Raw genomic sequence first — 56,144 nt, forward strand, 5'->3', positions numbered from 1 at the left:
AAGAGCCCGGTTGAGCAGGTTACGGGGTGAAGTTTTCAAAGCGCGTAATTTCTTGAAGGAAAGTCAGTTTCAAATCTCCTACCGGTCCGTTGCGCTGCTTGGCAACGATTAAATCCGCCGCCCCGGTGGCGGTCTGGAATTTTTCGTCGGCATCCTTGGGACGGGAAAGCATCAGCACTACGTCGGCATCTTGCTCGATGGAGCCGGATTCGCGCAAGTCCGAGAGTCGGGGGGTGCGGTTTTCCTTTTCCGAGGAGCGGTTAAGCTGACTTAGGACTAGGACCGGTACATCTAGTTCCTTGGCAAGGGCCTTTAATCCGCGGGAGACCTCGGCGACCTGCTGTTCGCGGGGGGCGCGGGGGTCGGAGCCGTTCAAAAGCTGAAGGTAATCGACGATGACCATGCCGAGCTTCTTGCGGGCGTGGATGCGGCGGGCCTTGGCGCGCAGCTCCATGATCGTGAGGTTGCTCGAGTCGTCGATCAGGATGGGGGTCTTCTTGAATTCCTCGGCGGCCTGGCCCAGGGCGTTGACCTCGCGGCCGTCGCGGCCGACCAGGCCGTCGCGCAGGAGCTTCATGTTCACGCGGGAACGGGCGCAGAGCATGCGCAGGGCGAGCTGGGAGGAGCTCATTTCCAGAGAGAACACGAGGACCGGCACGGGGTCGCCCTTGCCCGGCTTGGGCATGGCGGCGGCCTCGGCGATGTTGAGGGCGAAGCTGGTCTTGCCCATGGAGGGGCGGGCCGCGATCACGATCATTTCCTGTTTCTGGAAACCGAAGGTCATGGCGTCGAGGTCCTTGAACCCGGAGGTGACGCCGGTGAGCTCGCCCTTCTTCATGAGCAGCTTGGCGATGACCTGGTTGGCGTCCTTGATGGCCTCCTTGATCTCCTGGGCGCTGTCGCTGACGCGGTCCTGGGTGACCTTGAAGAGCTCCTGCTCGACCTTGTCGACGAACTCCTCGAGCCCGCCGGTGAAGCCGTAGGCCTGCTCGATGGCGCCGGTGGCGGTCTTGATCAGCTCGCGGAGGAGGTGCTTCTCGCGGACCTTCTCGATGAAGTAGCCAGCGTGGGCGGTGGTCGGGATCTTGCCCGTGACCTGCATCAGGTACGGGAATCCGCCAACTTGGTCGAAGACGCGGCGGGTGGTCAGTTCCTCGGCGAGGACCTCGAGGGTGACGGGCTGGCCCTTCTGGTAGAGTTCGACGATGCCGGCGAAGATCTGCTGGTTGGCCGGCCAGTAAAAGCAATCGGCCGCGACCCGGGCCTCGAGGCAGCGGGCGACGGTGTCGCTGCCGTCCAGCAGACAGCAGGCGAGCACGTGCTGCTCAGCCTCCTCGCTGGCGGGCATCTCGCGGCTGACCGGCCGGGGGGCACCGCGCGCGTCACCGCCGGCGCTGCCGCGGGCGTAGGACGGACGGGACTCGGTGCTGGTTTCGGCCATGACGGGTCAGTAAGTTTCCGAAGGGGGGCGGCGGCAACCATCGATTGCCGACAATTTCCTCACCGGGACCGGTGGATAACAAAAGAACCACGGCGGGGTCGCCGTGGCTCGAGGAGTGAATGATTCCGACCCGCGGCGGAGGTAGAGGCTTGCACCCATACGCGCAGCGGGGACCGGACCGGGCGGGCCTTACGAGGCGGCGGCCGGCTCGATCGGGTTCTCGGATACGACGTCGAAGGTGAGCTCGACGGTGACTTCGGAATGCAGGCGGATGTTCACCGCGTGCTTGCCGAGGGCCTTGATGGGCTGGCCGAGGTGGATGCGGCGCTTCTCGATCGTGATGCCGGCGGCGGTCAGCTTCTCGTGGATGTCGTTCGTGGTGACGGCGCCGAAGAGCTTGCCGCCCTCGCCGGTCTTCACGGCGATGGCGATGCCGGCCTTCTCGATCTGCTTGGCGAGCGCCTGGGCGCCGTCGAGCTCCTTGGCCTCGCGGAGACCGCGGGCCTTCTTGAGGGCCTCAACCTGCTTGCGGTTGGCCACGGTGAGGGGGACCGCCTTGCCCTGGGGCAGGAGGAAATTGCGCGCGTAACCGGCGCGGACTTTGACCTGGTCGCCTTCGGCGCCCAGACCGTCGACGGGTTGGAGGAGGAGAACTTCTGCGTTAGCCATGATCGGATCGGAGTTGGATGTTTTGTTGAAAGGGAGGGAATCGGGGGCCGTTTAAAACGGAACGTCTTCGTCCAGGTTTTCCTGGGGGGCCGGGGCGGCGGGACGCGCGCTGGGCGCGGCGCCGGCGCGGGGGGCGTAGGAACGGGGTTCCCCACCCTCCCCACCCGGGGCGCCACCTTCACCGCGACCGCCGCCGAGGAACTGGAAGTTCTCGAGGACGACCTTCATGCGGCTGCGCTTTTCCTTGGTGGTCTTGTCTTCCCACTGGTCGAGGCGGAGCCGGCCCTCGACGAAGAGCGGGCGGCCCTTGGTGCAATACTTGGAGATATTCTCGCCGGACTTGCCCCAGGCCTCGATGTCGATGTAGGTCACCTCTTCGCGCTCGCCGCCGCTGTCGTCCTTGAACTTGCGGTTGACCGCGATGCTGAACGTGCAGATGGCGGTGCCCTTCGGCGTGACCCGGAGTTCCGGGTCGCGCGTCAGGTTGCCGATGAGCATGACTTTGTTGAGATTGGCCATGGAGGGAAGGCGCGGCGGCGCGCGGGAGGATTAGACGCTCTCGACGAGGGCGCGGTAGACGGTGCCGTTGAGGCGGAGGCGCTCGTGGAGCTGCGCGGGGGCGGCGGCGGGGCCCGAGAAGTTGACCTGGACGTAGACGCCCGCGGGGAACTTGTCGTCGGTGACGCGGATGAAGTCGCGGCGGCCGAGGTTCTCGACGGCGGTGACCTCGCCCTGCACGGCCGTGATTTCCTTCTTCACGGTCTCGATGATCTGGTCGACGGAGTCTTCCTTGCCCCGGTTGTCGAGGATGAAGGTGGCTTTGTAGTTACGGTTGGTCTGGCTCATGGTGGTCGCGGCGGTTGAGGAGGTTCATGGCGTGGGCCGGGGTGCTCGTGAGGAGCAGACGGAGGCCGTCCACGAAAGTGGTTGTTTTTTGGTCTATGAGAGTGGTTTCTTCAGCTGTAAATTTACCGAGCACGTAATCCTTGAGGTCCATCCCCGCGGGGCGCGGGCCGCCGATGCCGAGCCGGTAGCGGACGAAGCCGCCGCCGAGATGCTCGAGCAGGGAGGCGACACCGTTGTGGCCGCCGGCGCTGCCGGTCACCGACACTTTCACGAGGCCCAGGTCGATGTTGAGATCGTCGTAGGCCACAATGAGGGTGTCAGACGCGACCTTGTGGAAGTCGAGCAGGGCGCGGAGGGCGCGCCCGCTTTCGTTCATGAAGGTCTGCGGCTTGACGAGGAGTCGCGTGACGCCGGGGCGGACATCCCAGCGGGCGGTGAGGGACTCGAAGCGGGAATCGGATTTCCACTTGAGACCCTCGGCGGCGGCCAGCGCGTCAACCACGGCAAAGCCGAGGTTGTGGCGGGTGGCGGCGTATTCGCGCCCGGGGTTGCCCAGTCCAGCGATCAGCGTGACGGACATGACTCAAAGAACAGCGTGCAAAACGGTCCGTCCGCGGACGGACGGACCGGGAAAGGCGATTACTTCTTGGCCGGGGCGGCAGGCTTGGCGCCAGCGGCCGGGGCGGCGGCCTTCGCATCGCCCTTGGCGGGCGCGGCGGCGGCACCGGCGGCAGGAGCCGCGGCACCGGCGGCACCCGCGGCGGGGGCGGCGGCACCAGCCGCACCAGCGGCGGGAGCGGCACCCTCGGCGGCGACGGCGGCGACCGGAGCGGCCTCTTCTTCCGGCGGGGCGACGCAGAGCACCACGGGCTGGCCGGGGGCGTCGAGGAACTCGACACCGGCGACGGGCTTCAGGCCGCTGACGTGCAGGGCCTCACCCATCTTGAGCTCGGTGACATCAACCTCGATGAACTCGGGGAGATCCTTCGGGAGAGTGCGGATGCGCAGGCGCTTGGTGGCCGTGTCGAGCACGCCGCCCTCGGTCTTGACGCCGTAGGCCTCGCCGACGACGCGGACGTTGACGCTGATGATCATCTTCTCGTTTTCCTTCACTTCCTGAAGGTCGAGGTGGAGATACTTGTCGGTGATGGGGTCACGCTGGACTTCCTGGAGGAAGGAGAGCGCGGTGGCGCCGGCATCGCGCTTGAGCTCGATGAGGGCGGCGCGGCCGGAAATCTGCTTGAGCAGCTTGACGAACTCCGGCGCGGCGACGGCCAGGGTCTCGGGCTTGGTGTGCTTGCCATAGAGGATCGCGGGGATCTTCTCGGCCTTGCGGAGGCGACGGGAGGCGCTGCGGCCGGTGCCTTCGCGCGTCGTGACGGTGAGCTGGTATTTTTTCATGGTTTCGTTCCCCCTGTGACTCCGGGATTGGAGGCAGGCGTAATGGAAAAGGGAGTCGAGTTGACAGCTCGGCTCCCGGCGATGCAACCAAAACTTTGTCCCGGCCCGCACTTTCCGGGTTTTTACACGACACGGGGATTGACAAGGCGGATGGGGCCTCTCTTTTTGGCCGTTCTCTTTGTGCCACTGCCCGGTAGCTCAGTGGTAGAGCAGGTGACTGTTAATCACTTGGTCGCTGGTTCGATCCCAGCCCGGGCAGCCATTTTCCATGCGGGGCGCGGAGTGTAGGGCACCCAAGGCCCCTACTCCATCCACGCCAGTTGCTTGAGCCGGAGCCGCTTCCGTTCGAAAAATGAATTCGCGCCCGTCACTGGGCGGGCCGGTTTCGGGTGAGCACCGCGATCAGGCAGACCAAGGCCAAAGGGTACACGGCAAACTGCGTGACCGAGGGCTCGACGCCGGTGGCGACATTCAGGAACAGCGAACTGTCCCACAGTCCATGCAGGACCATCGGCAGGATCAGGGTGCCCGACAGGCGGCGCATCACATAAAAGCCGCTGCCCATGATAAACGTCAAAACCACCTGGATGGGCATGGCCGTGGCGGGCAGCCCGTAGATCACGTTGGGGACATGCAGGGCTGAAAATAGCAGGCTGCTGATCAGCCAGACACGGCCTTCGCTGTAGCGGCTGCGCAAACCGACGATCAGGCTGCCCCGCGTGATCATCTCCTCGCCAAACCCGACTCCGATGCCGCCGAGCGTAGACCAGAGCAGCAGGGCCGCGGAAAGGCCCTCCGCCCGCACCCCCAGGAAATTATGGATGATGATCACGGCGACCGCCGCGGGCAGGATCCACGCCCATTTGGGCCCGACCCTCACGGGGTCAAAGAGCACCCGGTGCCACCAGCCCAGCAGGCTGATCGCGACGATGAGGAACAACCCGCCGCCGAGGGTGGGCAGCGCATACCACAACCGGGTGGTCTCGGCATTTTCGCCGATGCGCAGGTAATCGACTCCGTTGACGCTCCAGATCGTGAAGAAAATTGCCAGGTAACCCAGGTAGAGCATGAGCCCGATGGCGGCCGAGGGATTTCGTTTCGCTGGGTACTGATCGTTATGCATGGATATAGCGTGCAGGAGGTGAGCGGGCAATGGCCCGGCATTTTCGGACCCGGTGGGGATCAGAAAACCTGGCCGGCAAATCGATGACGGGCGCGACTTGGTCGCGCTGCGCATTCCACACGATTCGAACGCGCCTGCAAGCCCGCGCACCCGACCACCACGGCGCCGTTCCCCGCGCAGCCGTTGCACGGAATTCGCCAATCCCTGCGCATCAATGGACATGGCCCCGCGCCGGCCGGCGGCGCAACCTGTCCGCCCCCCCCTCCCCGACCCGATCGCATGAATGCTGCGTTTCCCGGCCCCCTCCTTGCCGCCACCGGCGGTGACATCCTGCTCCGGCTGGCCCCGGTGGACTACCTGATCATCGCCACGTATTTCGTGTTCGTGATCGGCATCGGCTGGGTGCTCCGCAAGCACCTCCGCACGAGCAAGGACTTCTTCGAGTCCGGCCGCTCGCTCCCGGCCTGGATCTGCGCCCTGGGCTTCATCGGCGCCAACCTCGGCGCCCAGGAAGTCATGGGCATGGCCGCCTCGGGCGCGAAATACGGCATCGCCACCAGCCACTTCTATTGGATCGGCGCCATCCCCGCCATGGTCTTCGTCGGCATCTTCATGATGCCCTTCTACTATGGGTCCAAGGCCCGCTCGGTGCCCGAGTACCTCAAGCTCCGGTTCGACGAGAAGACGCGCGTCTTCAACGCCCTCACCTTCGCGGGCATGACCGTGTTCTCATCCGGCATCTCGATGTTCGCGCTGGCCAAGCTGCTCAACGCCATCCTCGGCTGGAATTTCCATGGCTGCATCATCATCTCCAGTACGATCGTGCTGGTCTATATCTACACCGGCGGGCTGACCTCGGCCATCTACAACGAGGTCCTGCAGTTCTTCCTCATCGTCTTCGGTTTCCTCCCGCTCGTGATCCTCGGCCTCGAGGACATCGGCGGCTGGGACGGCCTCACCCGCCAGCTGGACGTCTACAGCCAGACGCAGGGCATGCCTGGCGCCTGGAGTTCGTCGTGGACCCACATGGGCTCGGCCGCGGCCAACCCGATGGGGGTCGAGTGGTTCGGCCTCGTCGCCGGCCTCGGCTTCGTACTCTCGTTCGGCTACTGGTGTACCGACTTCCTCGTCGTGCAGCGCGCCATGGCCGCCAAGGACATGAACGCCGCACGCCGCACGCCGCTCATCGCCGCGATCCCGAAGATGATGTTCCCCGTGCTGGTCATCCTCCCGGGCATGCTGGCGATCGCGCTGTTCTCCAAGGGTAGCAGCGGCCTCGCCCTGCCGGTCGATGTCAACGGCGTCCCCGACTACAACATGGTCGTGCCAGCGATGCTGGCGAAATACTTCCCCAGCGGCCTGCTCGGCATCGGCCTCACCGCGCTCATGGCCTCGTTCATGTCGGGCATGGCCGGCAACGTCACCGCCTTCAACACGGTCTGGACCTACGACCTCTACCAGGGGCACATCAAGCCCGACGCCAGCGACGCGCACCTGGTGCGGGTCGGCCGCCTCACCACCGTGGTCGGCCTGGTCATCAGCGGCGGCTGCGCCTACCTCGCGGCGAGCTTCAACAACATCATGGACATGCTCCAGCTGGTGTTCGGGTTCGTGAACGCCCCGCTCTTCGCCATCTTCCTGCTCGGAATGTTCTGGCGGCGCACGACCGGCCACGGGGCCTTTTACGGCCTGCTGATCGGCACGTTGACCGCGGTGATTTTCCACGGCTGCACCCTGCCCGTGGGCGAGCCCGCCGGCATCAAGGGCGGCTGGCTCACCGTGCAACAGACCTTCGCCAGCTCCATGGCCCAGAACTTCTGGATGGCGATCTTCGCCTTCGCCGGCTGCTTCGCGGGCACGCTGCTGATCTCGCTGGTCACGGCCCCGAACCGGACGGACGACGAGCTGCGCGGCCTCGTCTATTCGCTGACCGAGAAACCCCGCGACGATCACGGCGCGGCCTGGTACGCACGCCCGGTCCCGCTGGGCGTGGCCGTCCTCGCCGCCACCGCCGTCCTCAACCTCATCTTCTGGTAACGCCATGCAACTCGACGTCCGCAAACCGATGGGCCTGCTCTTCCTCCTGCTCGGCGTGATCCTGCTCGTCTACGGGTTCACCTCCGATCCCGCGATCTACGCGCAGCACTCGCTCGGACATAACGTGAACCTGATCTGGGGCGCAGTCTTCGCCGTTTTCGGCGCCCTCATGCTCTGGCTCGCGCGCCGGCGGGCCTGACCCGGATCCCGGGCGGTTTTGCCGCTCAGCGGTGCAGCGACTTCACGTGGCGGACCAGCCCGGCGATTTCCGCATCCGACAACGTCTCATGGCCTGCCATCGCCGTGCCCGGCGCGCCGAACTTGATCAACCGCGCCAGCAAGGTCTCGTCCCCGCCGGGCGCCCGGCGCCATTCATCCCGCAGCCAGTTGGGCGGCGGCAGCGTGAACTTTCCCGCCAGCGGTCCCTGCCCCTGTCCGTCCGAGCCATGACAGGCGACGCAGTGGCGCTCAAACAGCCGCGCCGCGGCGCGCGCGGAGATGGCCGGCACCGTGGGATCGGGTTGCCACCGCGCGATCATTTCCCAGCGCTCCGTCAGCGTATCGGCGCCCAGCGACGCCAGGTACGCGACGAGCGCCTCGCCCCGCCCGTCACCGTCGGCAAAAAGATGGGCGTAGGCTGGCATGCGGGAGCCGGGGGACAGCGCGCGCGGCTTCTGCAGGTGCACGCGGTTCCACTCGGGGTAACGGCGGTTGCCCACGTTGGCCAGGTCGGGTCCCTGCCGGCGGTTGCCTGGCAGCGGCGGGGCCTCCGCCAGCAGCGCGGCCAGCGGACGGGCCGGTCCCCAACGCTCGACGTCCGCAGCCACGCCGGGACGGATGTACTGCGAATGACAGTGGATGCAGCCTTCCGCGATGTAGACCTCCCGGCCCTGGGCCACGAGCGGATCGGAGGCCTCCGCCCGCAGGGGTTTCGGCAGGAACACCCCGAGCGCCAGCAGCGCCACCGCCGCCCGGCGCCTCGGCCAGAGGCAGAGCAACAAGCCCGCCCCGCTCGCCAGCACGAAGGGCCACGGGATGCCGTGCAGATCCTGCGCCATGCCGATGCCCAGCGCGGAGCCGACCCAACCGGCGATGGCAAACACCGCCGCCGCGATCGCCGGACGACCATCCCGCGCCGCAAAATAGACGAGAGCGGCGGAATACAACGACACCCCGCCGGTGTAGAAAAACCGCGCCGGTGACCACGGCGTGGCTGAGCCGAGGGCCAGACAGGCCACCGCCAGCGCCAGCCAGGCCACCCCCACAAGTCCCCGCAACGCGCCGCGATCGAGCAGCGCGCCGGCAGCCACCGCCGCGCCGAGATGCATGAGGGCGTTCGCCCACAGGTGACCCTCGCCCCAGGTTGCCCCGCGCAGGCCCGGGGTCTGCTGGATGATGTAGAAGGCGGCGGAATCCAGCCACACCAGGGCCAGAAAGGCTCCCACCCAACGGGCAACCGGCCACCGCCCAACCGCCGGGGCCGGGGCCGTCCAGACTGGCCGGACGCCGGCCACCACGAGCGCCGCCAATACGGCGAGCACCACGACGGCCCACGTCTGGACCTGGGCGGAAGCAAGGAAGAGCACCGGCACGTTGCAGGCCGCGTAGGCCAAGCCCGTGCCCAGCCCGGCGCCGAGGCCCAGACGGCCAGCTGGCAACAAGGCCCGCAGGCCCGACGCGAGTGTCACCGTGTTCCACCCCAAGGCCAGGCCGATGCCGGCCGCGACCAGCGCCAGCCCGGCCTGTCCGGTGGCAAAAGGGGCGAAAGCGGCCGCGACCGCGCAAGCCAGGTAGGAACCCACCAGCCGCCGGCGAAAATGCTCCGGCCCAAAACGCCACAGGGCCAGCGCACTGCCGGCGACGCCGCCCGCGCCCAGGGCCCCCATCACGACCCGCACCGCCGGCTCCCCCGGCAGTCCGGCCCGGGCCAGCGCGAGAAAGGCAAATTCCGCGAACAGCAGGAAGTAGCCGTAGGTCGCCGCGACGGCCACGACGCCGCGCCAGAGCGGCCCGCGGCCGCCTGCCGGTTCGTCACTCATCGCGGCTGCGCGCTAGGAGCACGCTTTGCACGACCACCAGGCCGAGGTCGGCGAAGGTGACCGCCAGCCAGGCCGGCGGCCAGTCCGCGCCGAATACCATCACGCCCGTGAAGGTGCCGGCGCCCAGCCGGAAGACCCGGGTGAAATCAAAGACCGCCCGCAAGGCCCGCTCCTGACCGCGACGCCACGCGATCAGATAGCTCAGGCCCACCGCGCCGACGAACACCCCGACGAAGCGGACAAAGCCGAGCGCTTCCGCACCGGGCGGGGTGATGCCCATTCGCTCCAGTGTCCACCCCGGCAGCAGTAGTAGGCCCGCGCCGGTAGCGGCATCCATCGCGCCGGCGCCGAGCGCCAGCCAGCGGGACCAGGGTGGTAAGGGTCGGTTCATCGGCAGGATTCCTTCAGCCATAAAAGGGAGGCCGTGGCCATCGCGAGTCCCCCACCCAACCGGGCGGCATAGATCGCCTGCGTCCACGGGGCGCGGTCAAACAGGTCGCCGGCGGCGGCACTCTCAACCCAGCCGAGCCCGAGCAGCAGCGCGACCTGCACGACGCACCCGGCCTGCCAGAGCCAGAAAGCGCGGCGCTGGCCGAACCCGCCGCCCAGCGTGTGCAGGATCGCCCCGTTCACGCTCGTCACCAGCCCCGCCATCGCGAGGTGGGCGTGCGCCACGAGGCCGTTGGTGAATTTCAAACGCTCGGACCAGCCGGGCAGAAAGGTCAGCCAGCCGGTAAGCACAAGCAGCAGCCACCATGCCCCGGCGGCGCCCAGCCACGGCCGGACGCCGGCGGGCCAATCGAACTTCGCGCCATAGCCGATAAGCAGCGGCACCCAGGCCAGCAGCAGCCCGAGGCCGATGATCTGGCCGGCGGAGTGATGCGAGACAGACCCGTGCTCCATGCCGGCAAACATGCCCCAGGACGCCGCCAGTGCCACCCAGAACCAGCGGGCGGAGGTTTCCCGCCGGCGCTGCAGCATCATCGGCAGCAGGCCGAACAATGTCACGATGCCCAGCGTGGAGCCCAGCAAGGCCGCCCCGGTGGCGCCGCCGCTGTCCGGGTTCACCGCCGGATAATTGTCCCGGCCACTGGCGAGATACAACACCGCCGGGACGGCGACCAAGGCCAGCAGCATGCCGGCGCGGAGCCCGAGCCCGACCCGGTCAAGTTCGTCGCGGCGCCACCACGTGTGCGCGGCCAACACCGTCCAGAGGCCGATCATGGCCAAGGGCAACAGGCCACGCGCCGCGCCGTGCCAGTCGAGGAACAACTTGCCGCTGGACTCGCCGGCGAGCCAACTGAGGCCGCCGAGCGCCAGCGCCCCGGACCAGGCCGCCAGAACGACGCGTCCATGCCACCGCACGTGCGGGTGCCGCCCGTCGAGACACCAGTGCAGCAGCACGGCCACCAGCGGGAGGGAACACCAGCCATAGAGCTGCCAGTTGAGGTGCAAGGGGACCCAGCGGCCATAGGTCAGGGGCGCAGCCAGGTCGCCGAGCCCCGGCCACAGCAGCACCACCGCAAGCCACAGCCCCACGGCGTTGGCGGCGGCCAGCCAGAACAGGCTGTGCCGGACGGCACTGCGGATCACCGCCTTGGAACCGGCGTTCACTCTTCGCTGAGCCGCCCGTTGCGCATCCGCACGAAGCGGTGGCACTGTTCCGCGAAGCGGCGTTCATGGGTGGCCAGCACGACGGCGATGCCGTCGCGCTCGGCGAGTTCCTTGATCAGAGCGAAGACCGATGATCCCGTCTCCTCGTCGAGCGAGCCGGTGGGTTCGTCGGCCAGGAGCAGCCGCGGCGAGTTCATGAGCGCGCGGCAGATGGCCGTGCGCTGGCGCTCGCCGCCGGAGAGATCCTGGATGCGATGCGTGAGCCGGTGCCCCAAACCGAGCCGCGCCGTGAGTTCGGCGATGCGCGCCTGCCGCGCGGCCGGGTCCATGCCGGTCGCCAGGGCGGGCACGGCGATGTTCTCCGCCATCGTGAGGTCGGGGATCAGGTTGTGCAGCTGGAAGACAAAGCCGAGGTGCCGGCGGCGCAGCTCGAGGCGCGCGACCTCATCCCGCGGGTCGAGCCCGCAGACGGCGAGCTCGCCCTGGTCGGGCACGTCGAGGCCGCCGAGAAGGTGCAGGAGCGTGCTCTTGCCCGAGCCGGACGAGCCCAGCAGGGCGACGAGTTCGCCAGGACGGACCTCCAGGGACACATCCTGCAGCACCTTCAGGCGGCCGCCATCGTAGCTCTTGTGGAGGTTGCGCGCCAGGACCGGGGAAATCACATCACTCATAACGCAGGGCCTCCGCCGGTTGGATGGTGGAGGCAAAACGGGCCGGGTAGATGGCGCCGAGGACCGCGGTCGCCAGGGCGGTCACCACGATGCCCACGAGCACCAGCGGCTGGACCGTGGCCTGCACATAACCCTGGAATTGCGGGACGCGCTCGACGATGGCGAGCAGGCCAAAACCGAGGATGAGGCCGGTGGCGATGCCCAGCGCGGCCACGGCCACGGCCTCGCTGAAGATCAGGGCGGCCACCTGGGGCCGGGAGAAACCGCAGACGCGCAGCACGGCGATCTCGCGGATGCGGCTGAAGACCGAAAGCAGCATGGTGTTGGCCACACCCAGCCCGCCGAGGGCGAAAGCGCACAGACCCACGGCCCAGGCCGTGAGGTTCAGGATCTTGAAACTGCTGTAGCCCGAGGAGAACTCGCGGTTTTCGAGCGCCACCACCCCGGGCAGGGCGGCCTCGACGGCCTGCTTGAACTCCGCGCCTCGCGACTGGTCGCGCAGCTTGACTGCCACGACCGACGCGGCGGTGCCGCGGTGGAAAAATTCCTGGGCCGTGGCCAACGGGAGAAAGACGCCGCCATCCTCAAAACCGTTCTCCGTGCGGAAAATGCCGCCAACCCGGAACCGGCTGCGGCCGATCTCCAGTTCCTGGCCCAGCTTGGCCTGCAGAAATTCCGCCGCCCGCGAGCCGAGGAAGACCTCGCCCTCCGTGCGCCCGAAGGCCTCGCGTGTGCCGGCCAGCCACTCCGCGCGCGCCAGCCGCGGATCGGCGGCCTCGATGCCAAAGCAGGTGATCACCGGGTGTCCCGCCGCCGTGACAATGCCGAACAACATGGGGTGCGCCTCGGCCACCTCGGGCCGGGCGCGGACCAGGTCGACCTGCTCCGCGGTCACGGAGCTAAAGAACAGGTCCGAGACATTGCGCTCGAAGACCAGGTAGTGGCTGTCGGTCGAAAGGATGCGCTGGAACATGCCGATCGCGCCGGTGACAATGGCGAGGATCGTCAGCATCGCGGCCACACCGAAGGCGATGCCGGCGACGCCGATGGCCGCCCGGAGGCGGTGGCGGCGCAGGTTGATGAAGACCAGGGTCAGGTGGCGCATGGGCGGGGTTCAGGCGGCGCGGGCGCGGTTTTTCTCCACCAGCACGCCTTGAAATTGATCGAGGTAATCCCACTGCGCCCCGCACTGCCGCAGGCGTCCCAGGGTACGGGCGATCTGGCGCTCCAGCCGGTCCAGCCGGCGGCTGGCGGCGACCGGCCCGAGAGCCAGCACCAGATTCGGCCGGACCAGGGCGCGGTCCCGCCCGGTGTCCTTGCCGGTTTCCTGCGGGGTGGCGAGTACGTCCTTCATATCGTCACAGGCCTGAAACCATTGTCCCCAGTAAAGGGCGAGCGCTTTTAACAGGCGAAACTCGACCGGGCCCGGCGCCGCGTTCAGCGCCGGCAGGATCAAGGCCAGCTTGATGAGGGCGCCGGTCTTGGCGGCGGCGATGCGGCTGATCTCGCGTCCGCCGGTCGGGCCTTCGCCGAAGCGCAGGTCCCGGGCCTGCCCGCCCACCAGGCCGTTGATGCCCAGACAGCCGTCGAGGCAAAGGACTGCCTGCAGGCGCACCGCCGCGGGATGGGCGGCATAAGCGAAGCCGATCAGGACATGGGCGCGATTGATCAGCGCCAGGGCGGCGAGAATCGCCGTGGCCTCGCCGTGCACCCGGTGCACGCAAGTCTGCCCGCGGCGCACGGTGGCGTCATCCATGCAGGGCAGGTCGTCGAGAAGCAGCGAGGCGGCGTGAAAGTATTCCACCGCGCAGGCCAGCTGTCCGGCCGTGCCCTCAGGCAGGCCGTGGCGGCGGGCCGCGGTCGCGACCAACCGGGCCCGGAAGAGACCGCCGGGGGAGCTGATGGCCTGGGTGATGGCCGCATCCAGGTGCGTCTCCATGCCCGGGGAGCGCGGCGCGTGTTCCCGCAGGATCGCGGCCAGGTTCAAACCCTCGACTTCAGGAGCTTTATTCATGGGGTGGCTTCTTTTTTACCCTCCAGATGAAAGCGGACCAGCACCAGCGGATCCACCTTCAAAAGGCCCATCATCCGGATGACCGGCAGGCCGAACTCGCGGGTGTCGATCTGCGCCTCGCCATCGATCGTGGCGGCCGGGCCCTGCCACTTGAGGGTGACCGGGAAATCCAGGGGGCGGGTCTGGCCGTGAAAGGTCAGGCGGCCGGTCGCGAGCCAGCGGCCATCCGGGGCCGGGGTCAGGGTGGCCAGCTCGAATTCACCATCGGGAAAGCGGTCGGTTTGTTGCCACTCGTGCATGGCGCGGTCCCGCTTCTCCTTGCCGGTCTTGACGTCGGCGAACCGGAAACGCAGGCGGGCGGTGGCGATCTGGCCGTCCGCGCCCAGCGTCACCTCCGGTTCAAACTTCTCCAGGCGGCCGGTGAATGAATCCACTGTGGCCTTCACGACCACCTCCACGCGGGAGGCGGCAGGATCGAACGTCAGCGGGGCGGACCCGCCCGACAAAGCGGTTCCGAGGGAAGCCGCGACCAAAACACCCAGCAAAGGAATCAAGCGCATGCCCCAGACTACAGGGCCGATATGAACCCCGCATGTAAGCCACATTAATTTTCATTCATTCCATGCCGGCCGGGCCTTAAAGAAAACGCCCGGCCGGCCGATGTAAGGGAAGTATGAATACCCCCTACCCTGCTTTTTCGCTGCAAGGGGCGGAGAATCCGCCGCCGCGCCGGCGGCGTGATGTGACGTGGGACCGCATCCTCTTCCAGCCGCCGACGCTGAATCCCCGCCTGGTTTTTGACCCGCTGCCCTTCCGGTCGCAGCTGCTGCCGAGATCGGGCCGCAGCCGCCCGCCCTTTGGTCGCTGAGCGGTTATCCCGCCTGCTTCCACGCACCCGGTGCCGAGGCACCGGGTTTTTTATGGCCGGGCCAGCCGCCTCAGGCGCGGGCGCGGAGTTCCATGTCCTGCGGGACGGTGCTCAGGGCCTCGGCCATGGAAGTGAGGCCGTCCTTCACCTTGACCATGCTGTCCTGGTGGAGGGTCTTCATGCCGCCCTTCATGGCGATCCGCTTGAGTTCGGCCGTCTCGGCCTCCTTGTTGATCGCCTCGATGAGTTCCTCGTTGGTGACCATCAGCTCGTGGATGCCGATGCGGCCCTTGTAACCGGTGCTGTTGCACTTGGCGCAGCCCTTGGGGTTGGCCTTGTAGATCTGTCCCGCCCAGCCGATCGACCGCTCGAGCATGTCCTTCTCGCGCCCCTCGGGCTCGTAGGCGACCCGGCAGACCTTGCAGACGCGGCGCATCAGGCGCTGGGCACAGACACACACAAGGGATGACGAGATCATGAACGGCTCGATCCCCATGTCGGTCAGACGGGCGACCGTGCTGGGGGCGTCGTTGGTGTGCAGCGTGGAAATGAGCAGGTGACCGGTGAGCGCGGCCTCGACGGCGATGTTAGCCGTCTCCTTGTCGCGAATTTCACCCACGAGGATGATGTCGGGATCCTGGCGCAGGAAGGCGCGGAGGGCGGCGGCGAAGGTGAGGCCGATCTGCCGGTGCATCTGCATCTGGTTGATGCCGGGCAACGTGTATTCGATCGGGTCCTCGGCGGTGCGGATGACGACGTCGGCCGTGTTCACCTCGTTGAGCGCGGAGTACAGGGTCATCGACTTGCCGGAGCCGGTGGGGCCGCAGTGCAGGATCATCCCATAGGGCTGGCGGATGCACTCGCGGTATTTGGCCAGGTTGGCGTCGGTGAAACCGAGCGCCGGGAGGGGCAGCGTGGATTTCTGCTTGTCGAGGATACGCATCACCACGCCCTCGCCGTGGTTGAGCGGCGCGGTGGAGACGCGGAGATCGATGTCCACGTTCTTCTTGTTGTATTGCTTGAAGACGATGCGGCCGTCCTGCGGCAGGCGGCGTTCCGCGATGTCGAGGTTGCACATGATCTTCAGGCGGGCGACGAGGGCCCCGGAGACCTTGGCGGGCAGGCGCAGCTTTTCCTGGGTGAGACCGTCGATGCGGTAGCGCACCACGACCTCCTTCTCCCACGGCTCGATGTGAATGTCGGACGCGCCGGCAAAATAGGCATCCTCGATGATGCGGTTGGCCAGCTGGATGATGGGGGCCGAGTCCTCGTTCTCCAGATCCTCGTCCTTGATCTCCGAGTCGTCCTCGTCGAACTGGGCGCCAAGCTGGTCGACCACGTCGGAGAACTGCACCTCGTCGTGGACCTGGTCCTTCTTAAGCTTGTCGCGGATGTCGGCCTCGCGGCCGAGGAGGCGGATCACGCGCTGGCCGGTCTTGTCCTGAATCTTGGCCGCAACCGTCGTGTCGAAGGGGTTCGCGAAGGCGACGAGCAGGAAGTCACCGACCTGCCCGACCGGCAAAATCATGTTCTTCTGGCAGAACTCGAGGTCGATCTTCTCGAAGGTGGCCGGGTGCAGGCGGTAGCGGGCCACATTGTAGGGCGCGAGGCCGAGGGCGCGGCACTTGGCGAGCAGCAGCTGGAACTGCGTGATGTGGTGGTCCGCCTGGAGGATCTGGTCGAGCTGGTCGCCGGTCGGCTCGTCGGGGCGGGCCACGAGGACGGCCCGCTGCTCGGCGGAGAGTTTGCCCATCTCCTGCAGCTTGTCGATGATCTGCGTCTGCGTGCGTCCGAGCGGCATGGCCTAGTGGGTGGTCGCGGGTTTGTTGGCGCTGGACACCGGGAAATGCAGGGGCACCCCGCCGCCGGGGGTCGAGAGGGGCGGGCTGCTGCCGTCGGCCGGGGCCAGCGGCGGGGCGCTGCCGGGGCCGGAGCCCGCAAGGGGAAACGGCGCGCGGGTGCCGCTGCTGCGGCCGGCGGCCTTGTTCTCCGCGGCCCGCTCGCCGGTCATCCGGTCGAGGAAATCCGCGATGATGTCCATCGTCGTGGCCTGCCAGATGATCTGGCCGCCCAGTTTCTTTTCCCAGTGGGTGCGGACGGCCGGGCTGAGGTAGTAGGCAGTGGCGACGAAGTGAAAATCCTCCTCGCGGTCGAACGGCACGCTCCACGTCGCCCAACAGGCATCGAGATCGAGCTCCTTGCGCACATCCTCCGGCACGTCGTAGCCGCGCAGGTCGACGACGCCCACGCCGTGGTCGTCGACCACATGATGCAGCACGTCCTCCTCGCGGAGGACCTTCTTTTCATAGACCAGGATGCTGAGCACCGAGCTCTGGCGGACCTGGCCGCTGGCCGCGACCTCGAGCAGGCGCTCGTTGGCCGCCTCGAGATCCTCGAACTTGACCAGGTTGTGCTCGATCAACGCCGACCCCAGCAACCGGTTGGCGCGCATGAGCAACGGACGGTATTCGGCGGCAGGCATGGTGACTCGAACAAGTTACTCAGGTGGCAGGACTTGGCGATTTATTTTCTTTGGCCCGGAGCTTGAGGACGCGCTTTAGCAATTCTTTCCGGAGCTTGGGCAGACCGGCCTCGGAAAGGCAGGAAATCGGCACCAATTCCACCTTCGGATAGCGTTTTTTGAATTTCTTCAGGTTCACGACGGCGGCCTCCTCGTCCATCTTGTTGGCCGCGACGAGGCGGGGCTTTTTCAGGAGGGATTTGTCGTAGAGTTCGAGTTCCTTGAGCAGCTGCTTGTAGTCGTCTCGCGGGTCGCGGGTGTCGGTGCCGGCGAGGTCGATGATGATCAGGAGCAGCTTGCAGCGCTCAATGTGGCGCAGAAAACGGTGGCCGAGGCCCTTGCCGTCGCTGGCGCCGGCGATGAGGCCGGGGATGTCGGCGAGGACGAGGCGCTCGTACTCCGCGGGGTACTCAATCACGCCGATTTGCGGGTGCAGGGTCGTGAACGGGTACGGCGCGGTCTTCGGGCGGGCCTTGGTGATGAGATTGGTGAGCGACGATTTGCCCGCGTTGGGAAAACCGACCAGGCCGATGTCGGCAATGCTCTTCAGTTCCAGCCGGAACTCCCCGATCTCGCCGGGCAGGCCCGGGCCGGTCTTGGTCGGCGCGCGGTTGGTGGAGGATTTGAACTTGGTGTTGCCCATGCCGCCCTTGCCGCCCTTGAGCAGGACGAGGATCTGGCCGTCCTCCAGCACCTCGCCGATGACCTCACCGGTCTCCCGGTGGTAGGCGATGGTGCCGAGCGGCACGCGCAGGACGGCCGGACGGCCCTCCCGGCCGGTGCAATCCCCGCCCTGGCCGTGCTCGCCGCGCTCGCCGTTCCAGTGGGGCTTGTACTTGAAATCAATGAGGTTGTTCTGGTCCGTGTCCCCCTGGAGGACGACATCGCCGCCCTTGCCGCCGTCGCCGCCGTTGGGACCGCCCCAGGGCTCGTATTTTTCCCGGCGGAAGCTGCGGCAGCCGCGGCCACCGTCGCCGGCGCGGCATTTGATCGTGGTTTCGTCGATGAACATGGGGTTAGGACGTCCGGTTGGCGCCGGTTGTCAAAGCTTCCTCAGAGCGCCACTTTGATGCCCTTGCGGAGGTAGGTGGGCACGTCGAGGTCCTGGCCCTCGAAGAGGTTGCGGTCGGACTTGCCGAAGGCGCCGCGGTTTTCGGCCGGTTCGCCCCCTTGGAAACCGAATTCCTCCTGCTGGGGCTTGGGCTTGGTGGCCGCGGGGGCGACACCGGCAGCCTCGGGGGCGGCGGGAGCCCGGGACCGGGGGGTGGCGGGATCGGCGGCGGCCGCCGGGGCGACGGGTTTCTCCACCCGGCGCACGGGCGCGGGGGCCGGCCGGCGGACAAAATTGCGCCCCCCGACATCGGTGGTGCCGAGCACGCAGAGCTCGACGCGACCCTGCAGGGCCTCGTCGATGGCGGCGCCCATCACGACATGTGCCTCGGGGCCGAACTGCTCGGTCACGGCGGACATGATCTCGTTGACCTTGGTGAGGCTGAGGTCGGCGCCGCCGGTGATGTTCACGAGGAGGCGGTCGGCCTTGCGGGCGTGCTCCGGGGTGTGGAGCAGCGGGCAGTTCTTGAGATCATCCAGCGCGGCCTGCGCCGGATTGTCCCCGGTACCGGTGCCCAGACCGAAGAGGGTCTTGCCCCCGCGGTGGTGGAAAACCTGCCGGACGGCGGTGAAGTCCACGTTGATCAGGCCGGTGCGCGAGAGCATGGCCCAGATGGACTTCACGCCGCGGCCGATCCACTCGTCGGCGCGGGCGAAGGAGTCGAGGACGCTGGTCTGCTCGGTGCCTTCCTGCAGGAGCATGTCGTTGGAAAGCGGGATGACCGCGTCGCACACGCGGCGCAATTCGGCCAGGGCCTCCTCGGCCTGGCGGGCGCGGCGGCCGCCCTCGAAGCTGAACGGCAGGGTGACAAACGCGATGACGACCGCCCCCGCCTCGGCGGCAATCTGGGCCACGATGGGGGTGGCGCCCGAGCCGGTGCCGCCGCCCAGGCCGGCGACGAGGAAGACCAGGTCGGTGTCCTTGACGATCTCGGCGATCTTGTCGGCGTCGGCCTCGGCGGCCTTGCAGCCGAGCTCCGGGTCGCCGCCGGCGCTCAGGCCTCGGGTGAGCCCGGCGCCAATCAGGATCTTGTCCTGCACCGGCGAGGTGCCGAGGGCCTTGAGGTCGGTGTTGATGACCGCCAGCTGGAGGCGGTCGAGGTTTTCCATCTTGAGGCGGTCGACGGCGTTGGAGCCGCCGCCGCCCACGCCGATGAGCTTGATGCCGACATCGCGGTCGGCCATGGCCTCGAGAGGCAGTTCGGAAGAGGGCTGGTCCATGGTCAGGAAGAGGCGAAGATGCGCGTGAGATTGCTCAGCAGGCCGGGTTTGCGCCGGGCGGGCAGCGTGTGCTCGTGCGCGGTGCGCAGGCCGAACTGGAAGATGCCGAGAACGGTGCTGAACATCGGGTCCTTGAGCTCGTCCTTCACCCAGGCGGGCGCCTCGCCGCGGCGGGCGTTGAGGCCGAAGACGCGGGTGGCGGCCTCCTCGATGCCGGGCATGCGGGCGGTGCCGCCCGTGAGGATCACGCCGGCGCCGCAATGCTCGGCCACAAAGGCCGGGCCGAGTTTCTGCCGCACCACCTCGAGCAGCTCGAGGGTGCGGGCGGAAGTAATGGTCTCGATGCCGAGCTTGGGCACCTGGCGGTCCCCGAAGGCGCCGTCGCCGTCGAGCCAGACCTTGTCCGCCTTGTCCCGGGTCTGCACCGTGCCGCGGCCGTGGCGGAGCTTGAGCATTTCCGCCTGGGCGAGGGTCACGCGCAGGCCGATGCTGAGGTCGTTGGTGAGGTGGTCGCCGGCGACCGGGAGGGTGCCGGTGACGAGCACATGGCCGTCGCGGTAGAGGACGTAGTCGGTGACACCCTTGCCGAGATCGATCACGAGGGCGCCCTGGGAGCGTTCCTCCGGGGTGGTCAGGAGGGAGCCGGCGGCGAGGCTGGCGAGCACGAGTTCGCGCACCTCGAGGTGGTAGCCGCCGACGACGTGGATGTTGTCGCTCACCTTGCTTTCGCCCCCGTGGACGATCCAGTAACCGACCTCGAGCCGGCGGCCGGTCAGGTGCTCGGGATTCGGCACGGCGCGGCCGTCGAGGCGGAAGGGGCGGCGGATCTCGTGGATGCGGGAGCGGCCGGCGGGCAGCTCCTTTTCCTTGGCGAGGGCGCAAACCGACTCGATGTCGAGGGCGTTGACGGTGTTGTCGGCGGACTTCACGTTGACCGAGGCCTCGTTGTAGAAGGCGTCGAGGTGGCCGCCGCTCTGGGCGAGCCAGACCTCCTCGATCCGGGCGCCGGCGCGCTGCTCGGCCATCTCGAGGGCCTGGTGGGTCGCCTCGCAGGCGGCCTTGTAGTCGACCACCTCGCCCTTCATGACGCCGCGAGCCGGGGCCACGCCGACGCCGATGATATTGAGGCTGCGCCCGCGGGCGATCTCGCCCACGAGGACCACGACCTTGCCGGTGCCGATTTCGACGGCGCCGATGATGCGACTGCTGTTAGAGATCACGTTGCGATTTCCGTTGTGAAGGGTGAAGGGGGAAAGGGGTGGCGGGTGCCGGCGTGGTTTCCTCGGCCGAGCCCAGCAGGCGCACCGGCACCTGGCCGTCGAGCGTGAGGTTGACCGACTGGAGACCCGGTTCCGGCAGGGAACCCGCCGCGTCGAGCACATAGTCGAGCCGGGCGATCTGCTTGAAGTAATCGCGTTTGCGGCTGAAGACCACCTGCGGCACATCCTGCGCCTTCACCACGATCTCATCGGCTTCCTCCAGCCGGGCGAGCGAGACGATGAGCCAGTTTTGGTAGAGATGGGGCGCCTGGAGCTGCGCGGTGGAGAGCAGGGCGGAAACATCGGCCATGCCGGGGATCGGAGCATAACCCTTGCCGGCCTTGACCAACCGCACGCCGTCGAGCCACGGCAGGCTGGCCAGCAGCGGCTTGTCATAACCAAAGGCCTCGTACGCCACGCCGTCCTTGGCCACCAGCAGTTGTTGGGTGGTGCCATCGCCCTGGCCGGCCTGGATCCGGGCGACGGGCGAACGTTCCTGCAGGGTGACGACCAGGGTGTCGGGAAAACTGCGGGTCAGCACGGCCACCCGGATCTGGCCATGCGCGAGGAGCTTGTCCCGGAGCGCGGGCAGATCGAGCGTCATGAGGCTGGCCCCGCGGGGGAGGCCCAGCACCTCGCTCACCCACTTATGCCCGAGCACGCCGTCGGTGATGAGCACCGTCTCGCGCACGGGGGCGCTGTGCACGGCGGTGGCGAGGGCGGCGCGGTCGGAGGACCACGTATCGGCCACCGCATAGATCCCCCAGCCGGCGAGCGAAACCGACGCGACCGCGGCCGTGACCTTGAGCCAGGCGATCAGCCGCCGGCGGCGGCCGCGCTGCGACATCGCCGGCGAGCTCACCTCCTGGCGAATGGTGCGCCAGGAACGGCCGGGGGACTCGGCAGAGGGTGAGGGGGAAGGTTTCATCAAGGACGGGCGGCAGCCGGCTGGAATCGTTCCACGGCGGGAGCAACCAGTTCGCGGCACAGCGCGACAAAATCCAACCCCACGCAACGCGCACTCATCGGCAGCAGGCTGGTGTCCTTCATGCCGGGCAGCGTGTTGATTTCGAGCAAATACAGTTCGCCCTCCTGGGAAATCATGAAGTCGATCCGCGCGTAGTCGCGGCACCCGCAGGCCGCAAAGGCCGTTTCGGCCGTCGCGCGCACCCGCGTGGCCATCTCGTCGGAGAGCCGGGCCGGGGCGAGGTACTCGGTGAGGCCCTTGGTGTATTTGCTGGAGTAGTCGTAGACCCCCGACTTGGGCACGACCTCGACGATGCCCATGGCGCGACCGCGGAGCAGGCCGACGGTGATCTCCCGTCCGAGAATGCGGCGCTCCGCCACCCAGTCACCGGCCCGGATGCCGCCGAGCGCGATCTCCAGGCCCACCTGGGAGGAAACGATCTGGAGGCCGACGCTGCTGCCCTGCCGGTTGGGCTTCAACACCACCTGTTGGCCGAGCTCGGTGGCGAGGGCCGCCGCCGTGGGTTTGCCCGCCGCCAGGAAATGCCGGCCCGGAGCCACCGGGACGCCCATCGCGGACACGCTCAGGCGCGTGCGCCACTTGTCGAAGCAGAGGTCGCTGGCCTTGGCGTCGCACCCGCCATAGCTGAAGCCGCCCGCGTCGAGCAGGCGCTGCATGCCGCCGTCCTCGCCAAAGACCCCGTGCAAGGTCGAAAACACCACGTGTCGCGCCGGATCCAGGCCCTCGGGGAGCGCATCGTGATCAACCGTGAAGAGCCGCGTCAGGTGGGAGCAGGCCATGGCCTGGGCGACCGCGCGGCCGGAGCCGAGCGAAACCTCCCGTTCCGGGGATGTGCCGCCCGCGAGGACGGCGATGATGGGAGAACTCATAAAACATCCCTCCACTCCTGCCCGTAGAGCAGGACCTCGGGCTCCAGGTCGACGCCCCGGACGCTTTTCACTCGCGCCCGCACCTTTTGCACGAGGGCGATGATGTCGGCGCTGGTCGCGTGGCCGCGGTTGACGATGAAATTGGCGTGCACGGTCGAGACCTCGGCATCCCCCACCCGCTCGCCTTTGAGACCGGATTCGTCAATCAGCCGGCCGGCGGACCCGCCCGGCGGATTCTTGAAAATGCACCCGGCACTCGGCTCGCGCGGCTGGGACTCCACGCGCTTCTTCTGATAAACCTCGATCTGCCGGCGGATGGCATCGGCATCCACCCCGGCCGCCGGCCGCAGCCAGGCGCCGAGTGCGATGGCGTCGTGCAGCTCCGCGCAATGCCGGTAATCGACGTGCAGCTCGGCCTTTTTGCGCGTATGGATCTCGCCGGCAAGCGTCATGAGGCGAACCTCGTCGACCACGTCGAACATCCAGCCGCCCATGGCCCCGGCGTTCATGCGCAGCGCGCCGCCGACCGAACCCGGGATGCCTTCGAGGAATTCAAAGCCCTGGAGCCCGGCCTTGGTCGCCAGCCCGCACAGGTTTTTCAGGCGCAGACCCGCCCCGACCCACAGGCGGCCGTCCGGCTGCGGTTCAAACGACTGCCAGGCCGGATGCCCGAGGCTGATCACGAGGCCGTCCACGCCGTGGTCCGGGATGATGAGGTTGGACCCGCGCCCAAGCAGGAGCACCGGGAGATTCCGGGCGCCGGCCTCGCGCAACAGGTGCTGCAGATCCTCGGCCCCCGCCGGCTCGGCGTACACGCGGGCCGGGCCGCCCACGCGCATCGTGGTCTTGGCCGCCAGCACCTCGTGCTCGAGCAGCTTCGTGGCGGGACCCAGCCGCGCGCGCGCCGTGATCAGGAAATTCTGCCAAGCCGCCTCGCGCTCCTCACGGGCCTTGAGCCGGGCAACGAAGGCCCGGGCGGTCAGCTCGATGTCACCGGCCCCGACAAAGGCCAACGTGTCCCCCGGCTGCAAAGCAGCGGCCAGCGCCTTGAGCAGGCCTGTCTCGTCGCCGGGCAGGTAGGTCACGTGGTCCGCCGCCCCGCCCTGCTTGAGCTCGGCGTAGATGTCCGCGGAGGTGCCGCCCGCCACCGGGGTCTCGCTGGCCGCGTAGACATCCATCAGGAAAACGTGGTCGGCCCCGGCCAGGGCGGCGGCGAACTCCGCCTTGAACTGGGCGGTGCGGGTAAAGCGGTGGGGCTGGAAGACCACGACGAGGCGCCCGGTCGTCCGCTCGCGCCGCAAGCTGCCCAGCAGCGCGCGGATCTCCGTCGGGTGGTGCGCGTAGTCCTCGTAGACCGTAATGCTCGAGGCATGCAGCACGGACTGCCGGCGGCGGACTCCGGCGAATTCCGCGAGAGAGTCGGAGGTGAGGGTCGCGCCGAGGTGCTGCGCCACGGCGAGGGCGGCGGTGGCGTTGGCGACATTAAACTCCCCGGGGGCCCGCACCGTCACCTGCGCGAGGGCAAACCGCCCGCCCAGGGCCAGTTCCTGGCCCGGAGACCGATCCGCGGTGCGGTGCCCCTGGTACTCCCCCGTGCGGCCGAAGGTGTGAATGGGCGCGGTGAAACCGCCGCGAGCCGCGAGCCGCGCGGAGAGCGGACAGGCGTCGCTGAGGAAAATCGCGCCCTTGGTCCGGGCCAGCAGCGCCGAGAACGCGGTCTCCAGGTCGGACAGTTTCGCGTAGTGATCCGCGTGATCCCAATCGAGATTCACCACCACCGTGACCTCGGGGCTGAAGCGGCCGATGGTGCCGTCGCTCTCGTCCACCTCGGCGATGACCCAGTCACCCGCCCCGACCCGGGCGGGCGGCAGCGTCGCGTCGTTGAACAACCCGCCGAGCACCCAACCGCAGGGAAAACCGGCGCGGTGCAAAGCGGTGATCAGCATGGCCGTGGTGGTCGTCTTGCCGTGCGAACCGGTGACGGCGACGAGCTTCCGGCCCTTCACCACCTCGGCGAGCATCTCCCCGCGACGCACCTGCGGCAGCCCGCGGGCCGTCGCGCGGCGGCGGGAATCGTGGGAGGGCGCCACCGCGGAGGAGTGGACGACCAGCTGGACCTCGTCGGGCAAGGTGCCCGGGGCCGTGAGGGTGACACCCGCCTGCTCGAGCAGCGCGCGCACGGCGGGGTTCCAGCCGTCATCCTCGCCGCTGACCATGAAACCGAGTTCCGCGAGGTAGAGCCCGAGCGGGGCCATGCCCATGCCACCGGCCCCGAGGAGGTGGACGCGCGTCACAGCGAGGCCAAAGACGGATGGAACTCCCGCGCTCATATCGTCTGGGCGGCGGGCGTGGGCCGCGCGTGACGGGCGGGCGGCTGGCCGGAGGCGAGCGCCTCGAGATCGGTCACGATGATCTCGATGGAATTTTCCTGGGACATGCGCCGGAGGTTGCCCCGGAATTTGTTCAGCAGCCAGTCGTTGAATGCCATGTCTAGGACCTCCTGGCGGAGGCCGCCCAGGGCCGATTCCTTCACGACCAGGCCGCCCCCCTGTTGCTCGAAGGAGACGGCGTTGGCCTGCTGGTGGTTGTCGGCGGCGAACGGGTAAGGCACGAGGATCGCCGGCGCCTCGCAGCGCACGAGTTCGGACAGCGTGCCGGCGCCGGCGCGGCTGAGCACGAGGTCGGCGGCGGACAGGAGCAGCCCGACGCGGTCGGAGAACGGTTCCTGCCAGGTGCGCACCGTCTGGCCGTTGCGGCCGGGAAATTCCTGCACGGCAGCCTCGCCCTTGCCGAGGCCTGTAACGCACCAGACTTGCACGCCCTCCTGGGCGAGCGCGGCTTGGTTGTCCGTGACCCAGCGGTTCAACGGCCCCGCGCCCTGGCTGCCGCCGAGCACGACGAGAAACTTCTGGGTCGGATCGACGCCGAGGCGAGCCCGCGCCTCGGCCCGGGGCAGGCGCACGATCTCGCTGCGCACGGGCAGGCCGGTGTGGCGGACCATCACACCGAGGCGGCCGGGCAGGCGCACGCCGGGGGGCAGATAGAGGCGGCGGGCGAAGCGCGAGAGCAGGCGGACGGCGCGACCGGGGATGCGGTTGGCCTCGTGTAGGGCGACGGGGATGCCCCGCATCCAGCCGGCCAGGACCACGCCGGCGTTGGTGAAACCACCGAAGCCGATGATGACATCCGGTCGCACGCGCGTGATGAGCCGGTGGCTGAACAGCAGGCCCTTGGCCTGCTCCCAGTGGAAGCGCAGGTGGACGAGCGGGCTCCAGCCAAAGGGCGCGCCCGGCACGCGCTCAAAGCTGAGCTGCGGGTACTGGTCGCTGAGTCGCGCATCAACCCGCTTGTGGCTGATCAGCAGCGTGGCAGTGTGGCCGCGGGCCACGAGGGCCTCGGCCAGGGCAATCCCGGGCGAGAGGTGGCCGCCGGTGCCGCCGCAGGCGATGATGAAACGGCTCACGACGTCACCTCCGTGAGCAAGGTCCAAGGATGAAGTGACAGCTCACAAGCAGGCCGCGGCCGCGCGCGCTTGATCCTTGGTGCTTGGCCCGTGTGGACTCGGCCGTTCACCCGATCACCTCCGTCAATGCGCGTTTGCGCACGAGCGGCTTGGGCCGCTCCCAGGTGCGCTGGGTGTTGATGATGACGCCGACAAGCAGGCCCATCAGCAGGAGGTTGGAACCGCCCGCGCTGATGAAGGGTAGCGACATGCCCTTCGTGGGCAGCATGCCGGTGACCACGCCAAGGTTGATGATCGCCTGCAGGCAGATCAGCAGCAGGCAGCCGGTCACGAGGAGGAACTGGAACAGGTTGGGGGCGCGCCGCACGTGCATGAGGCCGGCGACGAAGATCGTGACGAAGAGCGCGACGACCGTGAGGGTGAAGATGAGGCCCATCTCCTCGCCCATGATGGCGAAGATGAAATCGGTGTGGGCCTCGGGCAGGAAGGAGTTCTGCTGGCGGCCCTGGCCGAGGCCGACGCCGTCCACGCCGCCGGCCGCGAAGGCGAGGATGGCCTGCCAGAGCTGGTAGGCGCCGTCACCGCGGTTGGCCTCAATGTCCATGAAGGAGGTGATGCGTCGCAGGCGCACGGGATTCTGCCACACGAGCAGCGCGAAGAGCACGAGGGCGCTGCCGATGGCCGGCAGCAGGAACTTCAGCCGCGCGCCGGCGAGAAAGAGCATGACCAGACCGATCGTGCCGAGGAGGAAGGCCGTGCCGAAATCCGGCTCCAGGATCACCAGCACGGCGAAAAGGCCGGTCCAGGCGCCGGGGATGACGAAGCCCCGCCACAAGTCGTGCAGCTTGCTCTGGTTGAGCGCCAGATAGTGCGCGAGGGAGAAGACCAGGGCGAGCTTGGCAAATTCCGAGACCTGGAGCCGGGTGAACCCCAGATTCAGCCAGCGGCGGCTGCCCTTCACGCTGATGCCGATCTGCGGGATGAGAACGAGCACGAGGAGGGCGAGGGAGATCGCGGCGGCAATCCACGCGAACCGGCGGGTCTGCTCCAGGTCGGCGATCGCCACCAGCCACCCGGCGCCGATGGCGAGGGCGAGGAAGATCAGCTGCTTGTAGAGGTAGGCGTAGGGCCCGCCCTTGATGGGCGAGCTCGCGCTGAAGAGCACCACCAGGCCGATCGAAACCAACGCTGCAACGCAGACGATGATGACGCTCGCGGGGGTGATCGTGAGAGGGCGGCGGGGCAAGATGGCGCTCGTCGAACTCACCGGTGGGGCGGCGGGCTCAACCGCCGTTGGCGGGGACGGGCTCCTCGACCTTGATCGTCGGCACCTCGGTGTCGGCTTCCTTCAGGCCGGCGTCGAGATCCTGGCCGGGCGGCGGCGGGGCGATTTCAAATCGGGGGGCGTTGACCACCGGGGCGGGCGCGGCCTCGGCGGGGGCCGGCGCGGCCGGCTTGTCCGCGGCCGGGCGGACCGCCGCGGGGGCGGACTTGCTCCCCACGGCCTTGAAGCCGGGGATTACGAGCTGCTGGCCGGCGCGAACCTTGGAAGGATCGGTGATGTTGTTGGCGGCGGCGAGCTCGCCGACGCTGACCTGGTACTTGCGGGCGATGACGCCGAGGCTTTCGCCGACCACGACGGTGTGCGTGACCGACTCGCCGCTGGTCGGGCGGACCGGCACGGGGGTCTTTTCCGCGGGCAGCGACATCGCGGCGGGCGGGACGGCGGTGGCGACGGCGGCACCGGGCTTGCCGGGGATGATGAGCTTGCGGCCGGGCTTCAGGGCGACACCGGACGCGAGGCTGTTGGCCTTCGCGAGTTCCGCGACAGTGAGACCGTGTTTCTTGGAAATGCTCCAAAGGCTGTCGCCGCGCTCGACCGTGTAGGTCGAGACCGGCGCGACATTTTCGACGGGCTTGGGCGGGGTGACGGTGACGGCCGCGGCCGAGCCGGGGCGGGTGGGCGAGGCGTGACCCAGCGGCGAGGCCGGCGTGTAGGAGACGGGCATCGTGCCGAGGTCGACCGGCTCGGGGGTGGCGGGGGAACCGTAGGTGATCGGAGCCGCCGCGCGGGCGTCGGGGACGGTGGCGTCGGGCGTGGGCAGGTTGCGCGGGCCGGACTGGCAGCCGGGGCTCGCAAAAATGAAGATAAACGCGAGCAGATGCACGGCGACAACTGCTCCGAAGATCTGGAGGATTTTCATGGTGGTATATGAGGGCTGAGGAGGGAGATTTGCTATCTAAAAAGCGGAGTTATTCACAGGTTGTCCACGAGGGCTTCAAACTGGCGCCCACGGTCATCGTAACCTTGGAACATGTCGAAGCTGGCGAACCCCGGGCTGAGGATCAGGTGTTCGCCCGGGACGGCTTGGGCGAGGGCGGCCGAAACGGCGGCAGCCAGACTGGAACAGAGGGTGGCGGGGACGCGGGCATCCCGGCAATGACCGGCGAGGGCGGCGGAGGTTTCCCCGATCAGGAAGGCATGGCGGATGTGGCGGGCGATGCGGCCGACGAAGGCGCCGAGATCACCCCCCTTGGCCTTGCCCCCGCCGATCCAGAGGACTGGGGCGGAAAAGGTCGCGAGGGCGGCCTCGACGGCGTGGAAATTTGTCGCCTTGGAGTCATTCCAGAAAGTGACCCCGCGCTTCTCCCCCACCCGGGCCAGCCGATGGGCGCCGGGCCGGAAGGTGCGGGCCGCGGCCAGCAGGCTCTCCTCGGTGAGGCCGGTGCGCTGCCACCAGGCCGCGGCCAGCAGGAAGTTTTCATACTGCGGATAACCGGCAAACACCGTCCCGGCCAGCCGGGCGTCGGTTCCTTGGCCTTCGGTCGGGATAAGGGAGGAAGCCGGAAGCGAGAGACCGGCGGATGAAGCGAAACGTTGCACCGAAGTACCCACCAGGACCGCGCCGGGCGGCGTGCGTGCGACCAAACGCGCCTTGGCGCTGAAATAGGCGGGCAGGCCGGGATGCCGCTCCAGGTGATCCTCGGCAAAATTGGTCCACAGCGTCGCGGTCGGCCGCAGGTGCTGCAGCGACTCGGCCTGGAAGGAGCTCACCTCGCAGACGGCCATGTCGGTACGACCGGTCTGCTCGACAACGAAGCGACTGAACGGATAACCGACATTGCCCGTGGCCTGCGCGCGGCGGCCGGCGGCGTTGAGGGCGTGGGTGAGAAACTCGGTGAGCGTGGTCTTGCCGTTCGTGCCGGTGATGGCGACCAGGTCACCGCGCCAGAAGAGGGAGGCAAAATCGAGTTCCCCAAGACAGGTGCAGCCGGCGGCGCGCGCCGTGGCGAGCCACGCATGCTCCGGGGCGAAGCCCGGGCTGAACACCACGAGCCCATGGCCGGCGGCTTCGCGCGCGGTGAAAACGCGCTCCGCCCCCGCCGCTTTTTCATCGTAAAGCACCCCGCCCCCGCCGATCGCGGCCAGCAGTTCCAGCACACCCTGCCCGCTCACGCCCGCGCCGAGCACGGCGACGGGACGCGCGAGCAGCGCGGTGATGGCGGTGGGAGGTGCGGGGATCATTTCAGGAAAGGACGCAGGAGGTCCGCTGACAGCGAATAGGTAAGGTTCCGATTGGATGGGTATAAAGAACCTGTCAGCGGGCTCCCGCGAAAGTCTTGGCGCTGCGCACGATCGGACCCTCGGGCAGGGTCTGGCCCGAGCGGAGGCGCCGCAGCTTGGAGAGCGAACGCACGAGCGGCTGTTTCAGCAGCACGAGGCTGGTGCGGGTGACGTCACGAAAACTGGGCGTATGCTCGAGGTTGTAGTCGATGGGCATGGTGGAATGCAGTGAAAGAGAGGGAGGAAAAGAAGTTGGCTGCCGGTTCAGCGGCGCAGCCCGAGGGTGACGAAGGCGGCGAAGGCGCAGGCCCAGAGGGCCACCACGAACAGGGTCGGACGTGAAAACGGCAGGCGGACGTCGAGCTGCCGGGAGAGGGCTTTGATCATGGCGGACATGGTGGGGACGAGGGAGGGTTAGCGGAGCTTGAGGGTGGCCAAACCCGCGAGGGCAAAGCCGAGGGAGAGGACCCAGAAGCGCAGGACGACCTTGGTCTCAGGCCAGCCCTTCTTCTGGAAATGATGATGGATCGGGGCCATGAGGAACAGGCGCTGGCCCGTGCCGGTGCGGCGCTTGGTGAACTTGAACCAGCCGACCTGGAAGATGACGGACAGGGCCTCCAGCACGAACACGCCGCCGATGATCACGAGCGTGAACGGCTGGTGGATCATGAAGGCCATGACCCCGATCAATCCGCCCAAGGCGAGCGACCCGGTGTCGCCCATGAAGACCTCGGCCGGGTGCGAGTTGTACCAGAGAAAGGCCATGCAGGCGCCGATCAGGGCCGCGCACACGACCGTCAGTTCCCCCGTGCCGGGCACGTAGCTGATCAGCAGATACTGCGAGATGACGCTGTTGCCGGCGGCGTACGCCATGATGCCGAGCACCAGGGCGACGGTGATCGTGCAGCCGGTGGCGAGACCATCGAGGCCGTCGGTCAGGTTGATGGCATTGCTGAAGCCGACGATCCAGAGATAGATCAGGACCAGGAGCATCCACCACGGCATGTAGCCCACGACCGCGGTCTTGAAGAACGGCAGCCAGAGCTCGCGGATCTTGCCCGCGCTCTGCGGGTGCCACAGCAGGATGCCCAAGGCGATCACGGTCGCGCCGGTCTGCCAGGCGATCTTTTCCCACGAGCGGATGCCGTCCTTGTTCTTGTGGACCACCTTCAGGTAATCATCCCGCCAGCCGGGCACGGTCAGCGCGGTGTAGACGAAGAGGGCGACAACCGTCCAGACGTTGGGCGCGGCCCAGAGCACGGCGCTGAAAAACACCGAGAGGAAGATGATGAGCCCGCCCATGGTGGGCGTGTGCTTCTTGTCAAAGTAGGTCGCCCCAAGCGCGCCCGTGCGCTCGTCAATGTAGCCGTGACCGAACTTCAGCTCGCGGAAGCGCCGGATGAGCATGGGCCCGATGACGAAGCCGATCAGCAGGGCCGTGATGGCCGCGCCCACGGAGCGCACCGTGATGTATTGCAGCAAACGCAACGGGCCGAAGAAGTCGTGGTACTGGGAGAGATAGCTAAGCATGGCGGGCTTGGATCTGCTGCAGGGCGCGCCAGATGCCGCCGCGGGGGGCGGGCGCGGAATCGCGGCGCGGCCATTCGCAGGACCGCACTTCCATGGGCGGAGTCGACGGCGAACTGGATTTGGACGCGGCCCCGCGCGTGGCGAGCTGACGGGCGGCCGCGGACGTGGGACTGAAATCAGCGCGCATGGGCGGTTCTTTTTCCCGTGGCGTTGGAAGCCGTGGTCCCGCGGGGTGAGGGCCGCGGGGCGGATAAACTGCGGAACGAATTGGCGCGCCGCGTGGAGGCGAGGCCGGAGCCGCGCGAGTTGGCCTCGCGGGAGTCCGAACCACCAAACGGGAAGATGCGCGTCGAGAAACTGTGATGAAAGGTCAGCATGTCAGTGGGCTCCGGTGGTCTGGGGCTCCAGCAGGGTTTCGAGCTGGTAGCGACGGCTGCCCTTGAGGAACACCGCACCGGTGAAACCGGTGAGACGCTCGCGGACCGGGGCGAGGTCCGTGATCACGGCAACCTGGGACGGGTCGTTGCCATTCTGCAGCAGGCCCTCGCGCAGCGCGGCGGCCTGGTCCCCGATGGCCAGCAGGTGGTCACCCGGGCGGAGCAGCAGCGTGCGGCCGAACTGCCGGTGGTAGTCGGCCGCCGCGGCGCCGAGTTCCTCCATGCAGCCGAGCACGTAGAGCCGGGGCAGGTCGGCGCGCACCGCGCCGTTGAAGGCGTCAACCGCATCGGCCATGGACGCCGGGTTGGCGTTGTAGAAATCAGCGTACACGGTGGCCTCGCCGTGCCGGCGGACCTCGCCGCGCCATTTGGTCGGCACCCACTGCTCCAGCCGGGCCTGCAGGGTCGCATCATCCACCCCCAGCTCCGACGCCAGCGCGAGCGCGAGGGCGGTGTTTTGCGCCATCCCCGCGGACACCCGGCGCAGGATGAACGTGCGCCGGCCGTCGAGCCGCAGCTCGGTCCGCTCCGGCCGGTGAAAGACGTTGAACTTCACGGTGCGGCCGGTGACCCGCGTCATGCCCTCGTTTTCCGGCACCAGGATCAAGGGCTGCTCCAGCGTGTGAAAAACCGGGTGTTGCCAGCAGGCGACGGGAAAAACCTGGAGACCGCCGCGACGCACGCCGCGCAGCAGCGTGACCTTTTCCTCGGCCACGCCGGCCAGGGAGCCGAGTTTCTCGAGATGCGCCGGGGCGACCAGGGTGACGATCGCGTGGTCCGGCTCGATCATGTCGGCGTATGCCCGCATTTCGCCCGGGGAGTTGATCCCGGCCTCGACCACCGCCATCCGGTGCGCCGCCGGATCCAGGCGGGTGAGCGTGAGCGGGATGCCAAGGTGATTGTTCAGGTTGCCGGCGGTGGCGAGGACGCCGGTCGGCCCGGCCGCGGGCTGACCCGGCCCCACCCCGCCGAGCAACAAGGCCAGCAGGTCCTTCGTGGAGGTCTTGCCCACGCTGCCGGTGACACCGACGACGGGGCCGTGGAATTCACGACGGTGCTCGCGGGCGATCTGCTGAAAGGCCGCCAACGGGTCCGCGACGACCAATTGGGGCAACGGGTCACCGGTAACCGGGCGGCCGACCAGCGCCGCGGCGGCGCCGCGCGCCCTCGCCTCCCCCAGAAAATCATGGCCATCCCGCTTGCCCGTGCTCAGCGCCACGAACACCTGGCCCGCCGCAAGCGTGCGGGTATCCTGAGTGAAGCCCCGCAGCGGGCCCGTTGGAAACGGCGACCACGTGCCACCGGTCCAGGTGGCCAGCTTTTCTGCGGCGAACGTTGGCATGGCAGCGGGTTCAGGCCGGCTTGATGGATTTGATCCCGATCAATTCGCGTACGACCTGCCGATCGTCAAAGGGCACGATCGTGTCGGCAAATTCCTGGTAGGTCTCATGACCCTTGCCCGCAATGAGCAGGCAGTCCCCCGGCCCGGCCGCATCCAGCGCGAGGCTGATGGCATGACGGCGGTCCTCGGTGAAAGTGATCTGCGCCGGCGACTTCACGCCGGCCTTCATGTCGGTGAAGATCTGGCTGAGCGCCTCGCCGCGCGGGTTGTCAGCCGTCGCCCAGGCGAAATCGGCGAATTCCTGCACGGCGGCCGTCATGAGCGGACGCTTGCTGCGGTCGCGGTTGCCGCCGCAGCCAAACACCACGAACAGCCGGCCGGGCGTGATCGCGCGCAGCATGCCGAGGGCGTTCCGCAGGGCGTCATCGGTGTGGGCGTAGTCGACCAGGACGTTGAAGGCCTGGCCCTCCTCGATCCGTTCCATGCGGCCGGAGACCCCGGGGAAACTCTTGAGCCGGAGGGCGATCACCGCCGGGTCGCGGCCCAGCGCGTAGCACGCCGCGAAGGCGGCCAACAAGTTGCTCACATTGTAGCGGCCGATGAAGGGGCTCTCGATCTGCACGCGCCCCTCGGGCCAGACCACCGTGAGGGAGGTGCCCTTGAAGTTGAGCTGCACATTCTCGGCGCGGACCACCGCATCCGGGGACTCGCCAAAGGTGATGACCCGCACGTGCTGGGGCACCTCGGCGGCGAGGCGGCGGCCGTAGGGATCGTCGAGATTGATCGCGGCCACGCGCGGCGACGTGCCGATACCGCCGTTGAACAGACGGGACTTCACCTCAAAGTACGCGTCGAGCGTCTTGTGGTAGTCAAGGTGGTCGCGGGTCAGGTTCGTGAACACCGTGACGCCAAACTGCATGCCGAGCACGCGCTGCTGGTCGATACCGTGCGAGCTCACCTCCATGGCGGCCTGGCGGCAGCCGGCATCACGCATCTGGGCGAGCATGCCAAAGAGCTCCAGCGACTCGGGAGTCGTGCGGTAGGACGGCACGACCCGGGCGCCGAGGTCGTAGTTGACCGTGCCCACGAGGCCGACGCGCTGGGTGCTGGTGGACAGGAGATGCTTGATGAGGTTCGTGACGGTGGTCTTGCCATTCGTGCCGGTCACGCCGACGAGCTCGAGGGACTTGTCGGGAAAATTGAAGTACCGCTGCGCGACCTGCGCGAGGGCGCGGCGGGCATCGGCCACCTGAATGTAGGTCACGCGGGCGGCGGTGCCGGAAGGGATCTTCTCGGCCACGATCGCGACGGCGCCGCGCTGGATGGCCTCGTCGATGAAGGAATTGCCGTCGGCACGCCGGCCCGGCAGGGCGAAGAAGAGGTTGCCCGGCATCACGCGGCGGCTGTCCATCGCCAGGCCGGAGATAGGACGGTCGAGATCGCCCTTGCTGGTGCGAATGTCTTCCTCCTGGAAATAATTGGAGAGCTTGGGGGCCATTTTGAAGATTTCCCGGGTCACGCGGTCCGCCGGGCGGGTGCGGGTTTTGGGCAGGGAGCGGAAGGCGGCGACGAGCGGATAGTTGGGGGTCAGATAACCGATCACAGCGCACCTCCCTGCATGGCGAGAAGGTTGCGGGTGAGCGGGGTCACGGGCTGGATGCCGAGATATTGGATGAGCTGCTCCGCGACATTTTTGAAGGCCGGGGCGGCGACGGCGCGGCCGTAGGCGTTGCCCTTGGCCATCTTCGCGTCATCCACGATGACGGAGAGGACGATCTCGGGACGGCTGGCGGGGAAGAAGCCGACGAAGGAGGCGACGTGACGGTTGTTCACGTATTTGCCGTCGATGATTTTCTGCGTGGTGCCGGTCTTGGCGGCGATCTCGAAGCCGGGGATGTCGAAGCCGGCCGCCGTGCCCTCGGGGCCGACGACGCCGTGCAGCATCTGCGCGAGCAGGGCCGCGGTGCTGGGCTTCATGACCTGGGTGCGTTTCTCCGGTTCGAAGGTGCGGATTACGCGGCCGTCCGCGTCGCGGATTTCCTGGATGATCTGGGGCCGCAGCAGCGCGCCGCCGTTGGCCACGACACTCATCGCCATGTGGATTTGCAGCGGGGTGGCGGCCACGGCATGGCCCATGGGCATCCGGGTGATGGTCAGGCCGTCCCAGCGCGCCGGCGGCTCCAGCAGTCCACGGACCTCGCCGCCGAGCTGGAACTTGGTCGAGGCGCCGAAGCCGAAGCGCTCGACATACTCGTGGAATTTTTCCCCGCCCATCAGCATCGCCAGGTGGGCGGCGCCGCGGTTGCTGGAATGGCTCACGATCTCGGACACCGTGAGCAGACCGAAGGGATGGTCCTCCTTCGGCAGCTTGAGGTCGCGGCCCTTGTAGTTGGCGATCGGGTTGCCGCAGTCGAAGGCCGAGGCGGGCGTGACCAGTCCCTGGTCGAGGGCGGCGCCGGCGGCCACGATCTTGAAGGTGGAGCCGGGCTCGATGATGTCGGTCACCGCGTAGTTCCGCTGCGCCTCGAGCGGGGCCTTGTTGTACTGGTTGAGGTCGAAACTGGGGTAATTCGCCATGCCCAGGATGCGCCCGGTGCGGACATCACTGGCGATGATCGTGGCGAAGTTGGGATTGTACTGCTCGGCGATCGAGCGGAGTTCGTCCTCGATGATGTTCTGCACCACTGAGTCGATGGTGAGCACCACATCGTGGCCGTCGCGGGCCGGCACCTCGCGGGAGCGGAACTGGGCGAGCTCGCGGCGGGTCCCGTCCTTCTCGGACTCGATCCAGCCGTCCTCCCCCTTCAGGTAGAGGTCGAAATGCCGTTCGGCACCGGTGACGGAAGTCCCTTCCCGGTTCAGGTAACCGATGAGATTGGCGGCGAGGCCGCCGCCGGGGTACACGCGGCGATAGACGCGGTTGGCGGTGAGGCCGCGGATGTCGAGGGCGGCGATCTGGTCGTAGGTCGGCTCATCGAGACCCTCGCGCAGCTTCACCCAGCGGTCCTTGACCCGGCCGTCGCGCGCGCCATCGCGTCCGTCCTGCTCCAGGTCGACGCTGCGCTGGCGCGGCACAAAGGCTTCCTCCAGTTCACCCGTCGAAATTCCGAGCAAGGCGGCCAGCTGGACGCGCTTGGTGCGTTCGGCCGCGGCCTTGCGGGCGCGCCGGGGCTCGTTCTTGTCGGCCTCGAGGTAGTCGACGAGTGCCCAGGGGTCGACGGCGAGGGTGATCTCGGAGCGGCTGGTCGCGAGGAGGTTGCCGCGGGCGTCAAGGATGGCGCCCCGGCGGGCGTGCTCGACCACAATTTGGCGGCGGGCCTTGTCCACATACGCGAGCAGATCCTCCCGGTCCAGCACATGCAGGAACACCAGCCGCACGCCGACCGCGAGGAAGCAGATCAGCACGCCGACGGCGAGCAGGGTGAGACGGTTGGTGGCAAAGCCCTTGGACATGAGGGTTGGCTCAGCGCAGCGAGGCGGTTACAAACTGGAAGGCGGGGGCGCGGTTGGTCAGGTCGAGCGAGACCTGCGCGACGTTGAAGACCTCGCGGTTGCGTTTCGCCGCGAGGCGGAGCTCGGCGGATTCACCGACGCGCACGACCTGGGCCTCGCGGGGCGCGGCCAGCGCGAGGTGCATGGCCTGGTTGCGGCGCAGCAGGGTGTCGGGGTTGACGGCGGCGGCGACCTCCGCGTTCACCTCGTCGATCCGGCGCTCGACGTCCTCGAGCTTCACCTGCAGGGCGCGGCTGTGGTTGGCCACCTGGGAGATTTCCTGGCGCATCCAGACGGCACCGAGGCCGAGGGAACCGGTGAGCATCAGACCGCAGAGGGTCAGGAGGATGAGGCGGTTGACGATCGTGTGGGCGGGAGGCGGCTTCATGGCGGGTCAGAGTTTGCGGAGGACGCGCAGCTTGGCGGAGCGGCTGCGGGGGTTGGTGGCGATCTCGGCGGCGGAAGGGACGATGGGCTTGCGGGTGAGCGGCAGGGCGAGCTTGGTGCGGAGCTGCTGGGGCGTGGCGTCGTTCTCGTCGATGGGCTGGCCGCAGACCTGGCGGAAAAAGCGCTTCACCGGCCGGTCCTCGAGGGAGTGGAAGCTGATGACGGCGAGCACGCCGCCCGGGGCCAGTTTGGCGAAGGCGGCGGGCAGGCCGCGCTCGATGGCGCCGATCTCGTCGTTGACGGCGATGCGGATGCCCTGGAAGGAGCGGGTGGCGGGATGGATGCGGCTCTCGCGCTTGGCGAAGGCGGGGATGGCGTCGGCGATCAGCGCGGCGAGCGAAGCAGTGCGCGCCAGGCGGCCGGTGCCGCGGGCGGACTCGATGGCGGAGACGACGCGGCGCCAGTTGGGCTCCTCGCCGTGGTCGCGGATGGCCTTGACCAGGTCATCATGGCTGGTGACCTCAAGCCAGTGGGCGGCGGATTGGCCCTGCCGGGGGTCCATGCGCATGTCGGCCTCGGCATCGTGCCGGAAGGCAAAGCCGCGGTCGGCCTCGTCGAGCTGGAACGACGAGACGCCCAGATCAAAGAGGATGCCGTGGAACCCGGTGTCGGTCAGCGCGGCCAGATCGCCGAAGTTGAGGTCGACGAAGCGGAAGGTCTCCGGGAACCCCACGAGGGCGTGCGCGGCGCGCTCGGCGGCGGCCGGATCGCGGTCCAGGGCCGTCACGTGAGCCCCGGCGTCGAGCATCAGGCGTGTGTGCCCGCCCCCGCCAAAGGTGCAGTCCAGGATGCGCTGGCCGTCGTGCGGCGCGAGGTACTCGAGCACCTCGTGCAGCATCACTGGGAGGTGCCCGGGGGTCATGGCGCGCGGAAATAACTCAATGACGGACGCGGGCATGGGATTTCTTCCACGGCAGGACGATCGACATCGGGTCGCGCAGGAGCGACCGGCGCTGGGCACAAAACACGAGCGAGAGTTTCGGCAGCGGCTGGGTCTTGATGAGGGTCGTGAGGGCTTTCATGGGTTTTAGAGGCCGATGCGGCGCATCATGTCGCCGAAGTTTTCGCCCGCCGTGCTGCGCTGCATCTCGGTCCAGCGGGCCGGACTGAGGATGTTGAAGGTGTCGCCCATGCCGCTGAGGATCGCGTCCTTCGCGATGCCGGCGTGTTTGAGCAGGTCGGCGCTGGCGCCGAAGCGGCCCTGCTTGTCGAAGGTGAACGAGAGCGCCTCGGAGAAGATCTTGGCCTTCACGGCCTGCGCATCGCGGTCGGAAATTTTCATTTCCGAAATCTGCGCGAGGAGTTTCTGCACGCGCGCCGGCGGCAGCACCGCGATGTAACCATCGGGGTGAGGCATCGCGAGAAACTGCTCGGTATCCGAATGCGTCCAGCGCCAGGCCGACGGAATCGTGAGACGATTCTTGTCGTCGAGCGTGTGTTCGAAACGCCCTGAATAAATGACTGTGCCGGAAGACGCCATGGGTGGATGCTCCGGGTCCCCTACTCCCCAGAACGCCCCATTTCTCCCCATTTCACCCCCAACAAGCAAGTAAAAACCCCGCAGAAACTGTCAAAACTTGTTCACAAATTACCCACTTACGCGGGTTGATATATTGTCAGGAAAGGGATCTCAGCCCCACAACGGTAAGCTCGAACCTATACGGACGTATTCCGCGCCTGCGGAAATCGAGGACCATCGAAGCGATCCGAAGATCTCCGGCTCAACTCGCCCGGACGAATTGGCCTTACCGGGTCCTTGATTCCTTACAAATACCGCCCCTCGAGACGCGCCTATGTCAACTTTATGCCCCGGCGCCCCACCCCACGGCGTCTAAGTCACCCCGAATTGCCCCTCTGGAGATGGCCCCCCCGGGGGCGCTCGAGCTCACGACCACGACGGAACCCAAAGCAAGGATAGCATCGTCCCATCCTCGTCCAGCGGAGCCGCCAGCTCGAACAGCTCGCGGTCTTCCCCGGCTCGGACGTGGGGGAACCACGCCTCCCATGGCACCGGCTCCAGGGACGGAACCTGGCTTGGGGCGCCTTTCACATGGTAGGCGATCGCGTGCCATCAACACCGCCCCTGCCTCCAACCGCCACCCTCCTCCCAACCTTCAAAACACCCGGCGCCGCGTCATCCGGCGCGCACGCTCATCGTCTGCCACATCACTCTGTCAAAGGTCCATCTGTTCAGGAGAAGCAGATCGGCCGCAAACTCGAGAATCCGACGCGCTTCAAGATAGCCATGCGCGCCCACCCCGGCGAGTCGCAGTAGCTCCTGTGCATGCCGATCTACTGCAATCGCCGAGATACCCAGCAATCGGCAAAGGTAGTCGACCGTCTTGTAGCCAACACCGCGCACGGTGAGCAACGCCACCCGATTTCTGGAGGCAGACACCCAGCCACGCAATTCACTCAGAGTATCGACGCCCTGCAGCCGCAGGAAGCCGACAAGTTGCCGCAAGCGCTTGGGCTTCTCCGGATGTGACCAGGCCAACGCAGCTGCGAATTTTGGAGTGCGCATAGCCTGCTTAAACTCGACGAGTGAGGCAACCTCAGGGAAGGCGTTGGTCACTGCAATTACCCGTGGTAAGACGACCGTGCGGTAGTTGAGCCCCGCCTGGAAGATAGTATCGACCAAGATCGCGGCAATGTTCCACGAGGCCGGGGTGGGCTGGATTCTCGCTACCGCGCCTATAGTCCAATTGGCAGCGACGTAGTCCGCAACAAGCCGGGCTTTGACCAGGGTTTCCATATCAGCCGCCCAGCGCAGCGAGTCCTTGCAGTCGGTCAACACAATTGGGGCAGGCCCCGCATGGCACCCTGCTATTCACTTGGCACGAAAACGTTTCGCCAATCGGCGCGCCCAAACGGATGCCGATACGGGCAACCTGTGCCTTCGACTTGTAGCGGAAGGGCATCTTCACCCGAACTCCGCCGAAACTCTTCAGCAGCTCTGATAGTCTTCCGAAAAATCGGGCTGAGCAGTCGATTTCTTCCGCATGGTTGGAGTTAATGAAAGCAGTATAGACCGTGCCTCCCCCCGCCGACTGGACGCGGGCTGCTGCGATACTCAGAAGCAAGATGTTCCGGTAAGGAAGATAGAGATCCTCCTTCGTGATACTCTCTTCCCAGAGATTGGTTTCCCGGATCAGGCGCGACTGGGAGCCGGCGTAGATCGCGGCCACGTCCACGATTTCAAGTTTCCTCAGGATGCGTTTGGGTAGAACCTGACGGAGCGTGTTCAGCTCCGTCGTCGCGCAATGCTGCCCATAGTTGACGAACAATGGGTAGAATTGGACGCGCTTGGCCATCATCCAATAGGCCAAGGTGGTCGAATCGAGGCCTCCTGAAGCGAGGAGAACGGATACTTTTCTCATGTGTGTGCCGTGAGACGGGCAACCTCATCGAACGTGGCCGTGATTATGGCGTCCAGCGAGTCGGTCACCAGACTAACTCCCTGGGTGAGCATGATGTTTTTAGCCCGGCCGTCTGGGTCATACACGAACACCTTCATGCCGCGTTCGAGGGCAATGCCGATTTCGATTAGGGTGCCAGGGTCATCGAATATGAGGACTGCAATCATCATTTTGCACTTCCCGATAAGCGCCATGTCCGCTTCGTAGAGCTTCTGCCGCTCAGCCGGTGACATGTCGCCGTGCGCCTGGCCATGCTCCTTCACCGGCCGGCGCGGACGGAAGTTGTGATACTTGAGACATGACACCACCGCTTCGATATGCGTTGCATCCACGTAATCGAAATCCGGCGCTGCAATGTAGATGCTAGTCCCGCGCCGGCTCTCCCACGGCAGTCGAACGGACGGCAACCCGACGATCTCCTCGCTGGAAAGCGCGAGTGTTCGCGAGACCGCCCGCTTAAAGTCCCTCGGATATGTGGTGGCAGCATACTCGCTCGCAACCCACGACGCATAGCAGAGCGCGCCTTCTGCCCCTACCCTGGGTCGCAGCACGACAAACGCAGCATCGAAGGCATCACCAACGCCAACGGAATGGATGATCGCGCGACGCTGGGAGCCAGTCGTGAAGTCCTCCCCTGTTGCGAGATAGCATCGCGACCCACCTCGATTTTCCTTAAGCACGACGCATTCAGCCCGTTGCCCAGCCAGCTTCGCTACGCTACCTGGCAGCCCGCGGCGAAACTTTGGAAACTCGGTGGCCGACGTGGAGAGAAACAGCGTCGATAGTGGGCGACCCAACTTGCCCAGCGTGCCAAGCGTGGCTGGGCCGTTACCTAGGTCATAATGGACCTCTGCATCGGCGGCGCTCAGTATCCTGAGAATCTCTCCAAGATCAAAATCCCCACCAATGATCAGCACTGAGGTCTCTCCAACCAAGAGCCGCCGCAGAGAGCTCGAATCGAGGGCATGCTCCACTTCATCTCTGAGTAAGTGTTCATACCCTTGGGGACCGGCTTCTTTCGCCTCCCCAATCAGCATGACGTTGGGAGCACCAATCACGTTGCCGATTTTCACCACCCTTCGGGCGCCGTGCGCTCTCGTGTATTTGCTGACGGCTTTATCGAGATAGGTTGGGCAGAAATACGCTATATCGTAGCGCACCCCAATTGCCCACAACGCTCGAGCCGCGTGTATTACGCCGCCCATCCGGAGCTTTGCCTGTTCCGCTTTGGTCGGAAGCGTCACGTCCACGACCACTTCGCCGACTAGGACAATGCGCCGCGTCATACTGGAGCGCCATCAATCGCAACCTTCGGAATCGGAGTCAGCGTGGACGCCCGAACCACGCCACGGTATTTCCATCCCGCTTTGATACATTGGGCCAATCCATTGTGCTTTGTCGGAAGGTTGCCGATGACTTCTCCCTTCGCACTCACGGCACACACTCGAGTGCGCAGTTCGATGAATACCGATACGCCTTTAGCAGGGACTCCGCCGTGGTTTTGGAAGTATGCAGATTGCCCGACATCTTCCAAGTCGGCTGAGAACGCTTGGTCGCAGGGGTCGCTACCACTTGATCCACCCGAGGCTCCCCCTCGGCCGCCACTTGACGGAAGCTGTTTCTTACGCGCGCGTGAATAGTCCGAGAACTTGGATGATCCTGCACTTCCCATGGGATAGATGGCGTTTGGGGTTACGTGATGGTCGGAACCAGGAGAACGCTCAACGCCCAGCACCTGTCGCGCACAGGGCGATTGGGGTAGGATGGCCAGGCGAAGACATAAACTGTGGGCAGGACGTTCTCATGGAGTGATGTGCCGCGTCCCAGTGGCCCCTGGGACGTAGCGAAGTTTGGCCCGTTGGGAAACATCAACATCCAACGTCCTTTCGGGCAAGGACTATCCGTTGAAAACACCTTGAGTGCGCGTGTGCCAGCTTGGGACCACGCCTGGTGATTTGATGCTGGCTGGATCCGCAGAAACCGACTGAATGGTGACATCTAGCTCTATTTTGCGTGAAACGCCACTTCAGCAGTCTTGATCGCTACACCATTGTCGAAGGCGACCTCGACGAGTCACAAGTCAATGGTATTGGCGGTGCCTTGTCGCCCGGCCTTTGGATCCCGTTGGCTCTAAATATCGCACACGGAGCCATGCAGGCCCAGGAAGGCATTCTATTCAAGAGACTGGTCGCCAAACTAGGCATGGCGCAGAGCCAGCCGTTTTCGTCAGCAAGGGCCGAACTAAATCGGCTGATCACGCCACAGTTTCACACGACGACTGAACGGGTATATCTTGAATTTCCTCTCGACCATGCGCGCCTGACAGGGCTCGAGAAGGTCAGGTCTGGCAAGGACCTCAAATTCTTACTCGATGCAACGCTGGTTGCCGATCAGCTGCATCTGTTGAACAATCACCAGGGGCCGATGGACCCGCACATCTGGGGCTTTCGGCAGCGCCACGTGCTTTATCTGCAGCAGGAAATCACGATTTCGAGAGACGCATGGATCACACGCGTGCTACCACAGACTGGTTACGGCTCGGTGCATGTGCTCGAATTTCCCGCTATCCCTATAGAGAATACGGAAACCTTAAAACACAGCTACGACGCCCTTGTTCAAGCGCAGGAACGGCATCGGCTTGGCATGTATGACGATTCAGTCGGCAAATGCCGTGTCGCACTGGAACCGTTTGTTACTCTGATTGAAGAAGACGACGGCAAGGGCGGAAAGAAGAAGGTTCCGAAGCTGAAGCCGTCCTGGCAAACGAAGCTGGGGCAGGCCACCTACCAGTGGCTCAATGATTCCTTCAATGCCGTGAGATACGCCGGCAACCCAAACCATCACTCGCCGAATGCTCACTACGATCAACTGGAATCACAAATGATCTTGGCTGTCACCACGGCATTGGTGTCTTACGCGTTGCGGACCCTGGGCGCTGAGGACGGTGCTGTTGGTCGGGACGGCAAGAAGTAGTGAGGCGTCTGCCGATCGTGAAGACGCCTGACAGCACAGATCCACATGTAGTTGCCTTCTGTGCGAGTATCAGTCCTAGCGCGCCATTCTACATTCCAATTCATCCGGACACGAATTGCGCGTGTGACGATTGCTTCAACAACATGGACCTCGTCAGCATGGTTCACGGGGGAGAAGTCGTTCCGGGTTGGAGCCTATTCGAGTGGCCCAGAGTATTTATCGAAGCAGAGCATCACCACACGTGGCGCAAAAAATCAGGCCAATATGAGGACCCGACACCACGCGAGGATCGGAAGCGCAGATTGCTCTTTCTACCCGATCTCGGCTTGAAGCCTGGCGAGTATCCTCCAAATAGGCGCCATTTTCTCACTGAGGATTCTACGGCCAAGGAATATGTCGCAGTTGTTGATCAACTAAAGAAAGGCGGCTCCTCAACCACGCTCATCGAGTCAATGCGTCAGCTCAGGAAGGCCTTAGAATTGAAATACGGGAAGGAGCCGATGTAGTCGCATATCAGATGAACTAGTTCAAACGACTCTTCATACCTGCCAAGGAGCCACCTGTTCTTAATTCCGACATACTTGAGGTTACCGAAACCTCCGGTGGCGGCATTCTGATAACCACCACCAAGGAACTTGGCCTGCTCGGTGGCAGACACTACACGGATTGCGTGGGGGAGATCAATCGCCTAAAGCGAGAAGGCAAACACGATGAGGCGATCGCGCTACTTCTCCGAACCATAGACGCAACCGAGCGAGAGTCATCCGTGGCAGGTCCTCGATGGGGCGTTGCGCCATGGTATTATGAGCAGTTGGCAATTGTATATCGGAAGGAAGGAAGAATCGAGGATGAGATCGCCATCCTTCAGAGGTATGCCCGCCAGCAGAAAGCTCCGGGAGCCAGCCCCGACAAACTTCAAACACGACTTCGGAAAGCCATGGCGTTGTTGAGCGCCAAGAAATCCTGATAATTCCAATCCATCCCGCATGCCTCAAATACGGGAGTTGTATCATTGGACGTTCCCACTGCTTAGCACAAGTCCGCTAACTGGCGGCCAGCCTGAGGGGCACCGGGTCAGAAAGGATTTCCCGCGTATGCACTTCCGGGCCTTCGCGTTGCCAGCCCACCAGTTCAATCACGATGGTGCGGCCCGTCGTATCCGCAGGACGGAGTTTTCGGGCCAGCAGATTGGCGAAACGCTGGTCATGCGTGGAAACACATAGCTGCCGGCGGTCTTTCGTGCGTCGCAGCAAATCGACAAGGCCCAAGAGGTTGACATCGTCCAGACATTGAAGCGGGTCGTCCAACAGCAGGGACGCCAGCGGCGGTTGTGTGACCCCGAAGTTGAATGATAGAAAGATCGAAACAGCGAGCGCGTTCACTTGGGAACTCGACATGACCAGCGGCGGATGCTGGCACGACAGGTCTTCTTGCGAGTCCTGCACCACAGTGGACAGCAGCCCGCGACCCTTTGTAACGCGCGATAGAAACTTCACCGTCTCGAATGCCGGATGCGGGTCGATCCGGGAGTAAATGTTCTGCAACAGGGGTTCTACCTGTTGCAGTCGCTGCTCGACCACCGCGGAAGCGGCTTCGCGCAATCCTTCGATCACCCGCTGGGCCATTTCGCCGGAGGCGTTCCGACTGGCGATCGCCTGTTGCCTCTCTTGGATTAGCTTTTGCAGGCGCTCGCTTTCGACCTTGGTCTCGCTCAATGCGAGCTGAGCCACCGATTGCGAAACCGCGAGAGCCAGAGCTTCGCCTTGATGCTGCAGCTCCTTGAGCCTCGCGGCATGGCTGTCGTTCTTGGAAATGCCTTCCTCGAGCTGCCGCGCGCGAACAGATGACTCCTCGGCCGAGATCCCATGTTCGACGAATCGCGCCTGCACGAACTTCCGAAGCATGTCGGCTTCCATCTCCCGTTGCTGCTCGGTGCGAATGGAGAGTTCCAGACCACCGATCTCCTTTTCCTTAGCTGCCACCAGCGCCAGTAGTTCGTTCAGTTTAGTGGATGAGGAGTCGGGCAACGGCTCCCCACCTTTCTGGGTTATGGCCGTCAGTCTTTGGTGGGTCTTCGCTCGGTCGATACTCTGGGCGCACACCGGGCAGTGGTCGCCGAGGTGCTCAAGGGCAAGCAATGCCAAAACCCGCAACTGCTCGTCTTTTTGCTTCAGCTCAGCCTGCATCCGCCTCATTTCTGCCTGTCTGTCCTGTTCCTGCGTGACCGATTGGCGTAGCGTGCTTAGTTCGTTCGTGAGCGCGACTGACCTTGCCCGTAGTTCAGCAACGTCGCCCCGAGGCGGCAATGCCTCCAATTGGACAAGCTGCGGTTGCAGTAAGCGCAGAGACTGGCCGCTTCGTTCGGAAGCCACCCGTTTCATTTCGATTTCTTTAATCGCTGTGTCGATCGCGCGCCCGGCGTCCCGCGCCACCGGCTCGGGAGCCGTCCCGGTAATCCCCAGCGCGTTTAGTTCCGTCCACCATTTGCTCCATTCAGCCGGGTTGACCGGGGTAGCGACCGAGGGATAGCGAGCGGTGAGTTCCCGAGCCCGCGCCAGCACATTGGCCAAGACAAGCCGGGTTTCCTCCAAATCACTGACACGTTGATTGGTGACGGTTGACCACGCTTTTTTGGCCCGCTCCAACGCCCCTTGAAGTTCGGTAACACGACCGGCCCCAAACAATTCACTGACCGAGGTGAAGCGATCATGATCGTCCGCCGGCTCGATGAAATGGCGCAGGACATCCTGCTGTAAGTAAACACTGCGGGTCAGGACAGAAGCGAGTGCCGCCAGCGGCTCGGTCCCCGTTTGGGCCTCAGGCCAAACCAATTGCAGCAGCCGACCTTCGGCCGAAGGTCCAGAAAGTAGTCCCTCCGGGGTTTCAAGGGCCACCCGCGCTTCCCCTGTTTCCCGGTCGCAGCTGCGCGTCACTTTGAAGAGCCGGCCGGCTGCGTCGCAGAGCGTAAGCAGAGCGCGAGCCTGGCCGGATTCAGCGTAAAGCGAAACGACACTGGCGCCCTCGGCTGCCAGCCGAGGAATCCTCCCGCATAGCGCCCACAGAATACCGTCGAAGAGCGAAGTCTTACCATTCCCGTTCGCCCCCACCACAATGATGGCGTCAGCATTCAGGTCGAAGGCCTGGGTTTTTGCAAACCCGCGGAAACCGGAAAGTTCTAGCCCGACGATCTTCATTTCTTGGTCAAGGTTTCGTGCAGCTGATCCATGATTGGAGCCTGCGTCTTGAAGGCTTTCAGGACGGCCTCGGTCGCGTTGCGGGGAACTTCTGAGCGAGCCAACAAGTCCGGTAGCAGATCGAGCACGGATGCCGGCGCCGGCACCGAGACTCCCTCGTTTAGCGGCAATAGCGGTCGCAATACGCGCGCTGCCGCGCCCGGCAGCTTCAATTCCACGCCTGATGCCACCAGTTTCCGAATTCGGTTGGTGTCGTATCGGATATGTTCCAGTTGCGCAGACTCGGAAGGCGCGACGGCCGGGGTGAGTAAAACCAAATAGCCATCCCATGATTTCGATTCAGTCTGTGCAACGTTCTGCGAGATGATTTCCACCAATGACCCTTGCAGGTCGGGCCAAGACTGCAGCAACTCAGTGCAGCTGTCGAAAATGGCGACGCCAACTACGTTATATTTGTCCTCAAAGAGCCGCGCGTGCGACGTATCCCAGTCCGTGAAACGCCCTTCAATCCGTCGGTAGCCTCCAGCCATCAAGGTTTCAGAGGCCACCGCCATTAGTTCAGCGCTCGTGTTGTCGGGGGTATCGCTCATGGGACGATAGCAGCGACCAGGGCCGGGTTCGCGCGTAGAGTTTCGAGATGATGATAAGATAGGGAAGTCTGTCCGGTGATGATGTCGTTGGCGGGGCCTTCACCACGAACTAAGTCGGTGGGCGGCGTGATCGTCACGGGGCCGTCAGAGGTCGCGGCCACCAAGGTCGCCGTGGGCTGAATGCCACGCGTGCGCCACTGCGGCCGGCGCTGGTTGATTCGGGTTTCGATACTGGCAGTCTTCCGATGCCCACAGCCCGAAGCAACGATTACAGCAGAGATGACTTTTCCGCCACGCCGGAATTCGACCAAGCCGTCTTCTGCGACACTGACCTCGGTTGTCGAGTTGCGGGCGATATACGCAATGCCCAGCAGGAGATCAGCCTGCAACGGCGAGACGTTTCCGTCCATCGGCTGGTATGGACGTTTGTCGTTCAAGAGCCAATTTGCCCTAATCCTGCCAGCCGTGACAACCCCATGCCCGCGCAACTGTGCAAGGATTGGGGTCAGGTTCTCGTTGGTATGATTGTTCTCCAGAGCTTTTTCCTGGGCCGATGCAGCAAGCAGTTGGTGATGCTCAACTACGAGCCGGTCCGCTAGTTGCCGCATGAAATCGCACCAACCCATCTGGATGTAACGATCGTCGGCCAGTTGCATCTGTTGGAAAAATCCCGAACCCGCGCTTGGAGATGGATTCACCAGATACTGCCGCGTTGCGGCCGGAATCGCTTGCCGCATCAGCTTGGCGCTCTCCAGAAGCACGGTTACCGCGGTCCCGATTCCAGCGAATACCACCACCGGCCTGACGAGCACGTGCTGCGTAATTTGCTGTTCCCAATTTCCCTGCCACTCAGCCTGAATGGTCACGGTTCTCAGGACCCAGGCATTGGGATCGACTTCATTGGCGCTGCGATGAAGATAGTAAATGTTGTGGTTCGTTTGATTGCCAAGGTGGTGGGGCCCTTCAATAATGCCAACAATGTCGCCACAGGACAACGCGGCCACCGCCGCCGTAATGGCGACATCGTAGTTCAAAGTGACGATGGAGGCTATGGCACGTTCGGTTAACAGGGCCGCTGCGATGAGATAGCCCTCGTTGGGCATTTTCGCATGAAGCTGGTAGCGTTGCCGCAAACGAGTCACCAAGGGTTCCTGCGTCCCTGCTTTCAGAAAAACCAGATCCGCCAACACCGAGAGATCGTCGGGCTTGGTGCATTCCCCTGCGGCAAGAAATCCGTCAGCGACAAAATCGTCATGAAGAGCCTGGGAGCATACCCGCGCGACCGGGACCCCGGTAGGTGCTTCGACTGAACAACCAGCGCCCAGAATAAGGGCCAAGCGTCCACCGCCAGGAGCCACAACGGCTTGGTTTAGTTCAACAGGAAGGGGCATGGGCTAAGCATATCGTGAATATCAGGACGTGCAGGCCCGGCACGCGTGTGCAGACCAAACTGGATTTGATTTTGGGGCAAGGCTCATCGGCAAGGCCTTCCCGCACCTCCCGAAACCAGGCATGAAGCACTACCAGCCGGCCAGACGGCCAAGCCTGTTGAGACAATCCCAGGCATCATCAGATCGCAGAGCCCTGGACGAGGCACAATTGCGACTCCGAAAAGGGTCAATGGGTTGACGAAGGGCCTTCCCGTTACTGGAGACCGAGAAAATGATCCCTTCGACCAAGCGTTTTGCCAAGTCGATGTGACCGCGCGATTGTCATTAACACGTTTCGGCGCGAATATCGGCGCAATCAGACCGGATACAGGTAGTCAAGGAGCGCCGACGGGCCCCGATTCATAAGTTTGTCCAACACATCGTATTCCTCCGTGGTGGCCAGGCGAAAGCCAAAGGCCCGGAATTCGCGAGCGGCTTCCTGCAGCCCCAGCTCACTCACGTTGGGGAAAGCCTCCTGCAATGTGCAAAAAAAGGCCGGGCATGGATTCTTCTTCCCGGCGTATCGCTCCGGTAGCTTGAGCTGAGAAATGTGCTTCGGGAAGTAACGATAGAGCCGGCTCAAAACATTGATTCCAGTCCGAGAATAGGTTTCATCCCGCCAGATAAGCCGGTCAATTTGCTCGACGGTGAAGCGATCTCCAAAGATTTCGGCCAACCGGAACAGTAGTTCGACGATCTTGTTGCCCTTGGGTGTGCCCCAAATCTCCAAGCCCATGGCGACAGCCCGGTCGATCACAGCCCCGATTGGAAAAGGATCGGGCAAGGGTCCGACTTCCACCAAGAGATCCGTCAGGGTGGTCAGCATCTTCGCGTTATCCTGCCGGGATGCGGCGCGGACGGTATCCGAGAGACTCAAAACCAGTTGTTCATGGGTTTCGCCGCGCGCCATTTGCTGTAGTTCGCCCGTCAGCCCGCGACGAAAATCGTGCGCTGACGGGATCCATACGGTAATGGATTCGGGAAGATCCTGAAAGCGGACGCCTTCCTGCCGCTGCGAAAGCCACCAACGTTGAACCCAGAGATACCAGGCGCGCTCCTTACTGCGGTCCATCCAGACCAGGACTAGCGGAATACGAAGATTTTCACCGATGTGAACGAGGTCCTTGGGAAGTTGGCAGGCCACCCGGCCCTGCTTTTGAGTGGCAGTTGTGGTGGATTTGACCTGCAGCTTGATGAGTTCTCCGGCGACCGCTGGAATCGCTAACTCGAGTTCAATATCCATCCCAAAATCATGCTGCACCTGGTGGCGCACTATCCAGTTTTCGGACGCCTCAGCCACCCAAACAGCCGAAGCCTCGGCTTTTGCACCAACGGCTTGTTGCTGACTTCTCGTCTTAGCCATGATGTTTGAAATTTTGTCGCGCCGGGGAGATGACTACAAGCCTGCCCTACTCAACTTCCTTCAGGATGCGCAGGATCTGCTCTTACCCGGCACGCAATCTTGCAAGGTATGGACGTATCCCTCATTGGCGCTCGCGGTCGCCTAAGAGCCATCCACTTTGCAACGTTTATTTTACAATTAGCCTACGCTCTCCGCAAGGTATCGGGGTGAGTAAGTTGTCTCACCTGTTAATTCGTAAGCCTCAGTTAACTCCCCCCTTACGGCCGAGTGGCTGGTCTTTAGATCCCCAGTGGCCGTGAGGATCGGCCTGAGTAGCAGTTTTCGACAATATTCCGCGCCACTTTCGACCCAAACCCACCGCCCGGCTGGCCCAGCCAGCGGCGGCCAGCCGGCCCGCACCGGCCGGGCCGGGCGGGCGGGGTCGTGACTCAGACCAGCGGGGTCTCGCCGGGGACCGGTACCTTCACCGCGGGGGCATCGCCGAAGGCGTAGGCCGCGGGCGTGAGGTCGAGCTTCGAGTTGGCGAGCAACCAGCCGTAGCTGACCTCGCGGCCCGTGTAGGCGGACATGCGGCCGAGGATGGCGGTCAGCGTGGACTCGGCGACCTGCTTGCCCTCGTTGAGCGGCGTGCCGGCGCGAATACTGCGGATCAGGTCGATGTGCTCCTGATCGTAGGGATTCACGAGCTGGCCGGAGTATTTCCACGGCTGCTCGCCGCGGATCGTGCCCGACGGATCGGCCGAGCCCTTCGTGCCGGTGAGACGCTCGCTGACGCGCGTCGAGGTGCCGGGCACCTGGCGGCACATGCTCTGCACCCGCGCGCCGTTGGCGTATTCAAACTCGATGGCGAAATGATCCCAGGCATCGCCGTACTTCGCGTCGGTGCGGCTCTGGCGCCCGCCCATGCCGTAGGCCTTCACCGGGGGGCCGCCGAAGGCCCAGTTCATCACGTCGATGTTGTGCATGTGCTGCTCGACGATGTGATCGCCGCTCAGCCAGGTAAAATAGAGCCAGTTGCGCATCTGGTATTCCATCTCCGTCCACTCCGGCTTGCGGCCGTTGTGCCAGAGGCCCTCCTGCATCCAGTAGCAGGAGCCGCCGGTGAGCTCGCCGATGGCACCGTCCTTGATCCGGGCCATGGTCTCGAGGTAATCCGCCGAGTGCCGGCGCTGCGTGCCGGCGACGATCGCGAGCTTCTTTTGCGCGGCGATTTCCGCCACGCGGATGACCAGCCGGGCGCCCATGGGATCCACGGCCACGGGCTTCTCCATGAACACGTGCAACCCCGCATCGACGGCCGCCTGCAGGTGCAGCGGGCGGAACTGCGGCGGCGTGACCAGGAGCACCAGATCGATGCCGGAGGCCATCACCTGCTTGTAGGCGTCAAAGCCGGTGAAACAGCGCTCGCGCGTCACGGCAAACTGATCGGCGGGCAGCGGGGCCCGGCCCTCGCCCTTTCCCCCCTGGGTGAATTCCTTCATCGCCCCGTCCACGCGGTCGGCGAAGGCGTCGCCGAGGGCCACGAGCTGGACCGAGGGGTCGGCCGCGAGGCAGTTGCGCACGGCGCCCATGCCGCGGCCGCCGCAGCCGACGAGCCCGACGCGGATGCGGTCGGAACCGGCGGCGAAGACCGGCGTGAGGGAACCGAGCAACGGGAGAAGCGAGGCGGCGGCACCGGTCTTGAGGAACTGGCGGCGCGAATAACCGGAGAACGAGGGGACATTCATGACGGAGGGGGTTGACGGTGGGGCGACGCCGGGGGGCGACGCGTTATCCGAGGGGTGCGATCAGTCCATGAATTTCCCGCCCGGGCGCAAACCTGTTCACCCGAAAGGCCAAGCGATGCGCAGTGATTGCTAACCCGCGAGACGACCGGCCCGCCGAATCCGCCGACTCGCCCCTTGCCACGCCGCGTTTCCGGGCGATTTTCAGGGTCGTGCCGCTGCGCTACCTCACCCTCGATTTCAATTCCTTCTTCGCTTCGGTGGAGCAGCAGGAACGGCCGGAGCTCCGCGGCCGGCCGGTCGGCATCGTGCCGGTGATGGCCGAGACGACCGGTTGCGTGGCGATCAGCCTCGAGGCCAAGGCCGCGGGCCTCACCCGCAACGCCCGCGTGTCCGACGCCCGCCAGCTCTGTCCCGGCATCGTCATCGTCGAGGCCCGCCCCGAAACCTACATTCAGTACCACCGGGCCCTCGCGGCGGTCATCAAGACCCACGTCCCCGAGACCAAGATGCAGTCGATCGACGAAATGACCGCCCGGCTGCACGCATTCCTGAACCGCACGCAGGCGGAGCAACTGGCCCGGGAGATCAAGGCCGACATCGCGCGCCAAGTCGGTCCCCTCCTCCGCAGTTCCATCGGCATCGCCCCGACCTGGCTGCTCGCCAAGGTGGCCTCGGACATGCAGAAACCCGACGGGCTCGTAATCCTCGATGACGAGGATATCCCCGGGAAGCTCCTGCACCTGAAGCCGGGTGACATCGCCGGCATCGGCCCCAACATCCAGCGTCGCCTCGAGGAACATGGCATCACCACCATGGCGCAGCTTTATGCCGCCAACGTGCACGAATTCCGCGGCATCTGGGGCGGCGTCCGCGGCGAGCAGGTCTGGCGCCTCCTGCATGGCGAGGATCTCGACTACTTCGAGCAGCGGGAAGGCCAGACCATCGGCCACGGCCAGGTGCTGCCTCCGGCCAAACGCAACCACGCCGACGCCCTCGCCGGACTGCACCGCCTGCTGCAGAAGGCCGCGATGCGGCTGCGCCATTCCCAGTATTTTGCCGGGGCGCTGCACGTGTCGGTCGACTACGCCGACGAGGCCCACTGGTCGGACGAGATGCAGCTGACCGAGACCCAGGACACGCTGCGCCTGACGCACGCGCTCAACGAGATCTGTCGCCGGCGCCCGGAGAAATTCAACCGCCGCAAGCCACTGCGCATCGGCGTGCACCTCACCGCGCTCATCGACACCAAGCTGCACACCCCGGACCTGTTCGAGGAGCGGACGGAGCAGACGCGTGGCAAGCTCTTCGAGGCGGTGGATCACCTCAACAAGGTCCTCGGCAAGAACACCGTTTACTTGGGTGGCGCCCACGGTGCCACGAAGGACGCCCCGATGCGAATTGCGTTCACGCGCATCCCCGAGCCCGAGATCGAGGAGATCGACCGCAGCTACGAGGGACGCCTGAAAAAGAAAACACCCCCGCCGAAGGAGCCGGAGGTGTGGTGAGGGGGATTTAATGTAGCCTGGCTCGCTGAGCCCGGTCCGGGGTCAGCGACCCCGGTTACAGCTGTTGCCCTCAATCGATGATCCCTTCCTTCCGCAGCACCTGTTCGAAATTTTCGCGGGTGATCAGGATGCCGCTGGTGCGGGTGTCGGCCGGCGGGACGGTGCCGTCCTTGATCCAATGATAGAGCATCTCGGCGGTCTGGAAGCCCTCCTGCGGGGCGGAGACGAGCATCGAGCCGTGGAAGCCGGTGGGCTTCGCCTTGCGCAACTCGTCGATGCAGTCGGTGCCGTTGATGCCGATGCCGATCACGTTCTCCGCGGTGAAGCCGCGGCCCTCGGTCGCGCGGATGGCGCCGAGCACGGCGTTGTCGTTCATGCCGAGGACGAGCCAGCGCTTCACGTCCGGGTGCTGGGTGAGCAGGATGTTGGCGGCATCGAGGCTGCCCGGGATGTCGGTGGTCTTTTGCGGTGCCTTGAAAATGCGGTCGGCCGGAAACCCCGCGGCCCGGAGGGCGGCGATGGAGGCGTCGGTGCGCTCGCGCGCGGTGTCGAGTTCCTCGAAGGTGATGGCGCACACAGCGGTCTCCGCCACCGGCCAGCCGCGGCGCTGCATCTCCGCGTAAAGCGCCTCGCCCTGTGCGGCGCCGATCTTGCTGGCCGACATGCCGAGGTAGGGCACCTCGGTCATGAACTTGCCGTCGGCCGACACGAACTGGTCGTCCACGGTGATGAGCTTGAGCCCCTTGAGTTTCGCGCGCGCCGCGATGGCGGGCCCGAGGCGGACATCGGGCGTGCAGATCACGAAACCCTGCGCCCCGCCGGCCACGAGGCTGTCGATGGCGGTCATGACCTTCTCGCCGTCGGTCACGCCGAGCTTCACCACCTCGAAACCGTACTGCTTCGCGGCCGCATCGGCACCCTTCCATTCGAACTGGAACCAGGGTTCCTCGGGCTGCTTCACCAGGAAACCGATCTTGATCTTCGCCGGCGCGGAGGCGGGCGCGGGCGTGGCGGTTTGTTTGCTGCAACCGGCCAGCAGACCGGCGCTCAGGAGGATCAGGACCAGTGGGGCGGGGATTTTCATGGGGTATGCGCCCCGGTGATAGGCCGGGCGCACGGCGCGGGCAAGCCCACACGCCCGGCCCCGGGCCCGGGTCCCGCGATCGGGCTTCCCTTTATCCGCGGGATGCCGCTAGCTGCAGGCCTCGCCATGCCCTCCCCTGTTGACGTGCAACTCATCGGCCCCGAGGTCGCCATCCGCTGGGATGACGGCCAGGAAAGCTACATCACCTTCGCCACGCTGCGGGCGGCTTCGCCGAGCGCGGAGGTCAAGGGCGAGCGCGACATCTTCGGCACGGTCTATGGCGGCGAAGCCCCGCGGGACTACCGCGGCGTCGAGGTGACCGGCTGGGAACGCGTGGGCAACTACGCGATCCGCTTCGATTTCAGCGACGGCCACCGCACGGGGCTGTATGCCTACGAGCTGTTGCGGAAGCTGGGGGAAGCCCCGAAGTAGGACCGGGCTTTGACCGGCCCTACCCGCTCACTTCCCCGCCACGACCCCGCGTTCGCTCTTCGTGACGAAATTCAGGAAGTGCTGGAACTCCGGCGCGCTCGCCAGTTTGTGCTGGCGCATGTGCTCGAAAGCCTGGGTGCGGTTGTAGCCCGAGCGGTAGAAGAGCCGGAAGGCCTGCTTGATCGCGTCGAGCTGCTCCACCGTGAATTCATGGCGCTCGAGGCCGACCTTGTTGATGGAGCGGGCGATGGCGGCGTTGCCGTCGGCGATGATGTAGGGCGGCACGTCCTGCACGACCTTCGACATGGCGCCGAGCATGGAGTGGCTGCCGACGCGGCAGAACTGGTGCACGCCGGAACCCCAGCCGATGTTGACATGGTCCTCCACGACCACATGCCCGGCCAGCGCGGACTGCGCGCTCATCACGAGGTGGTGGCCGACGATGCAGTCGTGGGCGATGTGGCTGTAGGCCAGCATCACGTTGTCGTCGCCCATCCGCGTGTAGTCGGCCTCGTTGGTGGCGCCGTGCACGCTGACGTACTCGCGGAAAACATTGCGGTCGCCCACGACGAGACCGGGCTCGCCGCCCTTGTACTTCAGGTCGTGGGTCTTGGTGCCGACGCAGGAGAACGGGAAGATCTCGCACTGCCGCCCGATGGTGGTGCGGCCCTCGACGTTGGCGTGGTGGTGCAGGACGGTGCCGTCGCCGATCACCGCCTTGCCGCCGACGAAGGCGTAGGCGCCGATGATGACATCCTCGCCCAGCTGCGCACCGGGCTCGATGATGGCCGTGGGATGGATCTGTTGGGCCATGGCGTCAGTCCACGTCGGCGTTGTTGACCACGGCAAACATCAGGTCGGCGGAGGATACCGCCTGGCCGCCGACCGTGCACTCGGCCTCGGCGCAGGCGACGGTGCCACGCACGCGGGTGAGCTTGACCTTGATGTTGAGCTGGTCGCCGGGACGCACAGGTTTGCGCCACTTGACCTTGTCGCAGCTCATGAAGAGCGCGGTCTTGCCCTCGATGCTGGCGCGGCGCAGCAGCAGGATGCCGGCGGCCTGCGCCATGGCCTCGAGCTGCATGACGCCGGGCATGACAGGATTGCCGGGATAATGGCCCTGGAAAAACGGCTCGTTGATCGTGACGTTCTTGATCGCGGTGAGGGTATCCTCCCCCAGTTCGACCACGCGGTCGATCATGACAAACGGGTAACGGTGCGGCACCGTGTCGAGGATGCGGCGGATGTCGAGCGACGACTCGGTGGCGATCTCGGCGCGGGGGGTGGCAGGCTTGGCAGGTTTCTTGCCCCCCTTCTTCCACGCCTCGTATTTCTCGAACAGCGCCTTGGTCAGCTCGGCGTTGGCCGCGTGGCCGGGCCGCGTGGCGACGATGTGCGCCTTCAGCGGGATGCCGAGCAGCACGATGTCGCCGATGATATCGAGGATCTTGTGGCGCACG

55 protein-coding genes and 1 tRNA gene (2 of these 56 running past the window's edge) are annotated in these 56,144 nt (G+C 65.6%); 8 read left to right on the forward strand and 48 right to left on the reverse strand.

The annotated features are described in order from the left end of the window. From bamA to Verru16B_RS17230, 7 genes are all read right to left on the reverse strand, one after another. Positions 1-39 carry the 5' portion of an outer membrane protein assembly factor BamA gene (gene bamA, locus Verru16B_RS17200; RefSeq protein WP_237023445.1) on the reverse strand. 2,400 nt of this gene lie to the left of the window's left edge, so only the first 39 of its 2,439 coding nucleotides appear in the window; its start codon is at positions 37-39; its stop codon lies beyond the left edge, outside the window. After that, positions 20-1,441: a replicative DNA helicase gene (gene dnaB, locus Verru16B_RS17205; protein WP_069963438.1), complete on the reverse strand. Its 1,422-nt coding sequence runs from the start codon at positions 1,439-1,441 to the stop codon at positions 20-22. Before dnaB ends, bamA begins: the two co-directional genes overlap by 20 nt. A 189-nt stretch (positions 1,442-1,630) precedes the next feature. Then, positions 1,631-2,110 carry a 50S ribosomal protein L9 gene (gene rplI, locus Verru16B_RS17210; protein WP_069963439.1) on the reverse strand — a complete coding sequence of 160 codons (480 nt, stop codon included), beginning with the start codon at positions 2,108-2,110 and terminating at the stop codon, positions 1,631-1,633. A 51-nt stretch (positions 2,111-2,161) separates the two neighbouring features. After that, the gene (locus Verru16B_RS17215; protein ID WP_069963440.1) at positions 2,162-2,629 is read right to left on the reverse strand and encodes a single-stranded DNA-binding protein; all 468 of its coding nucleotides are present in this window, start codon (positions 2,627-2,629) and stop codon (positions 2,162-2,164) included. Between the two features lie 30 nt (positions 2,630-2,659). After that, positions 2,660-2,956 carry a 30S ribosomal protein S6 gene (gene rpsF / locus Verru16B_RS17220; RefSeq protein ID WP_069963441.1) on the reverse strand — a complete coding sequence of 99 codons (297 nt, stop codon included), beginning with the start codon at positions 2,954-2,956 and terminating at the stop codon, positions 2,660-2,662. Continuing rightward, positions 2,937-3,536 carry an aminoacyl-tRNA hydrolase gene (pth, locus tag Verru16B_RS17225; protein WP_069963442.1) on the reverse strand — a complete coding sequence of 200 codons (600 nt, stop codon included), beginning with the start codon at positions 3,534-3,536 and terminating at the stop codon, positions 2,937-2,939. The genes rpsF and pth overlap by 20 nt, the downstream gene beginning before the upstream one ends. A gap of 59 nt (positions 3,537-3,595) precedes the next feature. Continuing rightward, a complete protein-coding gene (locus tag Verru16B_RS17230) occupies positions 3,596-4,357 on the reverse strand; it encodes a 50S ribosomal protein L25 (RefSeq protein ID WP_069963443.1) in 762 nt (253 codons plus the stop codon). 187 nt (positions 4,358-4,544) lie between these two features. On the opposite strand from Verru16B_RS17230, the gene Verru16B_RS17235 reads away from it, so the two are divergent. Beyond that, positions 4,545-4,619 (forward strand) — tRNA-Asn (locus Verru16B_RS17235). A gap of 105 nt (positions 4,620-4,724) precedes the next feature. Here the strand turns inward: Verru16B_RS17235 and Verru16B_RS17240 are convergent. Next, the gene (locus Verru16B_RS17240; protein ID WP_157772511.1) at positions 4,725-5,480 is read right to left on the reverse strand and encodes a CPBP family intramembrane glutamic endopeptidase; all 756 of its coding nucleotides are present in this window, start codon (positions 5,478-5,480) and stop codon (positions 4,725-4,727) included. 279 nt (positions 5,481-5,759) lie between these two features. On the opposite strand from Verru16B_RS17240, the gene Verru16B_RS17245 reads away from it, so the two are divergent. Continuing rightward, entirely contained in the window at positions 5,760-7,517 is a 1,758-nt protein-coding gene (locus tag Verru16B_RS17245; protein ID WP_083270450.1) for a sodium:solute symporter family protein, read from the forward strand. Between the two features lie 4 nt (positions 7,518-7,521). Continuing rightward, positions 7,522-7,716, forward strand: a complete 195-nt coding sequence (locus Verru16B_RS17250; protein ID WP_069963445.1) for a hypothetical protein — start codon at positions 7,522-7,524, stop codon at positions 7,714-7,716. Between the two features lie 25 nt (positions 7,717-7,741). Here the strand turns inward: Verru16B_RS17250 and Verru16B_RS17255 are convergent, their stop codons facing one another. The 7 genes from Verru16B_RS17255 to Verru16B_RS17285 are packed head-to-tail and all read right to left on the reverse strand — an operon-like array spanning position 7,742 to position 14,415. Beyond that, a complete protein-coding gene (locus Verru16B_RS17255) occupies positions 7,742-9,556 on the reverse strand; it encodes a cbb3-type cytochrome c oxidase subunit II (RefSeq protein ID WP_069963446.1) in 1,815 nt (604 codons plus the stop codon). Further along, entirely contained in the window at positions 9,549-9,947 is a 399-nt protein-coding gene (locus Verru16B_RS17260; protein WP_157772512.1) for a hypothetical protein, read from the reverse strand. The genes Verru16B_RS17255 and Verru16B_RS17260 overlap by 8 nt, the downstream gene beginning before the upstream one ends. Beyond that, positions 9,944-11,170 (reverse strand): heme-copper oxidase family protein, encoded by a 1,227-nt coding sequence (locus Verru16B_RS17265; protein ID WP_083270451.1) that lies wholly within the window; start codon positions 11,168-11,170, stop codon positions 9,944-9,946. Before Verru16B_RS17265 ends, Verru16B_RS17260 begins: the two co-directional genes overlap by 4 nt. Continuing rightward, positions 11,167-11,841, reverse strand: coding sequence for an ABC transporter ATP-binding protein (locus Verru16B_RS17270; RefSeq protein ID WP_069963449.1), 675 nt, complete (start codon positions 11,839-11,841; stop codon positions 11,167-11,169). The genes Verru16B_RS17265 and Verru16B_RS17270 overlap by 4 nt, the downstream gene beginning before the upstream one ends. Further along, a complete protein-coding gene (locus Verru16B_RS17275; RefSeq protein WP_069963450.1) occupies positions 11,834-12,946 on the reverse strand; it encodes an ABC transporter permease in 1,113 nt (370 codons plus the stop codon). Before Verru16B_RS17275 ends, Verru16B_RS17270 begins: the two co-directional genes overlap by 8 nt. Before the next feature lie 9 nt (positions 12,947-12,955). Then, entirely contained in the window at positions 12,956-13,855 is a 900-nt protein-coding gene (locus Verru16B_RS17280; protein ID WP_083270452.1) for a polyprenyl synthetase family protein, read from the reverse strand. Continuing rightward, entirely contained in the window at positions 13,852-14,415 is a 564-nt protein-coding gene (locus Verru16B_RS17285; protein WP_157772513.1) for a YceI family protein, read from the reverse strand. Before Verru16B_RS17285 ends, Verru16B_RS17280 begins: the two co-directional genes overlap by 4 nt. 113 nt (positions 14,416-14,528) lie before the next feature. On the opposite strand from Verru16B_RS17285, the gene Verru16B_RS17290 reads away from it, so the two are divergent. Next, positions 14,529-14,723 carry a hypothetical protein gene (locus Verru16B_RS17290; protein WP_069963453.1) on the forward strand — a complete coding sequence of 65 codons (195 nt, stop codon included), beginning with the start codon at positions 14,529-14,531 and terminating at the stop codon, positions 14,721-14,723. Positions 14,724-14,793: 70 nt separating this feature from the next. Here the strand turns inward: Verru16B_RS17290 and Verru16B_RS17295 are convergent, their stop codons facing one another. The 25 genes from Verru16B_RS17295 to Verru16B_RS17410 all read right to left on the reverse strand — a co-directional run bounded on the left by Verru16B_RS17295 (position 14,794) and on the right by Verru16B_RS17410 (position 41,672). Continuing rightward, complete coding sequence (locus Verru16B_RS17295; protein WP_069963454.1) at positions 14,794-16,524, reverse strand: GspE/PulE family protein; 1,731 nt, start codon at positions 16,522-16,524, stop codon at positions 14,794-14,796. 3 nt (positions 16,525-16,527) lie between these two features. Beyond that, positions 16,528-17,205, reverse strand: a complete 678-nt coding sequence (locus tag Verru16B_RS17300; RefSeq protein ID WP_069963455.1) for a hypothetical protein — start codon at positions 17,203-17,205, stop codon at positions 16,528-16,530. 19 nt (positions 17,206-17,224) lie between these two features. Next, a complete protein-coding gene (gene obgE / locus Verru16B_RS17305) occupies positions 17,225-18,256 on the reverse strand; it encodes a GTPase ObgE (protein ID WP_069963456.1) in 1,032 nt (343 codons plus the stop codon). A 41-nt stretch (positions 18,257-18,297) separates the two neighbouring features. Beyond that, positions 18,298-19,575, reverse strand: coding sequence for a cell division protein FtsZ (gene ftsZ, locus Verru16B_RS17310; RefSeq protein ID WP_069963457.1), 1,278 nt, complete (start codon positions 19,573-19,575; stop codon positions 18,298-18,300). A gap of 2 nt (positions 19,576-19,577) precedes the next feature. Beyond that, positions 19,578-20,795, reverse strand: a complete 1,218-nt coding sequence (gene ftsA, locus Verru16B_RS17315; RefSeq protein WP_237023446.1) for a cell division protein FtsA — start codon at positions 20,793-20,795, stop codon at positions 19,578-19,580. Next, positions 20,785-21,762 (reverse strand): cell division protein FtsQ/DivIB, encoded by a 978-nt coding sequence (locus tag Verru16B_RS19005; RefSeq protein ID WP_083270455.1) that lies wholly within the window; start codon positions 21,760-21,762, stop codon positions 20,785-20,787. Before Verru16B_RS19005 ends, ftsA begins: the two co-directional genes overlap by 11 nt. Next, positions 21,762-22,691, reverse strand: coding sequence for a D-alanine--D-alanine ligase family protein (locus Verru16B_RS17325; RefSeq protein WP_069963459.1), 930 nt, complete (start codon positions 22,689-22,691; stop codon positions 21,762-21,764). Before Verru16B_RS17325 ends, Verru16B_RS19005 begins: the two co-directional genes overlap by 1 nt. Further along, entirely contained in the window at positions 22,688-24,985 is a 2,298-nt protein-coding gene (gene murB, locus Verru16B_RS17330; RefSeq protein WP_237023447.1) for a UDP-N-acetylmuramate dehydrogenase, read from the reverse strand. Before murB ends, Verru16B_RS17325 begins: the two co-directional genes overlap by 4 nt. Positions 24,986-25,017: 32 nt before the next feature. Next, on the reverse strand, positions 25,018-26,154 hold the full coding sequence (locus Verru16B_RS17335; RefSeq protein WP_069963461.1) for a UDP-N-acetylglucosamine--N-acetylmuramyl-(pentapeptide) pyrophosphoryl-undecaprenol N-acetylglucosamine transferase: 1,137 nt from the start codon (positions 26,152-26,154) through the stop codon (positions 25,018-25,020). A 106-nt stretch (positions 26,155-26,260) separates the two neighbouring features. Beyond that, a complete protein-coding gene (gene ftsW / locus Verru16B_RS17340) occupies positions 26,261-27,400 on the reverse strand; it encodes a putative lipid II flippase FtsW (RefSeq protein ID WP_237023448.1) in 1,140 nt (379 codons plus the stop codon). 37 nt (positions 27,401-27,437) lie between these two features. Beyond that, positions 27,438-28,358, reverse strand: coding sequence for a LysM peptidoglycan-binding domain-containing protein (locus Verru16B_RS17345; RefSeq protein ID WP_069963462.1), 921 nt, complete (start codon positions 28,356-28,358; stop codon positions 27,438-27,440). A gap of 53 nt (positions 28,359-28,411) precedes the next feature. Beyond that, positions 28,412-29,680 (reverse strand): UDP-N-acetylmuramoyl-L-alanine--D-glutamate ligase, encoded by a 1,269-nt coding sequence (murD, locus tag Verru16B_RS17350; RefSeq protein WP_069963463.1) that lies wholly within the window; start codon positions 29,678-29,680, stop codon positions 28,412-28,414. Positions 29,681-29,753: 73 nt separating this feature from the next. Further along, positions 29,754-29,936, reverse strand: a complete 183-nt coding sequence (locus Verru16B_RS17355) for a hypothetical protein (protein ID WP_069963464.1) — start codon at positions 29,934-29,936, stop codon at positions 29,754-29,756. Between the two features lie 47 nt (positions 29,937-29,983). Then, entirely contained in the window at positions 29,984-30,115 is a 132-nt protein-coding gene (locus tag Verru16B_RS19080; protein WP_257785149.1) for a hypothetical protein, read from the reverse strand. 18 nt (positions 30,116-30,133) lie between these two features. Then, positions 30,134-31,249 carry a phospho-N-acetylmuramoyl-pentapeptide-transferase gene (mraY, locus tag Verru16B_RS17360; protein WP_069963465.1) on the reverse strand — a complete coding sequence of 372 codons (1,116 nt, stop codon included), beginning with the start codon at positions 31,247-31,249 and terminating at the stop codon, positions 30,134-30,136. Between the two features lie 378 nt (positions 31,250-31,627). Continuing rightward, positions 31,628-33,028, reverse strand: a complete 1,401-nt coding sequence (locus tag Verru16B_RS17370; protein WP_069963467.1) for a UDP-N-acetylmuramoyl-tripeptide--D-alanyl-D-alanine ligase — start codon at positions 33,026-33,028, stop codon at positions 31,628-31,630. 10 nt (positions 33,029-33,038) lie between these two features. Then, positions 33,039-34,631, reverse strand: a complete 1,593-nt coding sequence (locus Verru16B_RS17375) for a UDP-N-acetylmuramoyl-L-alanyl-D-glutamate--2,6-diaminopimelate ligase (protein ID WP_083270458.1) — start codon at positions 34,629-34,631, stop codon at positions 33,039-33,041. Beyond that, complete coding sequence (locus Verru16B_RS17380; protein ID WP_069963468.1) at positions 34,628-36,481, reverse strand: peptidoglycan D,D-transpeptidase FtsI family protein; 1,854 nt, start codon at positions 36,479-36,481, stop codon at positions 34,628-34,630. Before Verru16B_RS17380 ends, Verru16B_RS17375 begins: the two co-directional genes overlap by 4 nt. 10 nt (positions 36,482-36,491) lie before the next feature. After that, positions 36,492-36,908, reverse strand: a complete 417-nt coding sequence (locus tag Verru16B_RS17385; RefSeq protein ID WP_069963469.1) for a hypothetical protein — start codon at positions 36,906-36,908, stop codon at positions 36,492-36,494. A gap of 6 nt (positions 36,909-36,914) precedes the next feature. After that, on the reverse strand, positions 36,915-37,865 hold the full coding sequence (gene rsmH, locus Verru16B_RS17390) for a 16S rRNA (cytosine(1402)-N(4))-methyltransferase RsmH (RefSeq protein ID WP_237023449.1): 951 nt from the start codon (positions 37,863-37,865) through the stop codon (positions 36,915-36,917). Next, positions 37,846-37,989, reverse strand: coding sequence for a hypothetical protein (locus tag Verru16B_RS18480; RefSeq protein ID WP_157772514.1), 144 nt, complete (start codon positions 37,987-37,989; stop codon positions 37,846-37,848). The genes rsmH and Verru16B_RS18480 overlap by 20 nt, the downstream gene beginning before the upstream one ends. A 5-nt stretch (positions 37,990-37,994) precedes the next feature. Then, positions 37,995-38,447: a division/cell wall cluster transcriptional repressor MraZ gene (locus Verru16B_RS17395; RefSeq protein WP_069963470.1), complete on the reverse strand. Its 453-nt coding sequence runs from the start codon at positions 38,445-38,447 to the stop codon at positions 37,995-37,997. Between the two features lie 654 nt (positions 38,448-39,101). After that, positions 39,102-39,761 (reverse strand): HhH-GDP family DNA glycosylase, encoded by a 660-nt coding sequence (locus Verru16B_RS17400; RefSeq protein ID WP_069963471.1) that lies wholly within the window; start codon positions 39,759-39,761, stop codon positions 39,102-39,104. Beyond that, positions 39,724-40,347, reverse strand: coding sequence for a 7-cyano-7-deazaguanine synthase (locus Verru16B_RS17405; protein WP_069963472.1), 624 nt, complete (start codon positions 40,345-40,347; stop codon positions 39,724-39,726). Before Verru16B_RS17405 ends, Verru16B_RS17400 begins: the two co-directional genes overlap by 38 nt. Beyond that, positions 40,344-41,672 (reverse strand): nucleoside 2-deoxyribosyltransferase, encoded by a 1,329-nt coding sequence (locus Verru16B_RS17410; protein WP_069963473.1) that lies wholly within the window; start codon positions 41,670-41,672, stop codon positions 40,344-40,346. The genes Verru16B_RS17405 and Verru16B_RS17410 overlap by 4 nt, the downstream gene beginning before the upstream one ends. Before the next feature lie 727 nt (positions 41,673-42,399). Between Verru16B_RS17410 and Verru16B_RS17415 the strand changes: the two genes are divergently transcribed. Then, on the forward strand, positions 42,400-43,359 hold the full coding sequence (locus Verru16B_RS17415) for a hypothetical protein (RefSeq protein WP_157772518.1): 960 nt from the start codon (positions 42,400-42,402) through the stop codon (positions 43,357-43,359). 143 nt (positions 43,360-43,502) lie between these two features. Then, a complete protein-coding gene (locus Verru16B_RS18490) occupies positions 43,503-43,865 on the forward strand; it encodes a hypothetical protein (RefSeq protein ID WP_157772519.1) in 363 nt (120 codons plus the stop codon). 537 nt (positions 43,866-44,402) lie between these two features. On the opposite strand, the gene Verru16B_RS17425 is transcribed toward Verru16B_RS18490, so the two are convergent. The 5 genes from Verru16B_RS17425 to Verru16B_RS17450 form a co-directional block, all read right to left on the reverse strand. Beyond that, complete coding sequence (locus Verru16B_RS17425; protein WP_069963476.1) at positions 44,403-46,553, reverse strand: AAA family ATPase; 2,151 nt, start codon at positions 46,551-46,553, stop codon at positions 44,403-44,405. Next, positions 46,550-47,143 (reverse strand): hypothetical protein, encoded by a 594-nt coding sequence (locus tag Verru16B_RS18495; RefSeq protein WP_069963477.1) that lies wholly within the window; start codon positions 47,141-47,143, stop codon positions 46,550-46,552. Before Verru16B_RS18495 ends, Verru16B_RS17425 begins: the two co-directional genes overlap by 4 nt. Then, on the reverse strand, positions 47,140-48,534 hold the full coding sequence (locus Verru16B_RS17435; RefSeq protein ID WP_157772520.1) for a hypothetical protein: 1,395 nt from the start codon (positions 48,532-48,534) through the stop codon (positions 47,140-47,142). Before Verru16B_RS17435 ends, Verru16B_RS18495 begins: the two co-directional genes overlap by 4 nt. A gap of 355 nt (positions 48,535-48,889) precedes the next feature. Next, on the reverse strand, positions 48,890-49,936 hold the full coding sequence (locus Verru16B_RS17445; RefSeq protein WP_069963480.1) for a DUF4365 domain-containing protein: 1,047 nt from the start codon (positions 49,934-49,936) through the stop codon (positions 48,890-48,892). Positions 49,937-50,364: 428 nt separating this feature from the next. Continuing rightward, positions 50,365-51,663, reverse strand: a complete 1,299-nt coding sequence (locus tag Verru16B_RS17450; RefSeq protein ID WP_069963481.1) for a Gfo/Idh/MocA family protein — start codon at positions 51,661-51,663, stop codon at positions 50,365-50,367. A gap of 209 nt (positions 51,664-51,872) precedes the next feature. Between Verru16B_RS17450 and Verru16B_RS17455 the strand changes: the two genes are divergently transcribed. Continuing rightward, the gene (locus Verru16B_RS17455; RefSeq protein ID WP_069963482.1) at positions 51,873-53,168 is read left to right on the forward strand and encodes a DNA polymerase Y family protein; all 1,296 of its coding nucleotides are present in this window, start codon (positions 51,873-51,875) and stop codon (positions 53,166-53,168) included. A 70-nt stretch (positions 53,169-53,238) separates the two neighbouring features. Here Verru16B_RS17455 and Verru16B_RS17460 read toward each other — a convergent pair whose 3' ends face one another. After that, entirely contained in the window at positions 53,239-54,252 is a 1,014-nt protein-coding gene (locus tag Verru16B_RS17460) for an arabinose ABC transporter substrate-binding protein (RefSeq protein WP_069963483.1), read from the reverse strand. Between the two features lie 126 nt (positions 54,253-54,378). Between Verru16B_RS17460 and Verru16B_RS17465 the strand changes: the two genes are divergently transcribed. Continuing rightward, complete coding sequence (locus tag Verru16B_RS17465; RefSeq protein WP_069963484.1) at positions 54,379-54,684, forward strand: gamma-butyrobetaine hydroxylase-like domain-containing protein; 306 nt, start codon at positions 54,379-54,381, stop codon at positions 54,682-54,684. 27 nt (positions 54,685-54,711) lie between these two features. Here Verru16B_RS17465 and lpxA read toward each other — a convergent pair whose 3' ends face one another. Together lpxA and Verru16B_RS17475 are read right to left on the reverse strand one after the other, a co-directional pair. Next, complete coding sequence (gene lpxA, locus Verru16B_RS17470; RefSeq protein ID WP_069963485.1) at positions 54,712-55,497, reverse strand: acyl-ACP--UDP-N-acetylglucosamine O-acyltransferase; 786 nt, start codon at positions 55,495-55,497, stop codon at positions 54,712-54,714. A 4-nt stretch (positions 55,498-55,501) separates the two neighbouring features. Then, positions 55,502-56,144: the 3' end of a bifunctional UDP-3-O-[3-hydroxymyristoyl] N-acetylglucosamine deacetylase/3-hydroxyacyl-ACP dehydratase gene (locus Verru16B_RS17475; protein ID WP_069963486.1), read on the reverse strand. The gene runs 689 nt beyond the window's last position; only the last 643 of its 1,332 coding nucleotides appear in the window; the start codon falls outside the window, past its right edge — the gene reads right to left on this strand; its stop codon occupies positions 55,502-55,504.

The sequence above is a fragment of the Lacunisphaera limnophila genome, from assembly GCF_001746835.1.
GTDB lineage: Bacteria > Verrucomicrobiota > Verrucomicrobiia > Opitutales > Opitutaceae > Lacunisphaera > Lacunisphaera limnophila.

Coding starts and splice junctions, on each gene's coding strand:
- dnaB (WP_069963438.1), bottom strand. CDS start 1,441: ATGGCCGAAACCAGCACCGAGTCCCGTCCGTCCTACGCCCGCGGCAGC.
- rplI (WP_069963439.1), bottom strand. CDS start 2,110: ATGGCTAACGCAGAAGTTCTCCTCCTCCAACCCGTCGACGGTCTGGGC.
- Verru16B_RS17215 (WP_069963440.1), bottom strand. CDS start 2,629: ATGGCCAATCTCAACAAAGTCATGCTCATCGGCAACCTGACGCGCGAC.
- rpsF (WP_069963441.1), bottom strand. CDS start 2,956: ATGAGCCAGACCAACCGTAACTACAAAGCCACCTTCATCCTCGACAAC.
- pth (WP_069963442.1), bottom strand. CDS start 3,536: ATGTCCGTCACGCTGATCGCTGGACTGGGCAACCCCGGGCGCGAATAC.
- Verru16B_RS17230 (WP_069963443.1), bottom strand. CDS start 4,357: ATGAAAAAATACCAGCTCACCGTCACGACGCGCGAAGGCACCGGCCGC.
- Verru16B_RS17240 (WP_157772511.1), bottom strand. CDS start 5,480: ATGCATAACGATCAGTACCCAGCGAAACGAAATCCCTCGGCCGCCATC.
- Verru16B_RS17245 (WP_083270450.1), top strand. CDS start 5,760: ATGAATGCTGCGTTTCCCGGCCCCCTCCTTGCCGCCACCGGCGGTGAC.
- Verru16B_RS17250 (WP_069963445.1), top strand. CDS start 7,522: ATGCAACTCGACGTCCGCAAACCGATGGGCCTGCTCTTCCTCCTGCTC.
- Verru16B_RS17255 (WP_069963446.1), bottom strand. CDS start 9,556: ATGAGTGACGAACCGGCAGGCGGCCGCGGGCCGCTCTGGCGCGGCGTC.
- Verru16B_RS17260 (WP_157772512.1), bottom strand. CDS start 9,947: ATGAACCGACCCTTACCACCCTGGTCCCGCTGGCTGGCGCTCGGCGCC.
- Verru16B_RS17270 (WP_069963449.1), bottom strand. CDS start 11,841: ATGAGTGATGTGATTTCCCCGGTCCTGGCGCGCAACCTCCACAAGAGC.
- Verru16B_RS17275 (WP_069963450.1), bottom strand. CDS start 12,946: ATGCGCCACCTGACCCTGGTCTTCATCAACCTGCGCCGCCACCGCCTC.
- Verru16B_RS17280 (WP_083270452.1), bottom strand. CDS start 13,855: ATGAATAAAGCTCCTGAAGTCGAGGGTTTGAACCTGGCCGCGATCCTG.
- Verru16B_RS17285 (WP_157772513.1), bottom strand. CDS start 14,415: ATGCGCTTGATTCCTTTGCTGGGTGTTTTGGTCGCGGCTTCCCTCGGA.
- Verru16B_RS17290 (WP_069963453.1), top strand. CDS start 14,529: ATGAATACCCCCTACCCTGCTTTTTCGCTGCAAGGGGCGGAGAATCCG.
- Verru16B_RS17295 (WP_069963454.1), bottom strand. CDS start 16,524: ATGCCGCTCGGACGCACGCAGACGCAGATCATCGACAAGCTGCAGGAG.
- Verru16B_RS17300 (WP_069963455.1), bottom strand. CDS start 17,205: ATGCCTGCCGCCGAATACCGTCCGTTGCTCATGCGCGCCAACCGGTTG.
- obgE (WP_069963456.1), bottom strand. CDS start 18,256: ATGTTCATCGACGAAACCACGATCAAATGCCGCGCCGGCGACGGTGGC.
- ftsZ (WP_069963457.1), bottom strand. CDS start 19,575: ATGGACCAGCCCTCTTCCGAACTGCCTCTCGAGGCCATGGCCGACCGC.
- Verru16B_RS19005 (WP_083270455.1), bottom strand. CDS start 21,762: ATGAAACCTTCCCCCTCACCCTCTGCCGAGTCCCCCGGCCGTTCCTGG.
- Verru16B_RS17325 (WP_069963459.1), bottom strand. CDS start 22,691: ATGAGTTCTCCCATCATCGCCGTCCTCGCGGGCGGCACATCCCCGGAA.
- Verru16B_RS17345 (WP_069963462.1), bottom strand. CDS start 28,358: ATGAAAATCCTCCAGATCTTCGGAGCAGTTGTCGCCGTGCATCTGCTC.
- murD (WP_069963463.1), bottom strand. CDS start 29,680: ATGATCCCCGCACCTCCCACCGCCATCACCGCGCTGCTCGCGCGTCCC.
- Verru16B_RS17355 (WP_069963464.1), bottom strand. CDS start 29,936: ATGCCCATCGACTACAACCTCGAGCATACGCCCAGTTTTCGTGACGTC.
- Verru16B_RS19080 (WP_257785149.1), bottom strand. CDS start 30,115: ATGTCCGCCATGATCAAAGCCCTCTCCCGGCAGCTCGACGTCCGCCTG.
- mraY (WP_069963465.1), bottom strand. CDS start 31,249: ATGCTTAGCTATCTCTCCCAGTACCACGACTTCTTCGGCCCGTTGCGT.
- Verru16B_RS17370 (WP_069963467.1), bottom strand. CDS start 33,028: ATGCCAACGTTCGCCGCAGAAAAGCTGGCCACCTGGACCGGTGGCACG.
- Verru16B_RS17380 (WP_069963468.1), bottom strand. CDS start 36,481: ATGTCCAAGGGCTTTGCCACCAACCGTCTCACCCTGCTCGCCGTCGGC.
- Verru16B_RS17385 (WP_069963469.1), bottom strand. CDS start 36,908: ATGAAGCCGCCTCCCGCCCACACGATCGTCAACCGCCTCATCCTCCTG.
- rsmH (WP_237023449.1), bottom strand. CDS start 37,865: ATGCCCGCGTCCGTCATTGAGTTATTTCCGCGCGCCATGACCCCCGGG.
- Verru16B_RS18480 (WP_157772514.1), bottom strand. CDS start 37,989: ATGAAAGCCCTCACGACCCTCATCAAGACCCAGCCGCTGCCGAAACTC.
- Verru16B_RS17395 (WP_069963470.1), bottom strand. CDS start 38,447: ATGGCGTCTTCCGGCACAGTCATTTATTCAGGGCGTTTCGAACACACG.
- Verru16B_RS17405 (WP_069963472.1), bottom strand. CDS start 40,347: ATGAGAAAAGTATCCGTTCTCCTCGCTTCAGGAGGCCTCGATTCGACC.
- Verru16B_RS17410 (WP_069963473.1), bottom strand. CDS start 41,672: ATGACGCGGCGCATTGTCCTAGTCGGCGAAGTGGTCGTGGACGTGACG.
- Verru16B_RS18490 (WP_157772519.1), top strand. CDS start 43,503: ATGGACCTCGTCAGCATGGTTCACGGGGGAGAAGTCGTTCCGGGTTGG.
- Verru16B_RS17425 (WP_069963476.1), bottom strand. CDS start 46,553: ATGAAGATCGTCGGGCTAGAACTTTCCGGTTTCCGCGGGTTTGCAAAA.
- Verru16B_RS18495 (WP_069963477.1), bottom strand. CDS start 47,143: ATGAGCGATACCCCCGACAACACGAGCGCTGAACTAATGGCGGTGGCC.
- Verru16B_RS17435 (WP_157772520.1), bottom strand. CDS start 48,534: ATGCCCCTTCCTGTTGAACTAAACCAAGCCGTTGTGGCTCCTGGCGGT.
- Verru16B_RS17445 (WP_069963480.1), bottom strand. CDS start 49,936: ATGGCTAAGACGAGAAGTCAGCAACAAGCCGTTGGTGCAAAAGCCGAG.
- Verru16B_RS17450 (WP_069963481.1), bottom strand. CDS start 51,663: ATGAATGTCCCCTCGTTCTCCGGTTATTCGCGCCGCCAGTTCCTCAAG.
- Verru16B_RS17460 (WP_069963483.1), bottom strand. CDS start 54,252: ATGAAAATCCCCGCCCCACTGGTCCTGATCCTCCTGAGCGCCGGTCTG.
- Verru16B_RS17465 (WP_069963484.1), top strand. CDS start 54,379: ATGCCCTCCCCTGTTGACGTGCAACTCATCGGCCCCGAGGTCGCCATC.
- lpxA (WP_069963485.1), bottom strand. CDS start 55,497: ATGGCCCAACAGATCCATCCCACGGCCATCATCGAGCCCGGTGCGCAG.